Here is a 57068-nt window from a genome sequence, read left to right as displayed (position 1 = left end):
GCCCGCCCGGGCGCCGGCCTCGATCGACATGTTGCAGATGGTCATCCGGGCTTCCATCGAGAGCTTCTCGATGGCCGAGCCGCGGTATTCGAGGATGTAGCCCTGGCCGCCGCCGGTGCCGATCCGGGTGATGATCGCCAGGATCAGGTCCTTGGCCGTGACATCGTCGGGCAGTTCGCCGTCGATGGTGATCGCCATGGTCCTGGGGCGGGCCATCGGCAGCGTCTGGGTGGCCAGCACGTGCTCGACCTGGCTGGTGCCGATGCCGAACGCCAGCGCGCCGAAGGCACCGTGCGTGGACGTGTGGGAGTCGCCGCAGACGACCGTGGTGCCTGGCTGGGTGAGACCCAGCTGCGGACCGACCACGTGCACGACGCCCTGCTCGACGTCGCCCAGCGGGTGCAGCCGCACGCCGAACTCCGCGCAGTTCTTGCGCAGGGTCTCCAACTGGGCGCGGGAGACCGGGTCGGCGATCGGCTTGTCGATGTCGAGGGTCGGGGTGTTGTGATCCTCGGTGGCGATGGTGAGGTCGAGGCGCCGCACCGGGCGTCCGGCCTGCCGGAGGCCGTCGAAGGCCTGGGGGCTGGTCACCTCGTGCAGCAGGTGCAGATCGATGAAGAGGAGGTCGGGCTCGCCTTCGGCGCGCCGGACGACATGGTCGTCCCAGACCTTCTCCGCGAGTGTCCTACCCATCGCTTTCCCTCCGGCCGGCGTCTTCGCCGGCCCAACTAGAGATTCGGTGTGCCGCCGCCCGGCCCCCCCGTGCGGGGCGGTGGCTACAGGGCCGTTGTGTGGCCGCCCCTACAGGTTCGCAACTTCCACCGAAAATTGAACTTGCGTTTCACAGAGTGAGACGGGAGTATCGTCGTATGGACAACTCTAGCGGCGTCGGCGTTCTCGACAAGGCAGCTCTGGTATTGAGCGCCCTGGAGTCCGGTCCGGCCACCCTCGCCGGGCTGGTCGCGGCGACCGGGCTCGCACGACCCACGGCCCATCGACTGGCCGTGGCACTGGAACACCACCGGATGGTGGCGAGGGACATACAGGGCCGTTTCATTCTCGGCCCCCGGCTGGCGGAGCTCGCGGCGGCGGCGGGCGAGGACCGCCTGCTGGCCACGGCTGGACCGGTGCTCACCCACCTGCGGGACATCACGGGCGAGAGCGCGCAGCTCTACCGGCGACAGGGCGACATGCGGATCTGCGTGGCGGCGGCGGAGCGGCTGTCCGGCCTGCGGGACACCGTGCCGGTCGGCTCCACGCTCACCATGAAGGCCGGCTCGTCGGCCCAGATCCTGATGGCCTGGGAGGAGCCGGAGCGCCTGCACCGCGGCCTCCAGGGCGCCCGCTTCACGGCGACGGCGCTCTCGGGTGTACGGCGCAGGGGCTGGGCCCAGTCGATCGGCGAGCGCGAGCCGGGCGTCGCCTCGGTCTCCGCGCCTGTGCGCGGCCCCTCGAACCGGGTGGTCGCCGCGGTCTCGGTCTCCGGACCGATCGAGCGGCTGACCCGGCACCCGGGCCGGATGCACGCCCAGGCGGTCATCGACTCGGCGGCGAGGCTGAGCGAGGCCCTGCGCCGCAGCGGCTGACGTACGCAGGAAATACGTACGCAAGAAATACCCTCCGGCCGCCCCAGCGTCGTGGCGGCCCCCACCAAGTCCCGGCATAAGCCCCGCACTTGACGGGGCGACACGCCCCCGAGGACAAGCAGAAGAGCCCCCCACCGAAGTGAAGGGCCCTTGTCTGTCGCTCTGTTGTACCCCCGACCGGATTCGAACCGGCGCTACTGCCGTGAGAGGGCAGCGTGCTAGGCCGCTACACAACGGGGGCTTGTTACTGCTGTTGCATTTCTGCGCTGGGCTACCAGGACTCGAACCTAGAATGACGGTACCAGAAACCGTAGTGTTGCCAATTACACCATAGCCCATGGTGTTACAAGTACCCCCGACCGGATTCGAACCGGCGCTACTGCCGTGAGAGGGCAGCGTGCTAGGCCGCTACACAACGGGGGCCCTAGCGATCCTGCATCGAGAGCGTGGGTGCGACCCAGATGATCTCGCGGGAAGGATCTGTACCCCCGACCGGATTCGAACCGGCGCTACTGCCGTGAGAGGGCAGCGTGCTAGGCCGCTACACAACGGGGGCTTGTTACTGCTGTTGCATTTCTGCGCTGGGCTACCAGGACTCGAACCTAGAATGACGGTACCAGAAACCGTAGTGTTGCCAATTACACCATAGCCCACCAAAACTCAACCCCTGGAAGGGGTTTTGTTCGGCTTGCGCTTCCCGTTCGGATCTTCCGTCCCGCTCGGGCGGCGCAGGAAGAACATTACCCGAAGGTGTCCGGCGCTCCAAAACGGGTATTGCCCGCCAGGGCCTTTCCGGCGGATCAGGGTCGGGCAGACCCCAGCAGGCCGGGCAACTGATCGAGCCCGCTGATACGGACGAGTTCGGGGCGGCCGCCGCGGCCGCCCCGGTCGAGCCAGATCCCCATGAGCCCCGCGGCGACCGCGCCACTCGCGTCGATGTCCGGCTCGTCCCCCACGTACGCGACCTCCTGCGGCTCCAGCGCCAGCGCGTCGCAGGCGGCATGGAAGGCGCCGGCCTCGGGCTTGGAGACGCCCAGCTCCACGGCGCACACCACGGCCTCGAACCGCTCCCGCACACCGAGCGTGCGCAGCTTGCGGTCCTGGTTGTGGATGCTGGAGTTCGACAGCACCCCGTGCCGGAACCCTTCCGTCAGCCGGTCCAGGGCGGGCAGCACATCGGGAAAGAGTGACCAGGCGGCCTCGTAGTGGGCCGCGTGCCGAGCAAACCAGTCGTCGGCCTCGGCGTCGTCCAGCGCCCGCGAGAGGAACTCCCGGACCCGGTCCCGGCGCTGCCCCTGGAAGTCCGTCTCCCCGCCGGCGAACCGCGCCCAGTGCACGTCGGTGATCGCCCGCCACGCGACGAGGGCCTGCTCGACGGAGTCGTATCCGCCGGGCAGGCCCTCCTGTTCGAGATGCTTGCGCATGCCGACGCGGTCGGCGCCCGTGTAGTCGAAGATCGTGTCGTCGATGTCCCAGAGGACGGCGCGAATCGTCATGGGGTTCAGCGTAGATTCCTACGCGGCGAGTGCGGTGGGCTTGGCAGTGCTCTGCAGGCCGATGAAGACAATCTTCAGGTCGTCGATCTCCTCAGGAGTGAACAGGTCGTCCGGGCCACCGGGCGCCCGGTCGTGGAAGGGGCTGCCGACTTCGTACAGGTCACCGAGGTCGAGCAGACCGCGCTTCGCGACTACGTCGACGATAAGCGTGACGAAGTCCAGCTGGCCGGAGCTCAGCTGCTTGCCCGCGATGAAGCCCTCAAACGCCAGAGCAGCACCAGGAAAACGGCGAGCAGGACGAACTGCATGGCGGTCGAGTGCAGGTCGAAGAGGGCCGACGGTCCGTGGGCCGGCGCATCGGCCTTGTGCGTTGTGCCAGCGTGGTCATGACGTCGCGTCGCCTCCCCCTCGTCGTACGGCGTGGTGATCGGGTCGGTGATCACTCATCCGCCGTCTGCCCGGGATGGCGGAGTTCACCGAACAGGCCTTCAGAGGGGCAGCGGAACGAAAAGGGGGGCTGCTCCGTCGTAGCACTGAGAGGCCGAAGGGCCTTCGGTGATGCCGGAGAGACGGAGGGCGGGAGATGGAAGTCAAGCCGCGGGTGCGGAGATGGACGAGGACTCTGGTGGTGGCGGCGGTCCTGGTGGTCGGGGGGACCGGCTGTACGACGAAGGGGGAGAGCGACGGGGGCCTCAAGGCGGGCGGCGCCTCCGAGGCGAAGTGCGCGTACCTCGTGAAGTATGAGGGGCGGTCCTACCTCAACGTGAGGGGACGGTCCGTGACCGACAAGGAGTTCACAGTCGGCAAGGACCTCGGTACCGGCCTGCTGCCCGGGTGCGACGAATCGGGCGAGGTCGACGGCACGGAGAAGCCGGAGAAGGTGACCGTCTACGAGGTCGAGGGCATCGATCCGGCGGTCGCCGTGGCGGCGGGGGAGACCCCGGGCGAGGCCGTGCTGGTGGCGGTCCAGGGCGCGGATCTCACGTCGCTGGACTCAGCTTCCTGAGTCCAGCGTTGAGTGTGGCCAAGAATTCGACGAAAGGGCATCCACACCGTCGGCGTCCAGCGCCAGTACACGGGCACGGCTGGGCGGATCGAGAAATCCCAGGTCGCCGTCTACCTCGTCTACGCCGGCGAGCGTGGGCACGCGGCGGTGGACCGGGAGCTGTACATCCCGCGCTCCTGGACGGGTGACCCGGATCGATGCCGGGCCACGGGGCTCGGCGAGGACACCGTGTTCGCGACCAAGCCGGAACTGGCCCGCAGGATGACCGAACGGTTCTGGGACGCTGGACACCATGTGGGATGGGTCACGGGCGACGAGGTCTACGGTGGCAACCCGAAAATGCGTGCCCCCCTGGAGGAACGCGGCATCGGCTACGTCCTCGCGGTGGCCTGCTCGGCCGAAGTAACCATCAGTGCGGGCACGTTCCGCGCCGTCGCGGCGTTCCGTAGCGGCGGAGTCGCAGCCTCACTCAGGGTTGCACCCGAGGCTCTCGTCCTCCTTGATCGATGCGACCAGAGCGGACAGGCCGCCCCGGGTTGCGGCGAGTATCACGTCCGGGTCATCGCTCTTCCGCATCCTGAGCGTGCCGTCGGGCGCGGCGGCGATATTGACGCAGTTTGCCCCCTCGTTGCTGTACGAGGACTTCTGCCAGTTGTATGCATGGCTTTGACGTCTCACAGACTCTTGGCGATCTTGTGGATGAAATCGTGGCTCTTGGCCTCACTGAGTGCACAGCGTTCCATGTGGTCCAGGACCGCTCGGTAGCGAGCAAGCTGCGCCTGCGCGTAGAGCAGGTCGCATCCATGATTGGAATCGAGTAGCACCGTGTCCAGTTGCGGCACGGAGCCGCTCGCGTAGGTGATGGGCTGGCCGGAGGCGGGGAAGTCGGCCCGCTCGAACGGGATCACCACGATGGTGATGGTGTCTCGCTCCGCCAGGCCGACGACCGTCAGGACGATCAGCAGACCGATGGCGGGCACAGATACCTGCTGCGGGCGATGGTCTTCAGATCGTCGGTCTCCTTGGGGGGAACAGGTCGTCCGGGCCACCGGGCGCCCGGTCGTGGAAGGGGCTGCCGACTTCGTGCAGGTCACCGAGGTCGAGCAGACCACGCTTCGTGACCGCGTCGACGATGAGCGCTTATTCCCGTCCACTGACGTCGGGGGCCACGTCGGCACACCTGGCCTCTACGGTCCATGGCGGCGATGTCACCGCCTCATTCGGGCCGCAGCCCAGGGCACTCGTTCGCCTTGATCGACGCGAGCAGAGCAGACAGGCCGACCCGGGTCGCGGCGAGTATCACATCAGGTTCGTCGCTCTCGCGCAGTCTGAGCGAGCCGTCGGGCGCGGTGGCGACGTTGACACAGTTTGCCGCCTCGGCGCTGAACGACGACTTCTGCCACATCAGAGGTGACGACATGCTCACTCCTCACTCGTTCCTACATCTCGCGCTGGATGCGCACGATCAGATCCCGCGACTGAGAGGGGTTCAGCGCACATGCCTCCATGCGGTCGAGAACCATTCGGTACTTGGACAGCTGGGTCTCACCGTCGAGGAAGACTGACCCATGATCGGTGTCGAGTTGAATGGTGTCCAGCCTTGCGTTCTCGGCGCAGAACTGAACGATGCCGTGACCGGCACTGGGAAATGCTCCGGCGCCGAACGGGATCACCAGCATGTTCAAGTGCGTCTCCTCACCTTGGTCAATGAGGCGGCGAAGCTGACGACCAGAGACCGAAGGTCCTCCGAAGCCCATACGAAGTGCCGCTTCGTGAATGATCACCGTGAGCGGAGTCGGTGGCTCGCCATGAACGGTCGACTGCCGCTTGAGGCGATGCGAAACCCGATGCTCCACCTCCTCGGAAGTCATGGAGGGAACCGCATCGTTCATCACAGCCCGCGCGTGCTCTCTGGTCTGCAACAGGCCGGGGATGTGGATTGCAGATGCGATACGCAGAGTCTCAGCGTGATGCTCCAGCTCAGCGAGATCCAGAGCGTCGGAGGGCAGAATCTCCCGACACTCCTCCCACCACCCTCGCGTGCGGCCACCAGTCATCCTGGCCAACGCTTCGATGAACTGTTCGTCGGCGCAGTCATAGAGTCTGGCCAGCGCCCGGACTCGCTCGGCACTGACCGCATAGCCGCCTGCCTCGATGTTGCTGATGCGCGACTGCGTGGCACCGAATAGTTCTCCTGCACGTGTCGCCGAAAGTTCGGCACGCTCGCGCATTCTGCGCAGCTCAGCCCCGAGGCGCCGCTGACCGATGCTCGGCGGAAGTTTGACACGAGCCATGAATGTCCCTTGCACAAGAAGTCGAGGCCGTCCCCCACACGAGTGGAGTTGGCATGTAGACCACCAATCAATGGACTACATACCTTCGCTGACTCTACGCTCGTAGCGCTCGGTCACTCAACGCCTACTGCTGGCAGGAGACTTCGCATGGCCACCGTATCCCCGCAGCCTTCACTCCCCGCCCCTCCCGACGGATTCGCCGATGAAATTCGAGCCCTCGTAGAAGCCACCGCACCCCGCCTCTTCGCCGTCGTCGAGCAGTTCGCGACCGCCGACGGAGAGCTGGACGCCCGGGTCGCTGCGTGGGGGCTGGCTCATGACGACGGCCATGCCCAGGTCACCTCCGTCGATGGCGGATTCCGAATGTCCCTACGCACCCCCGACCGAGCCACCCAACTGGTCTCGCTGCGCCCCGGGAGCATGGGGACCTTGGTGTGGCCTGACGCCACAGCCCCAGCTCTACCACGGAGTTGACATTCGTCAACTCCGCGTAACGAAGAACTTGCCCCTGTGCTCCCACCGCTGGCAGCATCGAAATCAGCAAACAACACATCGCGCATATGACTGCGCAGACCCTGCGGCCGTCCCTTCGGGGACGGCCACAGACGCGTTTCGGGGAGAGCGGCCGAAGAAGCCCCAGTTCCGCCACCAGGATCCGAGCGGTAGACGGTGCGACGGAATCGTGGTCGCAGACCGGCGTATTACGCAGCCCTCCCGCCTCGTGTTCGGTTCCGCGAAGTCCGATGCGACAGCCTCCATGCCACTGGCAAAAGTTCCGGGACAGCAGACGAGCGGCAGCACCCTGCCACTCACCCCGTAGCGACAGCAACGGGGGCCGGCAGCCCCTCGGCTGCCGGCCCCCGCACAGGCCACTCCCGGCGCTCAGGGCTTGCCGATATCGACCGCCCACGACCCCGTCCCGATGTACGCCTCCGGAGTCGCCATCAGTACCAGGCTCTCCGGCTCCCCCGATGCCGTCGCATACACCGCGTGTGCGTGCCGCCAGTCGACACCCACTGAGACTGTCTGTTCCACGGCGGCCGCCGCCGCGAAGTCCAGCGGCAGGAATTCCACGGCCGGCAGGGCTCCCACATGCGCGGTGGCACCGGGCAGTTCAAGGCTCGCCGCCAGCAGGCACAGCGCGGGGACACGCGCACGCTGGCCGGGTTCGTCCGTCCCGATCACCGCGAGCCCGGAGAGCATCCGATGTCCTCGGCAGAGTGCGAGCACGGCCGTGTGGTCGAGAACGATCACCGACGCTCACCCAGCCGCCGGGCCAGGAGATCCGCCCGCCATTCCCTCGCGGCACTCAGGTCCTCGTCGGAGAGGTCCACGCCGAAATTCGCGCGGACGTACGCGACAGCACGCGCCGTTCGCTCCGTCTGCTCCGACTCCGTCGGCGTGGCCGCGACCACGCGCTCGACATAAGCCCGCGTACTCATGCCGCGTTCCTCCGCCAGGGTGCGGAGGCGATCCCTTACGCCTTCGTCGATCTTGATCGTGGTGTCAGCCATGAAGTCAGAATGCAATTGAATACTGATGGGGTGGCTGCTCGGCCGAGCAGCCACCCCATCGTGTGATTCGAACCCGTTACGCGGTCAGCTTGGCCAGGGCCGCGTCGATGCGGGCCAGGGTCTTCTCGCGGCCCAGGATCTCCAGGGACTCGAAGAGCGGCAGGCCGATCGTGCGGCCGGTGACCGCTACGCGGACCGGGGCCTGGGCCTTGCCGAGCTTCAGGCCGTGCTCCTCGCCCGCGGTGAGGATCGCGTTCTTCAGGGCCTCGGCGTTCCACTCGGCGTCGGTCAGCTTGGCGCGGGCCGTGGTGAGGAGGGCGTCGGAGCCCTCCTTCATCGCCTTGTTCCAGGACGCCTCGTCCGTCGCCGGCTCGTCGAGGAAGAGGAAGTCGACGTTGGCGGTGATATCCGAGAGGACCGTGACCCGGGTCTGGGCATGCGGGGCGATCGCCGCGAACTGGTCGGCGTCGAAGGCCTCCGGGGCCCACTGGGCGTACGGCGCCTTCAGCCAGGGGCCGCAGGCCTCGGTGAACGTCTTCACGTCGAGCATGCGCAGGTGCTCGGCGTTGATGTGCTCGCACTTCTTCAGGTCGAAGCGCGCCGGGTTGGCGTTGACGTCCTTGATGTCGAACGCGGCCACCATCTCCTCGATGGAGAAGATGTCGCGGTCCTCGGCGATGGACCAGCCGAGCAGGGAGAGGTAGTTGAGCAGCCCCTCGGGCAGGAAGCCGCGCTCGCGGTAGAGGTTGAGCGAGGCCTGCGGGTCGCGCTTGGAGAGCTTCTTGTTGCCCTCGCCCATGACGTACGGGAGGTGGCCGAACGCGGGGGTGCCCTTGGCGATGCCCAGCTCGATGAGCGCCTTGTAGAGGGCGAGCTGACGCGGGGTGGAGGAGAGCAGGTCCTCGCCGCGCAGGACGTGGGTGATCTCCATCAGCGCGTCGTCGACCGGGTTGACCAGCGTGTAGAGCGGGGCGCCGTTGGCGCGGACGATGCCGTAGTCCGGCACGTTCTCCGGCTGGAAGGTCAGCTCGCCGCGGACCAGGTCGGTAAAGGTGAGCGCCTCGTCGGGCATCCGGAAGCGGACGATGGACGTGCGGCCCTCGGCCTCGTACGCGGCGATCTGTTCGGCCGTGAGGTCGCGGCAGTGGCCGTCGTAGCCGGACGGCTTGCCGGCGGCGCGGGCGGCGTCGCGGCGGGTGTCGAGCTCTTCGGTGGTGCAGTAGCAGTGGTACGCGTACCCGCCGGCGAGGAGCTTCTCGGCGACATCCTTGTAGATGTCCATGCGCTGCGACTGGCGGTACGGGGCGTGCGGGCCGCCGACCTCGGGGCCCTCGTCCCAGTCGAAGCCGAGCCAGCGCATCGAGTCCAGGAGCTGGTTGTAGGAGTCCTCGGAGTCGCGGGCGGCGTCGGTGTCCTCGATGCGGAAGACCAGAGTGCCGCCGTGGTGCCGGGCGAAGGCCCAGTTGAACAGGGCGGTGCGGACCAGGCCCACGTGGGGGTTGCCGGTCGGGGAGGGACAGAAACGTACGCGGACAGGAGTGTTAACCACGCTTGATCACCTTGTTGGTGAGAGTGCCGATGCCTTCGATGGTGACGGCGACCTCGTCGCCGACATGGAGGGGTCCGACCCCTGCGGGAGTGCCGGTGAGGATCACATCGCCCGGGAGCAGCGTCATGGCTTCCGTGATGTGGACGACCAGGTCCTCGATCGAACGGATCATGTCGCTCGTACGGCCCAACTGGCGTTGCTCGCCGTTGACCGTGGCCTGAATGGTCAGGTCGCTGGGGTCGAGGTCGGTCTCCACCCAGGGGCCGAGCGGGCAGGACGTGTCGAAGCCCTTGGCCCGGGCCCACTGCTTCTCGCGCTTCTGGGCATCGCGGGCGGTGACGTCGTTGGCGCAGGTGTAGCCGAAGATGACGTCCTTCACGCGCTCACGCGGCACTTCGCGGCACATGCGGCCGATGACCACGGCCAGTTCGGCCTCGTGGTGGAGTTCGTTGGAGAAGGAGGGGTACTCGATGGCGTCGCCGGAGCCGATCACCGAGGTGGTGGGCTTGAAGAAGACGATGGGGACGTCCGGCACCTCGTTGCCGAGCTCCGCGGCGTGCTCCGCGTAGTTGCGGCCGATGGCCACGACCTTGTTGGGGAGCACTGGCGGCAGGAGGCGGACCTTGCTCAGCGGGACCTTCGTGCCGGAGAGCTCGAACTCGGCGTACGGAATGCCCTTGATGATGTCGAGGACGAGACCATCGGGCCCGTCGCCCTCGACGGCGCCGAAGGCGACATTGCCGTCGATGGAGAACCTGGCGATGCGCACGGGATGCTGTCGCCCCTCACTTGCTTGCTGGCTGAAGACTGACGCTCCAGGCTAACGCCTCGCCCTGCGAGGTTTGCCCGAAAGGAGCGTCGTCCGGTGCGTGCGATCGCAAGGCGGCCGGAAGCCCTCGGAGGGGGTCCCCCCCTGGTCCTCAAGACCTTGGGGGAGGAGCTACTAGGGTTTTGGGTCAACGCCGAAGGGGGTCCCCCCTGGCCCTTAAGGCCTTGGGGGAGTGCGTGCCGGGCGGCGCGACGGGGCAAACCTCGCAGGGCGAGGCGTTAAGCGCGGGTGAGGGGGGGACGACGTGCGCATTACTCCGCGACTGCGACCGCCGCCGGGGCTTCCATGAGGATGGTGCGGCGGGGGTTGGCCGTCTGGGTGGGCAGGTCGAGCGCGTGCTCCGGCAGCTCCGGCGTCCGCAGCTCTTCGGCGTCCTTGAGCTGCGCCAGCGTGGTGCGCCGGGGGTTGGCAATGTTGCGGAACATCGTCGTCGTCTTCATCTGCCGTTCGGACCCTGTCGGTACGGGCGCCGCTCGGAGGGGCGCCGGTTGTCGGATTTGCCATCCCTGTAAAGCGTCAGGCTAAACATCGAATTCCCCTCGGAAGCCCGAATGAGACGGCGATCATCATGTGAGTTTGCTCACGAACGTGTCGACATTTGCCTCATTTCGGGCGGCCGACCACTCCTCGAGAATCGGACATTGCAGCACTGAATCAGCCATTCCGCTCCTGATCATGTCGACTGGGACACCCTTCATCCCTCATCGATTCACCCGAAATAGTCCACTTTGGCCCCGAACACGCTCCACGGCTTGTTACTCAGCCATCACAACGCGTCATCCAGGTCACAGCCGGGCCCGAGGCCCTTGTTGGAGATCCGGCACTGTGCTGGAATTCCACGCACCGCCGCAGGTTTTCAGGCCGGCGCGCAGGGGGCGCAACGCAGCGCCGAGTGGCGGCGGGAAGGGGAAGAGCGCCGGTCACTCACGACCACCATGGGGCGGGTAGAACGCCCCACGACGCCGACACCGTCCCATCCGCTACGCGCGGAGGGACGCCTGGTCCAGAGGTTGCGACGCTAGTGCAGGGACGTTTCAAGAGGGATGGCAGCGCTGCGGCGGAACAGGAGCCGCGCGGCGGGACCGACCGCGGATCCTCGCCCCAGCACGCCCAGAACCCCGGACCGGCCTCGGCCGGCGACAGCAGCGACCGTGACCGGGGCGCCGGCGCCCCGGCGGCCGCCGGCACCGACCCGATCTCGTCGCTCAAGCCCCGGGGCTCCGTCAACACGGGCTCGCGAGTGGCTCTGCGCAACTGGCGCATCAGTACGCGTCTGGTCTCCCTGCTCGCCCTTCCCGTGGTCGCCGCGACCACGCTCGGCGGGCTGCGGATCAACGACTCCATGAACGAGATGCAGCAGCTGGATCACATGCAGCTGCTGACCAAGATGACCAAGCAGGCGACCACGCTCGCCCAGGCGCTCCAGGAGGAGCGCGACCGCTCGGCCGGTCCGCTGTCCAATGGGGTCAAGGCTGACGACTTCAAGGTCACCGAGCCCCGTAAGAAGACCGACCGGGCGAAGACGGCCTTCCTCGACGCCACGAACTCGATCGGTGACCCCTCCGGCGACGAGGCCCTCGAAGGCATCTCCTCGAGCGTCCAGCGGATCGCCACCCAGTTGACCGAGATCCGCGAGATCCGTAAGTCGGCGTACGCCAAGGACACCCCGAGTCTCCAGACCGTCGACCAGTACAGCCAACTGATCACCTCGCTGCTGAGCCTCTCGCAGGACATGGCGCAGGCGACCAGCAACTCGGAGATGATCAAGCGAACCCGGGCGCTGGCGGCCTTCTCCTCCGCCAAGGAGTACGCGTCGATCCAGCGGGCGATCATCGCCGCATCGCTGCCGGGCGGGGGCAGCAGCCTGAAGGATCCGGATCTCGACCAGAACGACCGGGAGTTCGGCCGCGCCGCGCTGCGCAAGGAGAACTCGGCACGCCGTTCCTTCGAGGCCGTCTACGCGGCCACCGGCAACAACGCCGAAGAGCTGACCGCCACGCTGGACGACGGCAACCCGGAGATCAAGGCCGCCAACACCTACGCGAAAAAGGTGCTGGACACCCCCTCGGGCATGACCGACACCGCGCGGCGCTCCTACCTGGACTGGTACGAACAGAGCTCCACCAAGATCCAGGCGATGAAGAGAATCGAGGACACCCTCCTCAGCGGCATGGAGGGCAAGGCCCGCGAGCTCCGCGACCAGTCGAAGAGCGAAGCGATCATCAGCGGTGCGCTCATCCTGCTGGTGCTCGGTGTCTCGCTGGTCGGTGCCTTCGTCGTCGCCCGGTCGATGATCCGCTCGCTGCGGCGACTGCAGGACACCGCTACGCGCGTGGCGCAGGACCGGCTGCCCGAGCTCGTCAAGCAGCTCTCCGAGGCCGACCCGCAGGACGTCGACACCTCGGTCGAGTCGGTCGGTGTGCACTCCCGGGACGAGATCGGCCAGGTGGCCACGGCCTTCGACGACGTGCACCGCGAGGCAGTCCGCCTCGCCGCCGAGCAGGCCCTTCTGCGGGGCAACGTCAACGCGATGTTCACCAACCTCTCGCGCCGCAGCCAGGGCCTTATCCAGCGTCAGCTCTCGCTCATCTCCGAACTGGAGTCGCGCGAGGCCGACCCGGACCAGCTGTCCTCGCTCTTCAAGCTCGACCACCTCGCGACCCGCATGCGCCGTAACGGCGAGAACCTCCTCGTCCTCGCGGGCGAGGAGCCGGGCCGCCGGTGGACCCGCCCCGTCCCGCTGGTCGACGTGCTCCGGGCCGCCGCCTCCGAGGTGGAGCAGTACGAGCGCATCGAACTGGCTGCGGTGCCCGCCACCGAGGTCGCCGGGCGAGTCGTCAACGACCTCGTGCACCTGCTCGCGGAGCTGCTGGAGAACGCCACGTCGTTCTCCTCGCCGCAGACGAAGGTGCGGGTCACCGGTCACGCGCTGCCCGACGGGCGGGTGCTGGTCGAGATCCACGACACGGGTATCGGCCTCTCCCCCGAGGACCTCGCGGCGATCAACGAGCGGCTCGCCTCGCCGCCCACCGTGGACGTCTCGGTCTCCCGCCGCATGGGTCTGTTCGTGGTCGGCCGGCTGTCCCTGCGGCACGGCATCCGGATTCAGCTGCGGCCCTCCGACTCCGGTGGTACGACCGCGCTGGTCATGCTGCCCGTCGACGTGGCGCACGGCGGCAAGCAGCCGGCCACCAAGCAGGGGCCGGGGCAGCAGTCCGCCCCTGGTGGTCTGCTCGGCGGTGCGGGCGGTCCGGGGCAGGGCAATGCTTCCCGTCCCGGCCTCGGCGGTGCTCCGGCGGCTCCGGCCGGCCGGCTCGCCTCGGGTCCGAGCGCCGCGCGTGGTCAGGTCGGTACGGGCTCCGGTCCGCGAGCCGCACTGCCCTCGCGGGACGGCGGACCGCGCCGGCCGCAGAACCAGCAGAACCAGCAGGGTCAGCCGGGCCAGCAGAACGCCGGCTTCCCGTCCAACGGGCCAGCCGACGCCGGTCCGCAGGACAACGCGCGCCAGGAGCCGCAGCGCCAGGGCGGCGGCCTCGCCGGTGCTTTCGGCAACGGCGCCCGGCTCGGTGCGCGCGGCCAGGGCGACGGAACGGGTCGTATGGACTCGGGAGGGGCCGACCTGTTCGGCCAGAACCGCCAGGACCCGAACCGCCAGGACCCGAACCGCCAGGACCGCAACGAGCAGGACCGCTTCGGCCAGGACCGCAACGAGCAAGACCGCTTCGACCAGGACCGCAACGAGCAAGACCGCTTCGGCCAGGACCGCTTCGACCAGCAGGGACAGGCCAACGGCCCCGCCACGTGGGGAGCCCCGCAGCCGCAGCAGGTCCGGCAGGACCCGGCCGGCCAGGGCGGTTTCCCGCGGTCCGGCGGCCCGGTCGATCCCGGTCGTCAGCTGCCCCCGGTCGGCAATCCGCGTGCCGAGCTGCCCGGTGGCAACCCCTCCCCAAGCTCTTCGAGCAGGGGATACCCCATGCCGCAGCGCTCGCAGGCCACCAGCTGGGGCACCGACGAGCCGTCCGCCCCGCGGCGTACCCCGCTGGACGCCCCGCGCGGTCACGAGGAGCCCGAGTCCACCGGCCTGTTCCAGCGGCCGATGAGCCCGCCGCTCGCCCCGCGGCCGGCCATGGACGACCGGCAGGGCCCCGGCTCCACCGCCGAGTTCGCCCGCCCGGACTTCTCCGGTCCGGCCCCGCAGGCTCCGTCGCCGCTGGACCCGGCGAGCACCGCGCAGTTCGCCCGCCCCGACTTCGGCCGGCCTCAGCCCGCGCAGGACCAGGGCCTGCCTGCACCGCGTCAGCGCGACCGGGACAACGGGGACTTCGGTGCCCCGCGTCCGCCCGCCGCGCCCCACGGTGACGAGCAGTACCGTCCGGTCCTGCCACCGCAGCCGCAGCCCGAGGCGCTGCCGCCGGCCGGTCCGGGAGACGGTCGTACGCCGCTGTACGACACCCTGGAGACGAACTGGTTCCACGGCCCGCAGCAGGGTGGCCAGCAGCCGCCCGCCGAGCCGCAGGCCCCCACGTCCGCCCCGCAGCAGCCCGGCCAGGAGCTTCCCGCTCCCGCGCCGCGTCGTACCGGAGCCGACAACGGCGGCACCACACCTTCCTGGCGGCCCTCGCCGAACGACGAACTCGTGCGGCAGGCGGAGCGGGTCAAGAAGCCCGCGGCGGGCGGAGTCACCACTTCCGGACTGCCTCGCCGGGTACCTCGCGCCAATCTGGTACCGGGCACCGCCCAGCAGCAGAACCATCAGTCCGGTCCTCAGGTGTCGCGTGCGCCCGATGATGTGCGCGGGCGGTTGACCAATCTCCGCCGGGGCATCCAGCAGGGACGGCAGGCCAACAACGGCCAGTCGACCGGCAGTTTTCCACTCGGCCCCACTCACCAGCAGGAGCGTTAGTTGAGCCCGATGAGTCAGGCCGCACAGAATCTGAACTGGTTGATCACCAACTTCGTGGACAACACCCCCGGGGTGTCGCACACGGTGGTGGTCTCCGCCGACGGACTCCTGCTGGCCATGTCCGAAGGTTTCCCGCGTGACCGCGCCGACCAGCTGGCGGCCGTCGCCTCCGGTCTGACCTCGCTGACAGCGGGCGCCTCGCGGATCTTCGAAGGCGGCGCCGTCAGTCAGACCGTGGTGGAGATGGAACGCGGGTTCCTCTTCCTGATGTCCATCTCCGACGGCTCCTCGCTGGCCGTTCTCTCCCACCCGGACGCCGACATCGGTCTGGTCGGGTACGAGATGGCCCTCCTGGTCGACCGGGCGGGCACCGTCCTCACCCCTGACCTCCGTGCCGAGCTCCAAGGCAGCCTGCTCCACTAGGCGGCCGCGGATCGATGACAGACTCGATTGCCCCCCAGGTAATGCCCTCATCCCTCACCCGTCAGGCCGCTCAGAGCCCCCACCGGCCCCTTCAGACGGCAAGCCGACACTCTGCTGTCACGCCCGGAGGATTCATGACCCCGCCACCCGCCTCACCCGATCCGTACGGCGCACTGCACCACGCGTCGTACGACGGTGAAGGCGACCAGCCGCTGGTCCGTCCGTATGCCATGACCGGCGGCAGGACCCGGCCTCGCTACCAGCTCGCGATAGAGGCGCTGGTCTCCACCACGGCCGACCCCGCGCATCTGGGGACGCTGCTCCCGGAGCACCAGCGGATCTGCCACCTCTGCCGTGAGGTCAAGTCGGTGGCCGAGGTCTCGGCGCTGCTGTCGATGCCGCTCGGTGTGGCCCGGATTCTTGTCGCGGACCTGGCGGAAGCCGGCATGGTGGCCATCCACCAGCCGGGCAATGGAGAGGCCGGCGGCGCGCCGGATGTGACACTGCTCGAAAGGGTGCTCAGTGGACTTCGCAAGCTCTAGCGACGGTGCGGCCCGGGCCACCACCTCGGCGAAGATCGTGGTGGCCGGGGGCTTCGGCGTGGGTAAGACCACGTTCGTGGGTGCCGTTTCGGAGATCAACCCGTTGCGTACGGAAGCCGTGATGACGTCCGCGTCCGCGGGCATCGACGACTTGACGCACACCGGGGACAAGACGACGACGACCGTCGCGATGGACTTCGGCCGCATCACCCTGGACCAGGACCTGATCCTGTACCTCTTCGGTACACCCGGACAGGACCGCTTCTGGTTCATGTGGGACGACCTGGTCCGCGGCGCCATCGGCGCCGTCGTCCTCGTCGACACCCGCCGCCTCGCCGACTGCTTCCCCGCCGTCGACTACTTCGAGAACAGCGGGCTCCCCTTCGTCATCGCCCTCAACGGCTTCGACGGACACCAGCCCTACACCCCCGACGAAGTCCGCGAAGCCCTCCAGATCGGCCCCGACACCCCGATCATCACGACGGACGCGCGACACCGCGCGGACGCCAAGAGCGGTCTGATCACGCTCGTGGAGCACGCGCTGATGGCACGCCTGAAGTAGGACCGCCCCCAATTGCCCGTCGGTCTAAGCACAAGTCTGTATTGACATACGGCAGTTAACGTAGCCAAACGGGGGCGGGCTGTGTCCTTTGACACGATCCGCCCCCGCGTTCATAACGTTTCGACAGAGAATTGTCCCGCGTTCAACACCCGATGCGTTCAATCGGTATCACTGCGCTCACATGAGCCCCGCCTTTTGGCGGGGCTCGTTCTTTATGCCCGTTTTATTCGAGGCTTGGACCACTCGGAATGGCTGGTTCCGACTGTTTGGAACGCGACCGGTCCCCGTGCTGGAATTCGACGAACTCCCGAGTAGTACGGCCCTGAACGAAACACGGCACAACGTAGGTGCCGACGCCGAGAGGTTGTTGGTCGAGTGAGGCGAAGCAACGAGGGCTCCGTGGCGGAGCCGGAGCGAGGCAATTTCACCCCGCCGCCGCGCGCCGTGGCGTCGCCCGCCGTGGCGTCGCCCGCCGATAGGTACCGCGCAGTGAAGTCCGGGGGCAGCTCAAGTCGGTTTTCCCCGCGCAACTGGCGGGTGGCCACCCGGCTGAACGCGATCCTCCTGATCCCGGTGCTGGTCGGCCTGGTCATGGGCGGCTTCCAGGTGAAGAGCTCGGTCGACACCTGGCGGGAGGCGCAGGAGGCCGAGAAGACCGCGCTGATCGTGCGCGCGGCCTCCGCCTACGGCCAGGCACTCCTCAATGAACGTGACCTCTCCGCTCAGCCCCTGCTGTCGAACAAGCGGGATGCCGCCGTCGTCGACCAGGTCCGGGCGATCACCGACGCCGCCGCGGCCGAGTTCGACACGGCCGTGAAGGACATGCCCAAGAAGCGGGGCCTGGAGCGCCGCCTTCAGCTCTTCCGGCTGGAGGAGCCCAAGCTCCCCGAGCTGCGCAAGGCCGCCTACGCCGAGGCGATGGACCCGGTGAAGACGGAGATGGGTTACGTCCAGGTGCAGCACTTCTTGATGCAGTTCTGCAACGAGCTGGGTCTGGGCACCGGCAACATCACCAGCTATGGCCGCACGGTCTACGCGATCGAGCTCGCCAAGGCCGCAGAATCGCTTCAGCGCTCCATCGGTATGCACCTGCTGGTGCGTCCGAGCCAGGAGAGCGCCACGTTCGACGCCCAGGTCAAGGCCTTCGGCTCGTACAACTACATGGAGCAGATCGCGCTCGGCGAGTTCGTCGCCGGCGGTACGGAGGCCGACGCGGCCCGGTTGAAGCAGGTCATGGCCGCGCAGTCGGCCGACGGCGCGAAGAAGCTGAAGAAGGCGAAGGAGCAGGCCGACGCCGCGGGGGTCCCGTTCGTCGCGCCGCCCAGCGTCGACGGCTCGGTCTTCGACGGCATGGCCCAGCAGATCGGTCAGGGCAAGTCCCCCCAGAAGCTGGCCGCCAAGGGCATCACGCCCGAGACCTGGATGGCCGCCGCCACCGCCAAGTTCGACGGTTACACCACGGTGGAGGACGAGCTCGTCGACAAGGCCGTGACCGAGGCCGCGGACATCTCGTCCAGCGCCCGGAACGACGCCTTCATCAACGCCGCCGTCGTGATCGTCGCCCTGCTGGCCGCCTTCGTCCTGGCCTGGCTGATGACGCGGCAGATGAGCCGCTCGATGCGCCATCTGCGTACCGCCGCCTTCGGGATCGCCGAACAGCGACTGCCGATGCTGGTCGACCAGCTCTCCAGGACCGATCCGGGCCGGATCGACACCCGTGTCGAGCCGATCCCGATCGACAGCCGCGACGAGATCGGCGAGGTCGCCCGCGCCTTCGACCAGGTGCACCGCGAGGCGGTCCGGCTGGCGGCCGAGCAGGCCATGCTGCGGGGCAACGTCAACGCGATCTTCACCAACCTGTCGCGGCGCAACCAGTCGCTGATCGAGGGCCAGCTGACCCTCATCACCGACCTGGAGAACAACGAGGCCGACCCGGACCAGCTGGAGAACCTCTTCCGGCTGGACCACCTGGCCACCCGGATGCGGCGCAACGGCGAGAACCTTCTCGTGCTGGCCGGTGAGGAGCCCGGTCGCCGCTGGAACCGGCCGGTTCCGCTGGTCGACGTGTTGCGGGCCGCCGCCTCCGAGGTCGAGTCGTACGAGCGCGTCGAGCTCTCCGGGGTGCCGGAGACCGAGATCCACGGCCAGTCCGTCACCGACCTCGTGCATCTGCTGGCCGAACTGCTGGAGAACGCCACCACGTTCTCCTCGCCGCAGACCAAGGTGCGGGTCACGGCGACCCGGCTGCCCGACAGCCGCGTGATGGTCGAGATCCACGACAAGGGCATCGGTCTCACCGCCGAGGACTTCGCCGACATCAACCACAAGCTGGCCAACCCGCCGACCGTGGACGCCGCGGTGTCGCAGCGGATGGGTCTCTTCGTGGTCGGCCGGCTCGCCGGCCGGCACGGAATCCGGGTCCAGCTGCGCCCCTCGGGCGAGCAGGCCGGGACCACCTCGCTGGTCATGCTGCCGGACGCCATCACCCATGGTGGCGGCGGCGAACCGGCTGCCGAGCAGGACGACTTCACCGTCTCCTCGATCATTCCGCGGCAGCAGGGCTTCGAGCAGCCCGCGCCCCCGCAGCTGCGTACGGCGGCGGAGCTCGGCTTCGACGACTCGCGTTACGAGCAGCCGTCGGCGGACGCCCCGCAGCTGGACCCGGTGGGCCGTTCGCTGATGCGCGAGGAGCGCCGGGCCGTGCTGGGGGCGCAGGCGACGGGTGAGCGCCCGCAGTTCGCCCAGGATCCGTACGCCGGGAACGGGTATGCCCAGGAGCCGCAGCAGTACGAGCAGGCTCCGTACGAGGGTGGCTACGCCCCCTACGTCGGTGACGCGGGCTTCGCCGAGCAGCCCGACCACACCCGGCAGGGCGGCTATGCGGAGGCGGCATATGCGGCCGGCGAGACCGCGCAGCCGTCGTACGAGGAAGCGTTCGCCCCCCAGCCCCACCAGGACAAATGGGCGAATCAGGGCGCGTATCAGGATGCGTACGTGCCGCCTGCGCAGGTCGAAGCGGAATCTGTCCCGAGCGCCCCCGCCGAGCCGCAGGAACGCGTAGGCTTCGACCGTCCGGGGCTCACCCCGAACACCGGCCACGAGCTGACCGAAGCCGGTCTGCCGCGCCGGGGCGGTCAGCAGCACTGGCAGCCCACCGGCCGCGGGAACAACCGGCCCGCGGTCGCGCAGCAGGAACCGCCGTCGCAGCAGCAGGAACTGCCGCAGCGGCAGCCGTCCGCACAGCAGGACGAGAACGGCTCCGACGACTGGCGCTCGACGAACGACGAGCGCTGGGAGCGGGCCGAGAAGCTCCGGGAGCCGAAGGCGGGCGGGGTCACCCCGTCCGGGCTTCCCCGGCGGGTGCCCAAGGCCAATTTGGTCGAGGGTACGGCGGAGCAGACCCTGCAGGGCGGCCCTCAGGTCTCCCGTGCCCCCGAGGACGTCCGCGGCAGGTTGAGCAATCTGCGGCGGGGCGTGCTGCGGGGACGTAACGCGGGTTCGGACACAAGTAATACCTACAACCAGGAGCGTTAGTGTGAGCCCGATGAGCCAGGCGGCGCAGAATCTCAACTGGTTGATCACCAACTTCGTGGACAACACCCCCGGGGTGTCGCACACGGTGGTGGTCTCCGCCGACGGACTCCTGCTGGCCATGTCCGAAGGATTTCCGCGCGACAGAGCCGACCAGTTGGCGGCCGTCGCCTCCGGTCTGACCTCGCTGACCGCAGGCGCCTCGCGGATCTTCGAAGGCGGCGCGGTGAATCAGACAGTTGTGGAGATGGAGCGCGGATTCCTCTTCATCATGTCCATCTCCGACGGATCTTCGCTGGCCGTTCTCGCGCATCCGGACGCCGATATCGGTCTGGTCGGGTACGAAATGGCTCTTCTTGTCGACCGCGCGGGCGGCGTTCTCACCCCGGACCTCCGCGCCGAACTTCAGGGAAGTCTTCTTAACTAGTAGACAGACAGTGCGTTTCGCGCCACCGCGCCATAAAGTGCGGTGGCGCGGACCCACTGGGATCGGGACCGGCAGGCGGAGGAGGAATCGTGGCAACACCCCCAGACGGACACCGGTACGACGGTGGCCAGAACGTACCGGGTGAGCACGGGGACAACCGGTTCGACTTCCCCTCCACACCCAGCAGACAGGGCGCCCAGCAGCCGCATCAGCCCTATCGGCAGCCGCCGGCGCCGCAGCAGCCGTACGGCGCCCAGCAGGGCTCCGGGTGGCCACCGCAGCGGCCGCACCGTTTCGACGCGCCCCAGTCGCCCCGCATCCAGCCCGTTCCGCCGCGGCAGGCCCCCGAGCCTGCCGCGCCCGCCGCGTCCAATCCGCTGGTCCGTCCGTACGCCATGACCGGCGGCCGGACACGACCGCGCTACCAACTCGCCATTGAGGCGTTGGTCAGTACCACGGCCGATCCGTCCCGGCTGCAAGGGCAGTTGCCCGAGCACCAGCGGATCTGCCGGCTGTGCTTCGAGATCAAGTCGGTCGCCGAGATTTCGGCACTGCTCTCGATCCCGCTCGGCGTTGCCCGGATCCTCGTAGCCGACCTGGCAGAGGCCGGACTCGTCGCTATCCATCAGCCCGGCGGCGACGAGTCCGCCGGCGGCCAGCCAGATGTGACACTGCTCGAAAGGGTGCTCAGTGGACTTCGCAAGCTCTAGCGGCGGAGCGGCCCGCTCCACTACCTCCGCGAAGATCGTGGTGGCAGGGGGCTTCGGCGTGGGTAAGACCACGTTCGTCGGTGCCGTTTCGGAGATCAATCCGCTGCGCACCGAAGCCGTGATGACGTCCGCGTCCGCGGGCATCGACGATCTGACGCACACCGGGGACAAGACCACCACGACGGTGGCGATGGACTTCGGCCGCATCACCCTGGACCAGGACCTGATCCTGTACCTCTTCGGTACACCCGGACAGGACCGCTTCTGGTTCATGTGGGACGACCTGGTCCGCGGCGCCATCGGCGCCGTCGTCCTCGTCGACACCCGCCGCCTCGCCGACTGCTTCCCCGCCGTCGACTACTTCGAGAACAGCGGGCTCCCCTTCGTCATCGCCCTCAACGGCTTCGACGGACACCAGCCCTACACCCCCGACGAAGTCCGCGAAGCCCTCCAGATCGGGCCGGACACGCCGATTCTCACGACGGACGCGCGGCACCGCGCGGACGCCAAGAGTGCGCTGATCACGCTCGTGGAGCACGCGCTGATGGCGCGGCTGCGTTAGGGCCCCCGGGTCCGGCCGTGCGTGAGGGCCCCGCGCTCCTTCGGGAGTGCGGGGCCCTCACGTGTTGCGCGGCCTTCGGCAGCGCTTTGTCCTCAATCTCCCCCATAGCCTGAAGGGCATGGGGGACCCCCTCGACGGGCTTGATTTGGCCCGCGTGGGCTTGATCGGTTTGGTCAGCCCTGCCAGGAGTGCGGGGCGCGGAAGCCCGGGGTGCGTTCCAGGCGGCGCCAGCCTGCGGTGCTGCAGCCCCGGTGGGCGGCGGGCGCGGCGGACTGGGCGGCTGCGCGGGCGAGCAGGACCGCGGTTATGGCGGCCAGCTCCTCGGGGTCGGCAAGACCCTTCTCGACGCGTAGCACGGACTCGGTGGCAGTGCTCATGGGCGGTTTCTCCGTCTTCTCGGCAGGTCTTCGCGGGTCCGGCAGGGTTGCTGCGGGGGCCGCGGACTACTGCGGGGGGTTGCCGTGCTTGCGGGACGGCAGGTCGGCGTGCTTGGTGCGGAGCATGGCGAGCGAGGCGATCAGTACCTCGCGGGTCTCGGCGGGGTCGATGACGTCGTCGACCAGGCCGCGCTCGGCGGCGTAGTACGGGTGCATCAGTTCGGCCTTGTACTCCTTGACCATGCGGGTCCGCATGGCCTCCGGGTCCTCGGCGTCGGCGATCTGCCGGCGGAAGATGACGTTGGCGGCGCCTTCGGCGCCCATCACCGCGATCTCGTTGGTCGGCCAGGCGTACGTCAGATCCGCACCGATGGACTGGCTGTCCATCACGATGTACGCACCGCCGTAGGCCTTGCGCAGGATCAGCGAGATCCTCGGCACCGTGGCGTTGCAGTACGCGTAGAGCAGCTTCGCACCGTGCCGAATGATTCCACCGTGCTCCTGATCGACCCCGGGGAGAAAGCCGGGTACGTCCAAAAGAGTGATGATGGGAATGTTGAATGCATCACACATCTGGACGAACCGGGCCGCCTTCTCCGACGCCTCGATGTCCAGGACACCGGCGAGGGACTGCGGCTGGTTGGCGACGATGCCGACGACCTGGCCGTCCAGACGGGCCAGGGCGCAGATGATGTTGCGGGCCCAGCGCTCGTGGATCTCCAGGTAGTCGCCGTCGTCGACGAGCTCCTCGATGACCTTGTGCATGTCGTACGGGCGGTTGCCGTCGGCCGGCACCAGGTCCAGCAGGACGTCGCCGCGCCGGTCGGCCGGGTCGTCGCTCGCCACGGCGGGCGGGTTCTCCCGGTTGTTGGACGGCAGCATCCCGATCAGGTAGCGGACCTCGGCGATGCAGGTCTCCTCGTCGTCGTACGCGAAGTGCGCGACGCCCGAGGTCTCGGCGTGCACATCGGCGCCGCCGAGGCCGTTCTGGGTGATCTCCTCGCCGGTGACCGCCTTCACGACGTCCGGTCCCGTGATGAACATCTGGGAGGTCTCGCGGACCATGAACACGAAGTCCGTGAGGGCGGGGCTGTAGGCCGCGCCGCCCGCGCACGGGCCGAGCATCACGCTGATCTGCGGGATGACGCCGGATGCCTTGGTGTTGCGCTGGAAGATGCCGCCGTACCCGGCGAGCGCGCTGACGCCCTCCTGGATACGGGCGCCCGCGCCGTCGTTCAGCGAGACGAGCGGGGCACCGGCCGAGATGGCCATGTCCATGATCTTGTGGATCTTGGTGGCGTGGGCCTCGCCCAGGGCGCCGCCGAAGATCCGGAAGTCGTGCGCGTAGACGAAGACGGTCCGGCCGTCGACCGTGCCCCAGCCGGTGATGACACCGTCGGTGTACGGCTTCTTCTCCTCCAGACCGAAGCCGGTCGCCCGGTGCCGGCGCAACTGCTCGACCTCCTTGAACGACCCCGGATCGACCAGCAGCTCGATGCGCTCACGCGCCGTCAGCTTGCCCTTGGCGTGCTGCGCCTCGGTCGCCCGGTCACTCGGCCCACGACGCGCCTGCTCACGCAGCGCCAGCAGTTCGGCCACACGGCCACGGGTGTCGCTCGGCTCGCCCGGGGTTTCGTCCACAACGGTCATGTACCGACCCTACGAAGCCGGGCAGTAAATCCTGCCGTCGACTCCGTACAGTCTCCTGACCCGTTTCCTGGCGGAGCCTGACAGAAGTCCGGCCTCGTGCAGGCGATGTACCAGCCCCTGTAGGTCCGTCTTTGTGCGGGTCCGACAAAGACTCACTGTGGTCTGCTGCACACGCGTGTCAGCCTCGGGGTGTCCTCCGGTTGGGCGTCCTTCGGTTGGGCGTCCTTCGGTTGGGCGTCCTTCGGTTGGGCGTCCTTCGGTTGGGCGTCCTTCGGTTGGGCGTCCTGCACCTTCTGGATCGCCTCCAGACGCTCCCGCACCGGGTCGCCGGGGTGAGCGATGGTCAGCAGCACGGCCTCGTAGAAGGCGTCCCGCACGGCAGCCGGCATGACGTCGGAGGCGTCCAGACAGAGCGGCACGTGGTGGTCGGTGAGCCGGGCGCTGATCCGCTTCTCGACCGCCCCGTTCTTGGCGTGCACGGCGGAATTGGGCGAGAATACCCCGGCCTTGCGGCCCCACTCCTCCTGGGCCTTGCGGGAGGTGAGCCGCCGGAGCAGATCGCGGGCCTGGTCGGACCGGCCGAACAGGGCGGCGAAGTCGGCGGACACCTCGCGGCCCTTCATGGCGGGGCCGCCGGGGAGCAGCGACGCGGAGTCCGTGAAGGCGGCGCTCTCCTTCCGGTCCCCGTAGAACGAACGGGCGAACGAGCCCTGGTGTTCCAGGTCACAGCCGCCGCCGAAGAGCAGCCCGTGCCCGCCGGGGCTGCCGCGGTGATCGAAGAGCAGTGCGCGCTCGGCGGCCGCCGGGTCCTGGGCCAGCAGTCCGGCCCATCTGGTCCAGGCGTTGAGCACGGGGGCGTCCACCCAATTGATGGCCCCGGTCGCCCAGCGCTCGTACAGCACCGGCCCCGCGGTCTGCAGGATCAGGTCCTCGATCCAGTCGCTGCCCGGCCAGCCGGAGGACCCGTCGTCGCCCATGCCGATGCACCAGGAGGTCAGCGGCGCGGGGTAGGAGGGCGGCGGCCGGTCCTTGCGGTACCAGACGATGCTCTTGAGGTCGGCCTTGAGCGGCACCCACAGATCGTCGGCGATGCCCTGCGCCTCGGGCTGCCAGGGTTTGCCGTACTCCCCCGGCTCGTACAGGCCGCGCAGGGACTGCAGCCGGCCCTCGGCGGCGTACTCGACGAGTTCTCCGACTCCCGGCAGGATCGCGATGTCGGGCGGATTTCCCGCCTGCACCTCGGCGAGCAGGACTTCCCGGGTGGCGGCCGTGCCCTGGTAGGTGTAGGGGATGCCCAACCCGTTCAGGACGTCCTTGAACTGCTTCTCCTGGTTGTCGGTCCAGGGGCCGAGGATCGTGACCCTGGCCTGTTCGTCGCTGCCGCCCGGGGCGGCGAGCCCGCAGCCCGCCGCGGCCAGGAGCAGGGCCACCACGAACAGGACGGCGCGGGCGCGCGGGATCATCCGGCCCTCCAGTAGTCGGCGTTGAGGCGCCGGCCGATACCGACGGCGGGCAGCAGGACGATCAGTGTGCCGCCGCCCAGCGCCCCGTAGTAGGTCCAGCTCTGCCAGCCCTGGGCGGCGAGATCGGTGCGTACGCTCGCCGACTCGTCGGTGACGTACTGCTGGGACTTGGCCAGGTCACCGTCGGCGTGGGCCCGTCGCTCGATCCTGACGAGCCCGGCGTGGGCGGTGTCCAGCCGCTGCTGGGTGTTGGTGGTCGCCCACAGCGGGAACACCGCCAGCACGACCGTGGCCAGCAGGGTGGTCAGCAGCCAGGGGTCGAAGCTGCGCCCGCAACGGCGGCGCAGCACCCGGAGGGCGGACAGGGTGGTCAATGCCGTGGCCAGCAGGGCGAGTTCGGCGATCGTCCAGCCGGTCCGGCGCAGGGTGCCCAGGGAGCTGACGGTGTCGATCCGCTGCATCTGGTGTTCCTGGAGGACATCGAGGCGGGGCACCACACCGGTGCCCTCGCGGCTGAGGATCGTCTCGGCCTCCGCGAACTTCTCCCGCTGCATCGGCTCGTCCGACACGTACTTCACCGCGCCGGGGGTGATGGAGCTGCTGTACGAGGTCAGCAGACCGTTGACGGTTTCGAGCACCCCGCGGCCGCGCTCCCCGTCCAGTTGTACGTCGTTGAGCCGGGAGAGGCCCTGGGCGGCGGCGGAGAGCTGGTTCTCGTAGCGCGCGCCGGCCCCGACCACGCCGTCGATGTCGTGGCGGACGGAGAACCGGGCTTCCTGGTGGGCTCGCAGCAGGGCGAGTTGGGTGGCCGCCACTCCCTGCACGGCGGGCGCGCCCCGGGTGCGCATCTCACCCGCCGAGATCTGCACTTCGCGGTACGAGACGAGCAGGACACTCATCGAGAGCAGCGCGAGCGCCAGCAGCACGGTCAGATGCCGCTCCAGGAGCCGCCGGGTCCGTGACCCGCCGGAGCGGCGGGTCCGCAGCGCGCCGATCCACCGGGTCGGCCCGGACATCACAGCCGCCTCCCGCAGGCGATGCAGAACAGGGCGGCGGGACCGGCCGGGTGTTCGCACTCCGGGCAGCGGGCCGTCGTCCCGGCCGGGTTCCCGGCCGGTTCCACCAGGTGTGCGGAGGCGACGCTCAGCCGCCCCCGGCGGACGGTGCCCCGGTCGACGGTCGGCCCGATCCTGACCCGCCCCTGCCGCTCGTCGACGATCTCGGCGACGTTGCGGACCTCGGCGCGGACCCAGGAGGCGCCGATCTCCGCGGCCAGCCGGACCGCGCGTCCGAACTCTTCCTCGGCCTCCTCGCACCGGTCCAGGTCGAGGGCGTCGTACGCGCGCCTGAGGGCGGCCCGGATCTCGGTGGAGGCGTTCATGGCATGGACGCTGCGGTCCGCGCCGCCCGCGTGGCCCGCCGTGGCCTCGGCTGTTCCCGATGGCAGCCAGCGGACGACGACCGGTTCGGTGAGGTCGCCGACGGTGACGGTGGCGAGCTGGAGCGGCACCCCGAGCGGGTCGTTGCCCGCGTCCACCCGGAGGGTGAGGAGGTAGTCGCGGGTCTCCGGCTTCCACTGGTGGGTGAGGAATTCCAGCCGGCGCGGATCGTCCCCGTCGGGGGCCGGTTCGAGCCGCTGCTGGCGGGGAGCGGTCTCGGTGAGTGTCACCTCGCGGACCGCCGGTCGTACCGTGACCGTGAGGGGAAGCGCGGGGCTGCGGATCCGGCGCTGCCGGACGACGGCCGCGTCGACGGCGGGGGCGAACGCATCGGGTGCGTACGCCGCGTCGCCGTGCAGCCGTTCGGCGACGGCGAGCAGCGCAGCCGGGTCCCAGGACTCCCCCAGCGCGATCACGTCCGCGGTGAACTCCCCGTCGCAGCGGGCGAGTTCGACGCGCAGTGCGCTGTCCTCGCGGTAGGCGTCGTCCTCGTCGCCGCGGCCGCTCCCGTCGGTGATCAGTACCAGGTGCCGTACGGGGAGCTCGCAGGCGGCGAACAGTTCGCGTGCCCCGGCCAGCCAGCGGGCGTATCCGGGCGGACAGCGCCCGGCGTCGGCCGCCGCGATCCGGCCGACGCTGAACGCGGCGTGGCGCCGGTCGTCCGGATCCGCGACCGCCAGGCTGCCCCGCAGCGGGTAGCACCGGGATGCCTCGCCGCCCAGCACCGTGTAGGACATTCCGTCGGGCAACGCGCCCACGGCGTCGGCCAGCGCGTCGACGGCCCCGGCGCGGCGCGGGGCGGCGACGTCCACCGCGATGACGAGGGCGACTTCGGCGGCGGGAATCGCGTCCCGGGGCCCGACGGCGACCGCCTCGACCCGCACATGGGCCTCGATCCGGACGTCGTCGCCGGGCGGATGCTTCTCGGGGACCTCGACGAGCAGACCGGTTTCGAGTCCGAGCGAGGGAGCGGTGCGGCCCATGGAACTGCCTCCAGGGATACGTGGTTCAGACGGGCGTCTGCGGGCGGACCGCGTGCGAGAGGTCGATCAGCCGCTCGTACTCGGCGGGTTTCTGGCGCTGCCGGGCCAGCCAGCGGTAGCACTGCTCCAGTTCCTCGCGCACGGCCCGTTCCCCGGGGACCGGCGGCGGGGGCAGTCCGCGCCGCCACCGGCCGCGCCGGGGGGCGGGCGCGGCGGCGCGGACGGCGTCGAGCTTCCACTCGAACAGTTCGGTGCGCAGCAGCCGGGTCGCTTCGTCGCCCGGCACCACGGAGCCCGGGTCCGGGCCGCCTTCGCGGAGCGGGACCGCGGCGAGGCCGGCGTCGATCTCCCGCTGCGCGGGCAGCGGCCGCTCGCCCGTCGCGAGCCGCGCCGCCCGGATGCGCAGCGCGGCCACGCGGGCGACGGCGTGGTCCCGCGACTCGTCGGGGACCAGGTCCAGGACCCCGGCCGCCGCTTCCCGGTCGCCGCGTGCCAGGGCCAGCCTGGCCAGGCCCAGCGCGGCGCCGACGTGCGAGGGGTTGCGGGCGTGCACGGCCCGGAAGAGTTCGTACGCCGACGGGGCCGCCCCGGCCGGCAGGTCCGGGCCGAGCTGTTCCGCGACGTACGCGAGCGCCAGCTTCGCCGCGTACTCGCCGGGCAGCGCACGGTGGACGGCCGCGAAGTGCTCCAGGGCGGCCTCCAGCATCTGCCGCCGGTCGTCCAGCACATCGGCACTGCGCAGCGCGACGAGCCCCCAGTGCCAATTGAGCCGCCACTGCCGCACCGGGCCGGGCCCCGGTATGGCGTTCGCCTCCTGCACCTGTTCGCGCGCCCCGGCCAGCGCTTCCCTGCTTTCCTGGCCGAGCAGCAGCCGGGCGTTGTGGAGGCAGATCTCCACCGACTGTTCCCCCTCGGCGGGCTGGGTCAGCGGCCGGCCGGGGTCGTAGCTGCTGACCAGGAACCGGGAGGCCGCCGGATCCCCCGGGTAGGGCCTGGGCACCGGGAGCCGCCGGGCGATCTCGGTGGGGGTGGGCAGCCCGGCGTCCAGGGCGGGCGCGTCGGGTGTCTCGTGGCGGCGGTAGAGGGGGCGGCGCAGCCAGTGCGTGTAGTCGGGTACGGAGCCCAGCCGCGCGCCGAGCAGTTCGGTGGACGGGGTGAAGTAGGCGGAGGGCTCGGGCTGGTCCCGTTTGCCGCGCAGCGCCCGGATCTCGCGCAGCACGCCGCGGAGCTGGCCGGCCATGTCCCCGGCGGCGGCGAACCGGCGTTCCGGATCGCGGGCCGTGGCCCGTTCCACCACCAGGCGGAAGGAGCTGATGCCGAGGCCGGGTACGTCGTCGCCGACCGCCCAGCCCGCGAGTTCGGCCAGGGTCATCCCGACGGTGTGGATGTCGTGGGCGACGGTCAGCGGTCTGCCGTGGTCCGTCTCGGGGGCCGCGAATCCGGGGGTGATCACGGGGGGCGGTTCGGTGACCCCGCTCCTGCGCACCCCGCCGAGGTCGATGACCTTGATGCCGTCGTGCCGGTGGACGACGTTGGACGGCTTCATGTCCCCGTACAGGAATTCCATGCCGTGCAGATGGGCGAGGGCTTCGAGGATCTGACAGCCGTAGGCGATGACGTGTTCGATGTCGAGGACGAAGGTGCCCTGCCGGGTCGATTCGATGACCGCGGAGAGCGTACGGTCGCCGACGTCGTCCATCACGATGTAGCCGCCGGACACGGTGCCGTCGTCGCCACGGGTGCTGACGAAGTCCCGGATGCGGACGATGCGTTCGTGCCGGATGGCGACGAGGCTGCGGCGTTCCTCGTCGGCCTGGGCGGCGCCCCGTTCCGCGTAGCGGTTGAGGAGCCCCTTCACGGCTACGTACTCCTCCAGGTGGGTGTCCTCGGCGAGGTAGACCCAGCCCTGGCCGCCGTGGGCGATGGGGCCGCGGATCCGGTACTGGTCCTGGAGCAGCGGCCCGTCCTCGCTGAGTTCGGGCCGGTAGGCGTACGGGGCGCCGCACTTGGGGCAGTAGCCGGTGTCCGGCGGTGGGGCTGCGGTGTTCGGCGCGATGAAGTAGGTGGGGCAGGACTTGGCCGAGCAGCGCATCAGGATGCGTGCCTGCGAGGTGGCGGCGTCCAGCCGTTGGCCGGGGCTGCTCGGTTCGAGCGGGGGGAGCTCCAGCAGACCGGCCGGCCCGTACTTCTCGGGGGCGGTGGGCAGTGGCGAAAGGCCGCGGTCCGTCCTGGAGCGGCCGCAGGTGTCGCAGTAGCCGGTGGACTGTACGGTGCCGCCGCAGGGAGCTCCGGTGAACCGGCGGTGCGGGCAGCCGGGGCCTGTCGTTCGGATCACGCCGGGCTCGCGTGCCCCGGCACCGCGCTCAGGGTCTTTCCTCATCGTTGCTCCGTCCGTCCCCGGTCGGTGCGCGGCGCCGGAACGTCCGCCCGGCCGGCTCCGGCGTGCCGGTCCAGGTCCGCCTCCAGCTCACGTAACAGGGCACGCAGGGCGGTGAGTTGTTCCTGCGGTTCGGCGAGGGCGCGCAGCCGCTCCAGTTGCCGGTGGCGGCGGGCCGGGTCGACGCCGGGCTGCGGGGGCAGCGAGGCGGACTCGACCAGGCCGTTCAGCCGGGCCCAGTTCAGTTCGGCGCATTCGACGCGGCCGAGGAGTTCCGTGGCCCGCTCGTCGAGGGCCGGCACCAGCAGCTGCCGGGCCACCTCGCTCACGCCGTCGCCCGCGCCGTCCCGGACGACGATCAGCAGCCGGAAGCCGAGGGTCCGCACCCGGGCGAGCAACGGCACAAGCCGGCGCGGCTCGCGGTCCTCGTCGAGTCCGATCACGGCGAGGATGGGCCCGGTGGCCCCGGGCAGCCCGCCCGCCGCCCGGTCCGGCGGGGTGCCGCCGTCCAGCAGCCAGTCGCGGTAGGCCCGGAGCTGGTGGCGCGGCGGGCGCAGCCGCGCCACCAGTTCGTCGACGAACTCCTCGGGCGTGGTGCGGCCGCCCCGGTAGACGAGGTGGGCGCGGTACAGCTGGTGGCGCAGGGTCCGGTCGCGGCCGCCGCCGCGCGGTACGACGCCGAAGCGCACCGCGGGCTGGTCGCCGCCCGCGAACCAGGCCCGCAGCCGCCGGGCAAGGCCGTGGTCCCAGCCGTCCGGTCCGCTCAACTCGGCTACGAGCGGCACGAGTTCGGCGATCCGGTCGATCGGGATCATGTACGAGAACGCCAGGTCGTTGTCGCCGGGCAGCGCCAGGTCGAGGTCGCCGCGCCAGCTGACCACCATGCCGACGACCCGTTCGGGACGCCCGTCGCCCGCGCCGCGCACCTGGACGGCTGCGCCGCTGAACCCCGGCCGCACGACCTGCTCGTTGCGCCCGGCGTCGAGCTGGATCCACGCGCCGTGCGCCCCGCTGATCCGGCCGGTCAGCCACATGCCGTCGGCGAAGCTCCGCGCGTAACCGCCGATCCACACCTCGCGGCCGCGCTCCAGGCTCCGGTCGAGCGACGCGGGGGTGGCCTGCGGTCGCGGGCTGTCCAGGGCGAGTACGGCGATGTCCTCGCGGGTCGCGCCGAGGCCGGGCAGCCAGCCGCCCTCGGCGACCCGTGCCCCGACCGGGGCGATGCCGGGGTTCTCGGCGAACTCCACCCACATCCGGGCGTCCGGCTCGCCGACGACATGGGCGCACGTCAGCGCCCGGTCCTGGGTGAGCAGCACTCCGGCGCCGCACACCGGCCCGTGCGGCTCGCCACGACGCAGCCGGAGCCGCCAGTCCGCCTTCAACTCCCCCATAGCGCATGAGGGTACGCGCGAGGCGGGTGCCGCTCCCAGTCCCCGGACACACTCCGGTCACCCGGTGTCTACCGGACGTCACACCGCAGGGTGCGTCCCTCCGTCCCCGGTTCGACCCTGAGCACCAGGCGGCGGCCGGTGGACCGCACCTCGATGCCGGGGTCCGCCGAGACGACAGTGCTCACCGGCCGTTCCCAGACGACGTCCACCGGCGCACCGGTCCGGTCGGGACCGCTGACGCACACCGTCGTCGTACGCCGTCCCTCCCGTACCAGCACGCTCGCCGCGGCCGTGACGGAGAGCGGACCGGCCGCGCCCGGCTGCCAGAAGTTGGCGGCGGTCACCCCCTGCGAGCGGACGGCGACCGCCTGCGCGGCGGCCGTGTTGGCGAGCACGGTCAGCCAGCGCCGGTCGGCGGCGCGGGCGGTGACGGCCGGGCGGGACGCGCCGGGCATCAGCAGGTAGACGTAGTCGGCGTCGACCGGGTCGGTGCCGTGGTCGAGCCAGAGCGTCTGGTAGCGGCGGGTGCGGCGCTCGGTGGAGCTGGTGGTGTTGATGTCGGACCAGGCGCCGGTGCGGTCCTCGCGCAGGGTGCGCAGGCCGGCGCCGCCGGGGAGGACCCAGCCGCCGTGGCCCTCCAGATGGGCCCAGCGGGGGCTGCTGCCCGCCTCCACGGTGAGCGGTTGTGTGCCGCCCTCGCCGAGCATGCGGTTGTCGACGATCGTCTCGACGGGGACCTGGTCGGTGCTGGTGATGCCGGCGCCGAGGCAGATGACCGTGTCGGCGACGCAGAACCACGACTTGCGGGCCTCCAGGGTCGAGCCGAGGCCCTTGAGGTGCTGGCCCACCGCACCGAATTCGCCGTCCGTGGCGCCGCCGACCCATTTCACGGCGGGCCTGGGAGCGCCCCATTCGCCGCCCGCCTTGTCGGCGAGCCGCTTGGTGGACACGGTCGTTCCGGGCAGCCGGTAGGGGTCGATGGTCGGCCAGAACCAGTCGGTGTACTGGCCGTTCTCCTTCTCACCGGGCCACCAATAGAGCATTCCGGCGCCGGTGTGCCAGCCGCGTGGGTTCTCGCCGTTGCCGCACTCGTAGTGCGCGATCCGCTCCGAGGCCATGGAGATGCCCGCGGCCCAGCCCGGGCGCCGGTGGACGGCCCGGGCCATGCCGGCGAAGAGGTGGTGGCCCACCCGCTCGGGCGCGGCCGGCACCGCGGTGGCCTGGACGGCGTGCAGCCGGGCCAGGTCCGCGATGCCGAACTGGCGGGCGGTGAGGATCGGGCTCGTCCGGTCGCGGGCGATCCAGCCCTTGATCACGCCGTGCCACCGGTCGCGCTCGGCCGGGGAGGCGCCCGCGGCGAGGAGGGCGATCCCGGCGATGATGCCCTGCCCGTGGAAGTGGTCGCCGCGCATCACCGACAGATCGTCGTTCTTCAGGTAACCGCGGCTGATGGCACGGCCGTTGACGCTGTCCATGACCAGGCCGTTGTAGATCAGCGGCGCGTAGGCGTGCTCGACGCTGTCCAGGATGATCTGCCGGTCCGGGTCAGTGACGGCCCAGGTGGATCCGGCGAGCAGCGCGAAGAGGCGGCCGAGGCCGTCGAGCATGACCTGGCCGTAGGTGCCGGAGTAGGCGACGGTGGTGTGCTGGATGAACGAGCCGTCCGCGTACAGGCCGTCTCCGCCGGTGACGTACGGGAAGACGGGCGACAGCGCGTCCCTGGCCAGGGCGATCTTCGCGGGGGCCCGGCCGAGGACGCCGCGCAGGGTGACGGAGCGGCAGAGGTCGACGCGGTTGGCGCCGGTGGAGGTGCCGCTGTAGTCGCGGAGCACGGAGTCGGGGACGAAGTGGTCGACGGCGGCGCAGGCGGCCTCGACGCGGGCCGCGCCCAGGTGCTCGTACAGGACGGCCGTGATGTCCATGAGGAGGCGCGGGCTGCCGATCTGCCACTCCCACCAGTTGCCGTACGGGGTGACGGAGGCGTGGTAGGCGGTCGCGGCGAGGTGGTCGTAGCCGCGGAGGATGTCGGCGAGGAGCGTGGCGTCGCCGGTCGATCCGGTGCCCGCCTGGGCGTACGCCTGGGTCATCGTCCACAGGCGGCTGTAGCTCTGGGTGATGCCGGACGGCGGGTTGTGCGGGAAGCCGGGCCACAGCGAGTCGGCGGCCGGATTCATCGTCGAGCGGAACTCCCGTGCGAGCGTGCCGGTTTCGGCGAGGCGGGAGGCGAAGGGTTCGGCAGCCGCGTCGAAGCCGGTGCCGAGCGCGATGTCGGCCCAGCGCAGGCGGAGGGCGTCGAATTCGTCGGCCCCAGTAGCGGCCCCAGTAGCAGCTTCGGTGGCTGCCGTGGCCGTCGCGGCCGTCGCCGAGCCGGGGAGGGAGATCGCCAGTGCGGTGGCGGTCGAGAGGGCGAGCAGAGTACGGCGTGACATTTCGGACGGGTTCGGCATGTGTGGCTCCGGGTCGTCAGGGGGGTGGACGCCATCGCGCAAGGGGTGAGAAATGGTGCGGGGCGGGTGCTCGTCGTCCGCACCCGCCCCGCATCCTCCGTTCTCAACCTCCGCAATGGAAGCGGGCGTCACCCCAGTCCGCGTGGTCGTTTCCGTTCCCGTCGCCACCGTCGCCCACGACCAGGTCGACGTACTTGGCGCCGGTGACGTCCGCCGTGAGCGACCAGGCGTTGTCGGCCGCCTTCAGCACCGGCGACTTCACCTTCTCGGTGCCGTCGGCCAGAACGCTGAACTGCACGCTGCCGCGCGAGGCCTGCACGTCGTCCACGCCCACCTGAGCGGTGAAGGAGGTGCACTTGCCGCCCAGGTAGTAGCGGATCTTCGCCGGGGCGTGGCTGCCGAGGCCCTTGGTGTAGGTGGTGCCGCCGATCTTCAGCGGGGTGCCGTCGCCACTGCCCTGCTCACCGTTGGAGAGGTCCCGCTCGACGGGCCCCCAGCCGTTCTCGGCGGCCGTCCAGTCGAGGTCGCTGGCCCAGCTGTCCGTGGTGGGCGGCGGCGGCAGGGTCCGTACGGAGGCCTGCGCGCCGAGCGTGCGCTGCGTACCGCCGACCGTGTACGTCGCCCGGGACCTCAGGCTGTACGTCTGGTACTTGGCGTCGACCGGCGGGGTGACCTGCCAGCTGCCGGTGACCTTCGCGCCCGCGGCGACCGAGTCGAAGGCGACGGCGCCGGTGGGCTCCGCCTGCCAGCCCTCGGGGACGGTCAGGCTCAGCGCGACACCGGTCGCCGCGGTGGCCTCGTAGTTGGTGAAGCTCGCCTTGACGGTGCTGGCCGTGCCCGGCTCCAGCGTCTCGGCGGCCGGGTCGACGCTGAGCGTGCCGCAGGCGGCGAGCTCGCCGGCCGGGGCCGGGCCGAGGTCGGTCACGGTGAACGCGTCGAGGACGAAGTCGGCGCCGTCGGGCGCGTCGCCGCGCTTGCGCAGCCCGGTCCAGGTGTCGCCGCAGCCCGCGGTGACGGTCTCGGCGAAGTGGCCGGTGGTGCGCTGCTGTCCGACGGGGGTGGTCCGGGTCTGGACCGAGGCGGGCTTGCCCTCGGCGGTGATCCGGTCGTAGCCGTCGACCCACTCGTAGGCGCCGGCGTGACTGGACTGGTAGTCGTACTCGACCTTGTAGCGGTGGCCGTCGGTCATCGGCACGGTCCAGGGGGCGGTGCGGTAGACGAGTCCGGTGTTCTCCTCGTGGGCCTTGAGGGACTCCTTGCCGCCGATGACGTCGTCGATGAGCTTTCCGTTCCAGCCGGCCTGGGTGTACGGGGCGTGCAGCTGGGAGATGACGGTCCGGGGGTCGGTGGAGCCGCCCGCGTCGCCCTTGAGGAAGGGGCCCCAGCCCTGGTCGACGTCCTCGAAGTCCTCGTACACGACGGTGTTCTCGCGGGTGGCCGGAGCGTTCGCGACGATGCGTACGTCATCGGCCCGTACCGTCGCCGTGCTGCCGTCGGCCGCTTCGATGCGGAGCGTGGCGCGGCCGTTCGCGGGGGCGGTGAAGTTGACCTCGGCGCGCTGGAAGTACGTGCCGTGCCAGTCGGACGCGGCGACGTAGTCCTTGGCGGTGGAGCGGTCCACGGCGACGGACTTCCCGCCGATCGAGAGCGTCGTGTGCCGGGTCTTTCCGGGCTGGACCTCGATGAGCGCGGACGCGGTGTAGCGCGTGCCCGGCTTGAGGCCGGTGATGTTCTGGGCGAGCGACGCCGTGCCGGTGCCGGAGAGCCTGGCGCTGTTGCGACCCTGGTCGTCGGTGTCGCGCGTGACGGTTCCGGTCTTCGACCAGGCGGCGAGCCCGTCGTCGTTGAAGCCGGGGTCCGCGACCAGCGTGCCCTCGCCCCACTTGGCGTCGGCGGCCTTGGGTGCCTGGTTCGGGTAGAGGACGTAGGGCTGACCGGCCTCGGCGGTCAGCGTGATCTCCCCGCCCACCGGGCGCACGGTGCCGGTCTTGACCCGGCCGTTGTCGGTGAGCTTGTAGACGGTGTACGTGCCGCCCGACGGCACCGCCCAGCTGCTCGTACCGCCGGACTTGCTGTAGTGGTACAGCTTCTCGCCGCCGTCCCACGGCAGCAGGTAGTCGGTGCCGCTGAGCACCTTGCGGCCGTGGTCGTAGAAGGTCCGCCTGCCGTCCTCGACGGTGCCCCGCACATCGCCGGTGAAGGCGATGTCATTGCCGTCCCAGCGGGTGATCTTCTGCTGCTGGAGGTACTTGGCGGGCAGGTCGCGCTGCCAGATGTTGTCGTAGAAGGCGTTCCAGTCGGTCTCGTTGGTCCAGCCCTCGAACTCCTCGATGGCGGTCTGGCCGAGGACCGGGTCGTTGTTCCAGACGTCCTTCTCGTCGTTGCGGATGAACCGGATGATCTTCGAGTTGAGGCCCTTGTTGGTGGCGCCGCCGTAGTTGAGGTCATTGGCCCAGTGCGACCAGAGCGAGCCGCGCTCGAACTTGTCGGCCCATTCGGTGGCGACGTTCCAGCCCTGCTTCTGCACGGACTGGAGGGTCTTGTCGGCGATCCAGCCGTGCGTGTAGTAGACGTCGATGTAGAGCAGGCTGAGATTGGGGTCGGTCTCGTCGCGCAGCTGCTGGAAGCGCTTGGCCAGATCACCGCTGTTGATGTCGCGGCGCTGGTCGATGTAGTAGCTCTGGCCGAGCCAGTTCCAGCCGGGCCTGGTCTTGTCGACGAGCTTCTCGTCGAAGGCCTTGGCATCCGGGTACGCCTCGGTGGCGTTGACGTGGACGCCGAAGGTGGCGCCCCACTTCTTGCCGTCCTTAAGGAGCGCGTTGAGGTCCTTCAGCCCGCCGGCGCGCGTGTTGTAGTTGCCGCCGTAGTCGGGGTGGGCGGAGTCGTGGCCCTCGGAGGCGTACCCCTTGAGGAGCGCCAGCTGCCCGAGGCCGTCGGTGGCGAGGGAGATCCGCTTGACGTCGTCCAGGGTGCGCAGGAAGGGGTGGGTGGCCTGGCTGGCGAAGTTGAACGGGATGTGGGTGATGACCCGGTCCGGGGTGTCCTTGCTGCCGGGCGCCGTGATGCCGATGGGCCGGAAGGCGACGGCTCCGTCCTGCCAGTCGACCGACTTGTCGCCGTTGGCGTCGGGGGTGACGACGACCTTCGCCCAGGGCAGCGCGTCCCCACGCTCCGGCTTCGGCGCGCCCTCGCCCCGGTAGGTCCACTGCCCGGACCAGACGCCGACCCGGACGCTGCCGTCGTCGGCCTTGCGCGCCTGGTGCCAGAACCGGGCGTCGTCGCCGCCGGTGGCGCCGGAGGGCTTGTCGTACGAGGAGTTGGACTCGACGGCCGCGGCCAGGGAGCCCGTATTGACGATGGCGTACGAGGCACCCACCGGCGCCTTGTCGGCGGCGGTGTCCGGGGTGACCGCGGCGAAGACGTCGGCGGTCTTCGTCGAGTCGTTGTCCAGCCGCGTGAAGGCGGTGGCGGCGCCGGTGTCCGTGGAGCCGACGGAGACCAGGTCGTGGCCGGGGATGTCGATGGTGCCGACGCGGAACGCCTCGGTGTCACGGACGGCCGTCACCTTGAAGGTGGTGGCGCGTCCGGAGACGGAGAGCGAGGCGTCGATCTCGATGCCGGGCAGATCGGTGAAGGTCAGCGTGTAGCGGGCGGCCGAGGCGGTGATCTCGGGGGCGCCCTTGAGCTTCACGGGGTGCGCGGTGCCGTTCAGGGTGACGGCGGTGACCGGCTGCGTACTGCCGAGCAGCCGGCTGCCACTGGCCTTGTCGGTGTACGCCAGAACGCGCGGGAAGTCGTCCGCGACGGCTACCGAGAGCTGCGCGGACTGGATGACGGCAGCATCCGCGGGCACGGCCGACTCGACTGCGGCGGGAGAGGGGGCGGCGGCGGTGGCGGGGAGCGCGGTCCCCACCAGCGCCAGGACGGCGGCTGAGGCGGCGGCGACAGCGCCCGCCGAAGTGAATCTTCGCGACATGTGATCTGAGTAGTCCCCCTGTCCGGACACCGTCAACGACCTGCAGCTTCTCGGGGCGCTCCAGTCCAACAACCTTGTTGCGTAAGTCCAAGTGGACGGAGTGCAGGTGAGGACGGGGACGGCGGCGACCGACCGGTCGCCGGATCTGTCACGGCGACGGAGAACCATGGTGTGATGGCGCCGTGAGCCGCGCCGCAGAAGAGACCAACCGCCGCATGCTCCGGGCACGGGATGCGATGGACCGCGGCTACGCACAGCCGCTGGACGTCCCGGCCCTGGCCCGGATCGCCCATGTGTCCCCGGCGCACTTCACCCGCACCTTCCGGGCCACGTTCGGCGAGACCCCGCACCGCTACCTGCAGCGCCGCCGTGTCGAGCGTGCGATGTTCCTGCTGCGGGAGACCGGGCGCAGCGTGACGGACATCTGCTTCGAAGTCGGCTTCGGCAGCCCGGGAACCTTCAGCCGCACCTTCCGCGACATCGTCGGCCGGTCACCGAGGACGTACCGCAAGGAAGCCGCGGCCACGAACGTACCGACGTGCTTCACGATGGCGTGGACGCGGCCGAACACCTGATCGCCCGAACCCACCCGTACCGTCCGTCGACTGAGCAGTTTTGGATAAGTTTCCGTCCGGCCCGCCCAGTAGCGTGATGCGCATGTTCAACGCCATCACGCACTCACAGATCTACGTCCTCGACCAGGACGAGGCCCTCGACTTCTACGTCGGCAAGCTCGGCCTGGAGGTCAACACCGACGTCGACATGGGCTTCATGCGCTGGCTGACCGTCAGCGTCCCCGGCCACCCGGAACGCCAGATCCTGCTGGAGAAGCCGGGCGCCCCGGCGATGTCCGAGGAAACGGCACAGCAGGTCCGCGAGCTGGTGACCAAGGGCGCGACGGGAGGCTGGCTCATCTTCACCACGGACGACTGCCGCAAGACGTACGAGACGCTGCTCGCCCAGGGCGTCGAGTTCACCGAGGAGCCCACTGATCGCCCGTACGGAACCGACTGCGGTCTCCGCGATCCCTTCGGCAACAGCATCCGCTTCACCCAGCCGAAGGCCTGAGGACTCCCCGGCCGCCGACGCCGGGGAAGGGCTGCTCTCGGGACCCGCGGTGGTGAACTCAAGGGGGTTGGGACGTGAACACACCCCGCCCGCGGCCCACGAGGGTCCGCAGTATCAACTGCGCGTGGCCAACCACGGGTTGCAGATGTGGGGGCGATTCGCCTCACCGCCGGCCGGTACGGAGCCGGTTGACAGCTCCGGCTCCTGGTTCCACATGCGCGGCTGCCCCCGTTCCAGCCGGAACGGGGGCAGCCGCGCATGTGCGTTGCGGCAGGCGGTCAGCAGCCGCCGCAGTTGCAGTACGTCACGTCCCAGTGGTTGCCCTCGTCCGCATCTCGTCGCACTTCCGCGACTCACCCCGACGACGCCTCGAACTCGCACCACACCGCCTTGCCGGGGTTCCGCTCCCCCACCCCCCATTTGTCGGCGAGCGCCGCCACCAGCCGCAGCCCACGGCCCCCTTCCTCGTCGGACGCCGCCCAGGAATCGGCGAGCCGGACTTCCCCGTCACCGCTGTCGTGGACCTCGATGCGCAGGATGCCGTCGGCCGGTTCCAGGTAGAGGCGGAGGCGGAACCCACGACCGGGCGGGACGCCGTGCAGCAAGGCATTGGTGACGAGTTCGCTCACGCAGAGCAATACGTCGTCGCCCCGGACGTCGCACGCCCAGTCGACGAGAGCCTCACGCACGAACTGCCGTACGAGCGGGACGGATCGGCGTTCCCGACGGTGGAACACCTCGCGGAAGCAGGAGAGTTGAGTTGTTTCGTTCACGCCGCCAACGTCACACAAAGTCACTACCGTTGAGCAGCGCGTCGGGTCGTACAACGCAGCTGTACGGCTTCTGACGGGTCATCCGAGGTTCGTGACGGGGAGAGGCAATTCATGCAACCGGCAAAAAGGAGCAAGCGGATCACGTCCTGGCACCTGATCGGTGCGCAAGTGGCCACGTTCCGCAAAGCGGCTCGGATGACGCAGACGGCGCTGGCCGATCAGTGCTGCGTGGGCGAGGACACGATCGCGTCGATCGAGCAGGGGCGCAGGACACTGCAGTGGGACTTCGCGGTCCAGCTGGATGAACTGCTGGATACGAAAGGGACGTTGCAGGTAGCGGTGTCGAAGTTGCCGCAGAAGGAGCGATTCCCGGCGTTCGTGCAGGACTTCGTGGAGTACGAGCAGGAGGCAGTGACGCTGCTCTCGTACCAGAACCAGGTGGTGCCGGGGCTGCTCCAGACCGAGGAGTACATCCGGTTCGTCTTCTCCTGCCAGTACCCGCCTCTTGAAGAGGACGAGCGGGAGGAGTGGGTGGCGGGCCGACTCGACCGGCAGAGGCTCCTCGAACGCAGGCCGCGCCCCATGCTGCACTTCCTGCTGGAGGAGAGCATTCTGCGCAGCGAGATCGGGGATCCCGCCATGTTGCGGAACCAGATCCGGCAATTGCGCCAATGCATGGAACTCCCGTTCCTGGGACTCCAGATCATGCCGATGAAGCTGCCGAGGCATGCCGGCCTCGCTGGGCCAATGGTGCTACTGGAGACCCCAGATCACGACCACCTCGTCTATGTGGAAGGCCAGCTGACCAGCTACCTGCACGAGGACCCAGATGACGTCTGCGTCCTCCAGCAGATGTATGGGATGCTGCGTTCACAGGCGCTTTCCGTCGAGAAGAGCGCGCGCCTACTGGACGAACTGCTTGGAGAGTCATGACCCGCGCAGCACACCCGGCTCCCCGTATCGCCGCCCTCGCCTGGTTCAAGTCCAGCTACAGCAGCGACCAGGGCGGGGCCTGCCTCGAAGTCGCCTACGACTGGCGCAAGTCGAGCTACAGCAGCAGCCAGGGCGGTGACTGCGTCGAGGTTGCCACCCACCCCGCCGCCGTGCACATCCGCGACTCAAAGGTCACCGACGGCCCCGTCCTCACCGTTCCCCCCGCCGCTTGGACCGCGTTCCTGGACGTCACGGTCTGAGACCACACACCCAGCAAGGTCGCCCGCAACGTCCGCACTGGCACACCGCGCCCCCGCCGCTTCGAACCCCTCACCGCCGCGGAAGCGCGCGCGTTTCTGGAGTCGCCCATCTCGCGGGCGTACAGCATGGAGGCCTCGACCCCGTGGCGCCAGTGCTCGAGCCCGGGGTTGAGTACCCGCAGGTTGATGACCGCCGCCAGCTGCGCCGGGTCGCGTGGCGTGGAGAACTTCAGCAGCGCCTTCGCCGGGGCGGACACGCGGCCGGCCTCGCCCACTGATTCTCGCAGCACGCCCGGAGCGGGTCATGTCGCCTGGGCTGCCTTCCGGGAACGCATCCGCTTCACCTTGGCGATGCTGCCGCAGGCACGGCCGCTGTCCCCGGCGTACATGCTGCACCAGGTACGCGAGTTGTTGCGCGACTGGTCGTAGAAGATCCATCGGCAGTCCGGGCATGCACGCAGCCGACGCCAGCGCCTTTCATTCACCAACTCGGCAGCCACCCGCAGCACCTCACCCTGCGGTGTTGCGGCACCGCGAAAGACGAGTTCCCCGTTCTCGATGCGAGCCGTCTGCGGACATCGCTCCAGCCACGCGTCGAGCCGGGCCGAGCCGTGTTCCTCCACATCGGCCCGCAGATCATCGCGCAGTCGCACGAGTTCCCCCATGTCATCCGCGTCACGAGGCACCGGCACCCTGGCGAACGTGCGCCGCCAGGCCGCCGCGTCTGCCGAGAGATCCGCCAGGGTCTCGGTCGGCACCCGGGTGTCGTTCGGGATCAGCCAACTGTTCAGGAAGCTGCGCAGCTCCTCCACAGCAGGACTCGCCATCGTCGCCATTGCCATGCAATCAGAGTAGGCGGTAAACACGACCGGCCGACTACGCTTACCATCTATCCCCATGACCGGTAACACGTTGAATGCGGAAATCCCTCGGAGCACCTTCCGCGGCGTCCTGTCTCTGCCGGGCCACCCGACCTGGTACGCCGCTGCGGCCCTCATCCGCACGCCTGTCGTCATGGCACCCCTCGCGCTGGTCTTCCTTGGCCACTCGACTCAGTCCTTCAGCGTCGGCGCCATGCTCGCCGCCACCCACGCGCTCGGCGAAGCCGCCGGCGCCCCAGTCATGGGCCGACGCTTCGACCACCGGCCGTTCGTCGGCCAACTCAGGCTGGCTCTCAGCGCCGAGGCCCTCGCCTTCTCCGCCCTCGCCCTCAGCGCCGGCCGCGCCCCCGTCCCCGCCCTGCTGGCCCTGGCTTTCGTGGCCGGCGCCGCTGCCGCGGGAGCCCCCGGCGGCATGCGGGCCCAGCTCTCAGCGACCACCCCTGAGCACCTACGTCCCACCGCGCTGAGCCTGGAAAGCTCTCTCAGCCAGACCGCCTGGGCCATCGCGCCCCCGTTGGCCTCCCTCCTGTACGTTCAGTTCTCTGCGCCGGGCGCACTCATCGCCATGGCCGTCGCCTCTGCCGCTCCGCTGCTCTTCGCGCACCGGATCCCGCACGCCACCTCACGCCCCGAGACGTCCGGAGAAATCGGGGACGAGCGGCTGCGCACGACGGCGATTCTCCGACTTGTCTGGCCCACCGCGCTGCTCTCAGCGGCGATCATGTTCCTTATCGGAACCGTTGACGTCGCCCTTCCGGCCCGGCTGGAAGACATCGGTTCTTCCCCCGCGCTGGCCGGCCTGATCATGACCTCCTTCGCCGTCGCCAGCGTGATCGCCGGACTCCTGTACGGCAGCCGCCGCTGGCCGGGCACACCCCTGAGCCAGAGCCTCGTCCTGCTCCCAGTCCTCGCTGCCGCCTTCACTCTCCCCGGCCTGACCACGCAACCCTGGATCTTTGCCGCCGCCTTTGCGGTCGGCGGGCTCCTCTACAGCCCGCTGATGGTCATCCGCAACCTCGCCCTCCAGCAACGCCTTCCCCAGCACGCCTGGGCAACCGGTTTCTCCGTCTTGTACGCCGCAGCCGGAGTGGGCTACGGAGCCGCCGGCCTCATGGCCGCCGCCATGCTCGACATCGCCGGATCCGGAACCGCCTTCGTCGTGTGCACACTGACCACCATCGTCATCGGCGCTCTGTCGCTCCTGGGTGAACGCACACACCCACGCCACACGCCTCAACAGGCAGCAATCCGGGGGGCTCGCGAACCCATACGGGCGGGATGTGAGTGAACGTCAACTCGCGCCGCGACGTACCAGTGATCGGGACAGCCCGTCTGCTCGGCCATGTTCGTCTGCGGGCCGCCGCGCGGGCGGCCGGGCAGCGGGTAGTCGGCGGGTTGACGCTCGACCGTGTCCCGCCGACGGGCGCCTCGCCCACTGGCGGGCCGAGGCCGGGCTGGACCGCGCCTTCCCGCTTGGCGGACACCTCACCCACCGCCTCCTGCACGGAGACCCCAGGAAGATCGTCCTCGTACGGTCCGGCACCGCCGTGACCTCCGGCAACCACCGCGCCCCCGGGCATGGGCACAAAGCCCGACCCGGACGCGCTGGCCTGCGTCCATCACTTCAAATGGCGCTCCGGCGTCCTGGAGAGCAGCAGGGCCGGGGCCAGGGCGCCTGCGGCCACGGCCGGCGCCGCACGGGTGAGTCTCGGGTGGGTACCTGCCTCGGGTCGAGGAATGACCGGTACTTCGCGCACCGGCAGCCGCGCGGTCTCCGGCGGCAAGGCGTCTTCCCAAGGAGCGGCACCCGGCTCATTGCCCGGGCCAAGCGGTTTTCACCGTCGGCTCGTTGCCGACGTGATCGCGCACCCGTGCGGGTGCCCCGTCCGACGAACGGGGCACCCCCACGAACTGACGCCTGCGGCACGGAAGTCAGCAGCCGCCGCAGTTGTAGTACGTCACGTCCCAGTGGTTGCCCTCGTCCGCGTAGATGTTGCCGGAACCCGACTTGTACTGGGGAGCGCCGTCGCCCCGCAGCCCTATGTAGGTGAAGGCGTTGTGGACGTAGTTGGTGAGGCAGGTGGACTTGCCGAAGTCGAGCTTGTAGCCGTTCCAGTGCGAGTACGTACCGCTGGCGTGGCCCGTCTCGGTGCCGCCGGTGATGTTCAGCGCGCAGCCCGTGGCGCTCTTGAGGGTCTGGGCGCCCTGGGCGGTGGCCAGGTTGAGCTGCTCGAACGAGGTGCAGGTGGAGACGTTGCGGTTGGAGCAGCCGCCGGAGGACGACCAGGTGATTCCGGAGGAGCTGAACCGGGCGGTGGCCTGGGCGTGGGTGAGCTTGGTGACGGCGTGGGCCTGGGTGGCGCCACTGCCGAGGACGCCGATGCCGGGGGCGAAGAGGGCACCGAGGACGAGGGCGAGGACGGTCAGGACGGGGCGCAGTGTCATACGGGACGCCATGGGGGGACTCCTCCTGCTCATGACAATTACGGGCACGGAAATACTGCCCGAGTTCTACACGCGTCGCCAGAGGGCGAGGCGGCGGACGGACCCTCCTTCGCGACGATCCGCACCATTGATGTTGAACTTTGAACAAGATGGCGCTACAGTCAGTCTCGTTGAAGGTTAAACAACAACTTCGACCGTCACTCGATCACGTCCCCCGAGGAGGAGCCATGGCTCTGTTCAACCGCAAGAACAACAACGCCCCGTCCGCCACCGCCCCCGCCGTGGATCCCGCCCTGGCCGCCCTCACCGGCGATTACACGATCGACCCGGCGCACACCTCCATCGGCTTCACCGTGCGCCACGCCATGGTCACCAACGTGCGCGGTTCCTTCGGCGAACACGAGGGCAGCCTGAAGCTCGACGGCCACAACCCCGCGAACTCCGCCGCCTCCATCGACGTCAAGATCGCCAGCGTCGACACCGGCATCGCCGACCGCGACGGCCACCTGGTCAGCGGCGACTTCTTCGACGCCGAGAAGTTCCCCCTCATGACGTTCCGCTCCACGCAGGCCGAGCAGCTCGGCGGCGACAAGTACCGCGTCACCGGCGACCTCACCATCAAGGACGTCACGCGCCCCCTCGCCATCGACCTGGAGTTCAACGGCTCCGCCACCGACGTCTACGGCAACGAGCGCGTCGGCTTCGAGGGCAGCGCGGACATCCTGCGCTCCGACTGGGGCCTGACCTGGAACGCCGCGCTGGAGACCGGCGGCGTCATGGTCAGCGACAAGGTCAAGCTCAACTTCGACATCTCCGCCATCAAGGCCGCCGCACCGCAGGCCTGACGCCCCCGCCGCCTCAGCCCTTGACCCGAGCGCGCCCGCCTTCCCCCTCCCCCGCCAGGGACCGAAGGCGGGCGCTCGGCGCTGCGCGAAATCCGAGGGCGGCGTGCAGGTCTACTCGTCGTCCTCCGCCCCTTCCTCCGGTTCGCCGACCGTCTGCTCCGACCAGATCACCTTGCCCGTCTCGGTGTAGCGGGTGCCCCAGCGCTCGGCGAACTGGGCGACGAGGAACAGGCCCCGGCCGCCCTCGTCCGTCGTCGCCGCGTAGCGCAGATGCGGTGAGGTGTTGCTGGTGTCGGACACTTCGCAGATCAGGTTGCGGTCGTAGAGCAGGCGGACCTCGATCGGTCCGGTGCCGTAGCGCACCGCGTTGGTGACCAGCTCGCTCAGGATGAGTTCGGTGGTGAACGCCTCCTCGACCAGGCCGCGGTCGGTGAGCCACTGGGTGACGTTCTTGCGGACTCCGGCGACGGCCGCCGGATCGGTGGCGACGGCCCAGCGCGCGACCTGGTCGGGGTCGAGCGTGCGGGTACGGGCCACGAGGAGGGCCACGTCGTCACTCGGCTGGCCGGGCAGCATCGCGGCGAGTACGTCGTCGCAGGTCTCCTCCGGTGTCCGGTCGCGACCTGCGAGGGAGCCGCGCAGCAGCTCCAGCCCGGTGTCGATGTCCTGGTCGCGCCGCTCGACGAGGCCGTCCGTGTAGAGGACCAGACGGCTCCCTTCGGGTACGTGGAAGTCGGCCGCCTCGAACGGCATGCCGCCGATGCCGAGGGGCTGACCGACCGGAACCTCGGAGAACTCCACGGTGCCGTCGGGGAGGACCAGAACCGGCCCGGGATGGCCGGCCCGGGCCACCGAGCAGTTCCCGGAGACCGCGTCGTAGATCGCGTACAGGCAAGTGGCTCCGGCGATCTCGACGCCGCCGTCGGCCGCTTCGTCCTGGTCGATCCGGCTGACCAGTTCGTCGAGATGTCCGAGGAGCTCGTCGGGCGCGAGGTCCAGCGCGGAGAAGTTGTGGATGCTGGTACGCAGCCGCCCCATGGTGGCGGCGGCGTGCAGTCCCTGGCCGACCACGTCACCGACGACCAGCGCCACGCGGGCGCCCGACAGCGGGATCACGTCGTACCAGTCGCCGCCCACCTCGGCGCGCGCCGGCAGATAGCGGGAGGCCACGTCCAGGGCGTTCTGTTCGGGCAGGCCGCGGGGCAGCAGGCTGCGCTGCAGTGTCACGGCCATTTCGTGCTCGCGCGTGTACCGGCGGGCGTTGTCCAGGCTGACCGCCGCCCGGGCCACCAGTTCTTCGGCGAAGGATTCGTCGTCGGCGTCGAACGGGGCTGTGTCGCCCGCGCGCCAGAAGTTGGCCAGGCCCAGAATGAAACCGCGTGCGTGCAGTGGTACGGAGATCACCGAGTGGAATCCGTAGTTCAGGAGGTCCGTGGCACGCTCGGTGGACCAGTGCCGCCAGCTCAGCGCGGTGATCACTTCGATGCCGAGCCCGGCCTCCGCGATGTTCACGCGCTTGGCCCCGGTCCTGTCGGGAACGAAGCCGACCACTTGTCCGACCGGGAACATAGGCTGGTCCGGGTCCGTGGAGGCGATCGCGGTACGGCGCATTTCCAGTGGGTATCCGGTCTCCGTGGCCGGTTTCTCCCCGGAGACGGGGGGAGGGGCGAGGTCGACGGTGGTGACGTCGGCGAATCCGGGGGTCGCCACATCCGCGAGCTCCTGGGCCGTCCGGGTCACGTCGAGGGTGGTACCGATCCGGGCACCGGCCTCGTAGAGGAGCAGCAGGCGTTCGTTCACGAGTTCCGCCCGGCCCGAGATCGCGCTGAGCTCGGTGGTGTCCCGCAGGGTCGCCACGGTGCTCTGCGGTGCGCCGCGCGTGTCCGTCGGGCGGAGGCTGACGGCCAGCAGCCGGTTGCCGCTGCGCAGCACCCCGTCGGTGGTGGTCCGGCCGGAGACGAGCAGTTCCGTGGTCGCCGGGGGCAGCCCGATGTCCGTGACCGGGCGGCCCTCCGCGTCCGGGGGGAGGTCGAGGAGTCTGCGGGCCTCGTCGTTGACGAGCATCAGCCGGTGGTCGGCCCCGACGATGAGGACGCCCTCGCGGACCGCGTGCAGAACCGCGTCGTGGTGCTCGTACATCCGGGTCATCTCTGCGGGCCCGAGGCCGTGCGTCTGGCGGCGCAGCCGTCTGCTCACGAGCGCCGCGCCGCCCGTGGTGATCGCCGCGGCGACCACCGCCGTGGCGGCACTGAGCGGGATGGACCGGTCAGCCATGATGTTCACCGACTTGTCGGTGAGCCCGACGGACACCAGGCCGACGACCTTCCCGTCGGGCCGGTCGACGGGCACCACCGAGTTGACCGAGGGCCCCAGGCTGCCGCTGAAGCTCCGGGTGAAGGCATGACCCGCCAGGGCCTCCTTGTACGGGCCGCCGACGCGCTTGCCGATCAGCGCGGGGTCGGAGTGGGTGTAGCGGATGCCGTGGACGCTTATCACGACGACGTTGTCGACATGGGCCTCCTTGCGGGTCTCCTCCGCGCGTGGCTGCAGGATTGCCGTGGGGTCCTTGGATTCCAGCGCCGCCACGATCCCCGGCGAGTCGGCGAATGCCTGGGCCACGCTCAGGGTGCGCAGCTTGGCCTCGTTCAGGCTGTCGCGGCGGCTCTGCGCCACCAGCGCGATCGCGGCGGCGGCGACGAGCAGCAGTACGAGCGCGAGCACGAAGCAGAAGACCTGGCCCGCCAGGGTGCGCACGTTGAACAGCGCACGCAGTTCGCCCCCCGGGGAGCAGTGGGTCATGTTCCGGTCGGGCGGCGCAGGCGCAGCTTGGCCCGAGCGCCCCCCATCGTGCCGATGTGGTCGCTGGGCGGTACGCCGTAGCCTCGCCCGAAATCGGCCGATACCAGACATAACTTCAGGTCTAGCATGAATCGCACCTGCCGGAGAGTTCGCTGATCAACGGCTCAGAATCCGCCCCCGTCGAATCCGCCGCCGCCCCCGAGGTCGCCTCCCCCGCCGAAGCCGCCGTCGAAACCCCCTCCGCCGAAGCCGGACGAGTCGAAGTCGGAACCGGAGAAGTCGCCGCCGCTCCAGTCACCGCCGGAGCCGAAGTCTCCCCCGCCGTACTCGTCCGCGTACGCCGGGGAGGACAGCATCGAGCCGAGGACCGTGCCGACCAGCAGGCCGGGGAGCAGACCGCCACCGAAGTAGCCGCCCGCCCAGGGGCCGTACGCCGGGCCCGCCTCCCAGTAGGGACGGCGGCGGCCGTCGCCCATGTCGACGGTGCGGCTCAGTGGTTCCTCGCCCTCGCGCAGCCGGATCTCGTCCGCCGCGCAGACCGGGACCTCGCGGGCCGTGCCGCCGGACGGGGACCACCGGGCGTCGGCGACCGAGGGGCCGTGGCGCGGGTCGAAGAAGCACGGCGGGCGGCGGACGGGCGGTGCGACGCCCGTGCGGCGGGCCTGAAGGACCGCGAGGGAGAACCGGCCGTCCTCCAGGGCCTGGGTGACCGCGCGCACGTCGGACGGGTGCCGGGCCCGGGACATGCGGGATTTCGCGCTCTCGTAGGAGTCGAGCGCCCGCTCGTAGTCGGCGCGCATGGAGTCGTCGGCGCCCGGCTCGGCGGGATGGAACTCCAGCCGGTCCAGGGTTTCGCCGTACGCGGTGATGTCCTCGTCCACCACGAGGCGGAGCTTGTCGAGCGCGGCCCGCTCCTCGCTCTCCTTGCGCTTCCGGTTGCGCCGGAAGATCGTGTACGCCGTACCGGCGCCCAGCACCAGGATCGCGGCGACCGTGATCAGTCCGAAGGCGGTCGACGGCCCGCGACTCGCAAAGGAGCCGCCCCAGGAGGCGGGGGCGCTGCCCCGGGCCTGTTCGACGGCCCGGTCCACGAAGGCGTTCAGCTGGGCCGCGGCGTCGGTGTCCGTGCCGGGTGCCTTGACCGCGGCGGTCAGGTTCTGGACCGCCTGGGTGGACATCACCCGCGGGTCGGCGCCGGCGTTGAATCCGTCGCCGAGACGGACCGCGTACACGCCGGTGATGCCGGTGTCCGTGCGCAGGGTGGCGAGCAGGTTCTGCTCGCCGAACGCCGGGGTCCGTGGAAGTACGGCCACGAACACTGGCTTGTCGGCGTCCTTGATCTTCTTCGTCAGGGCGGCCGCCTGGCTCGGGGAGAGCTGGGCGGCCGCGGCCGGGTCGACGTACACCGGGTTCTTGCGCAGCGCCTGCGCGACATCGTTGATGGGCGATGCGCCGACCGCGGCGGGTGCAGCGGTCGACGCATCGGCGAGCACGACCGCCGACAGAATCAGCAGCAGGCCGGCCAACAAGGTCAGAAACAGCCCATTCCGCATATATCGAAGCTAACCCAGGTGGGTGGTGCCTGCCCGGGCGGCGTCAGCCCTGGGTCGCCCCGTGCCGGCGTTTCCCGTCCTGTTCCGAGCGCGCCCTCGGCCGCCGGACAGGCTGACTCCAGCCTGTCCGGCGATCGAGGACGGTGCCCGGCCGCGTTACTCCGTGGGCTCGACCCCGGCGCGCAGCAGCCCGTACGTGTACGCGTCCTCCAGCGCCTGCCAGGACGCCGCGATGACGTTCTCCGCGACGCCCACGGTCGCCCATTCGCCGGTGCCGTCGCCCGTGGTGATGAGTACTCGGGTGGTGGACTCGGTGCCGGTGCGGCCTTCGAGGATGCGGACCTTGTAGTCGACCAGCTCCAGCTTGGCGAGCTGCGGGTAGATCCGCTCCAGCGCGACGCGCAGCGCCCGGTCGAGCGCGTTGACCGGACCGTTGCCCTCGGCGGTGGCGACGATGCGCTCGCCGCTGGCCCAGAGCTTCACGGTCGCCTCGTTGGCGTGCGTACCGTCGGGGCGGTCCTCGACGATGGCGCGCCAGGACTCGGTACGGAAGTAGCTGCGCGCCCGGCCCTCGGCCTCGGCGCGCAGCAGCAGTTCGAAGGAGGCGTCGGCGGCCTCGTACGTGTAGCCCTTGAGTTCGCGCTCCTTGACGCGTTCGACGACGCGGCCGACGAGCTCGCGGTCGCCGCCGAGGTCGATGCCGAGCTCCTTGCCCTTGAGCTCGATGGAGGCACGGCCCGCCATGTCGGAGACCAGCATCCGCATGGTGTTGCCGACCAGCGCGGGGTCGATGTGCTGGTACAGGTCCGGGTCGACCTTGATCGCGGAGGCGTGCAGTCCGGCCTTGTGGGCGAAGGCGGAGACCCCCACATAGGGCTGGTGGGTGGAGGGCGTCAGGTTGACGACCTCGGCGATCGCGTGGGATACGCGGGTCATGTCGGCGAGCGCGCCCTCGGGGAGGACGGCCTTGCCGTACTTGAGTTCCAGGGCGGCGACGACGGGGAAGAGGTTGGCGTTGCCGACCCGTTCGCCGTATCCGTTGGCGGTGCACTGGACGTGGGTGGCGCCCGCGTCGACGGCGGCGAGGGTGTTGGCGACGGCGCAGCCGGTGTCGTCCTGGGCGTGGATGCCGAGCCGGGCGCCGGTGTCGGCGAGCACGGTGGAGACGACGGCCGTGACCTGCGCGGGGAGCATGCCGCCGTTGGTGTCGCAGAGGATGACGACATCTGCGCCGGCCTCTGCGGCGGCGCGGACGACGGCCTTGGCGTACTCGGGGTTGGCGCGGTAGCCGTCGAAGAAGTGCTCGCAGTCGACGAAGACCCGGCGGCCCTGCTCGCGCAGGAAGGAGACGGTGTCGCGGACCATCTCCAGGTTCTCTTCGAGGGTGGTGCGCAGCGCGAGTTCCACATGGCGGTCGTGGGACTTGGCGACCAGCGTGATCACCGGGGCGCCGGACTCCAGCAGCGCCTTGACCTGGGGGTCCTCCGCGGCCTTGCCACCGGCCCGGCGGGTCGCGCCGAAGGCGACCAGCTGGGCGTTGCGGAATTCGATCTCCTGCTGGGCGCGCGCGAAGAACTCGGTGTCGCGGGGGTTGGCGCCGGGCCAGCCGCCCTCGATGAACCCCACGCCGAAGTTGTCCAGGTGCCGGGCAATGGTCAGCTTGTCCGCGACCGTCAGGTTGATGCCTTCACGCTGGGCACCGTCGCGCAGCGTGGTGTCGAAGACGTGGAAACTGTCGTCGGTGGCCTTGGCCTTGGTGGTCATGCTGGTCTGACTCCTGTCGGATGAGTGGATCCGGACGATCTGGCTCCACTTGCCCCCATCATCCCGCGCGCCTCGCCCCGGCCGAGGTGAGGGCCGGAAAACGAAAAAACCCCTCGCGGGTGCGAGAGGTCTGCGCGCGGGTCTGGGGCACGGTGGCCGCGCCGCACGTAGGTGGTACGGGGCGATCACTGCGGACCGGCGCGCCTGTTGCCAATAATCATGACGAACGAGGGCACGGGGGCAGTCTTGCACAGGGCTGCCGCCGTGCCCTGCCCCGTCTCAGGATGCGGGCGTGACGCTGGTCGCTCCGGACGGCTCCGCGCGCTTCTGTCCGGGCTTGCCTGTGCCGACCCGGTCCAGGTCGATGTCGCGGGTCTCACGCATGGTCAGGTAGACGATCAGGGAGACCGCGGCGCACCCCGCGACGTACCAGTAGAAGCCGGACTCGATGCCCGCCTTCTTGAACCAGAGCGCCACGTATTCGGCGGTGCCGCCGAAGAGCGCGTTGGCGATGGCGTACGGGAGGGCGACGCCCAGGGCGCGGATGCCGGTCGGGAAGAGTTCGGCCTTCACACAGGCGTTGATCGAGGTGTATCCGGTGACGACGACCAGGGCGAGGAGTGCCAGGCCGAAGGCGGGCCAGAAGGTACCGGCGTGCTTGAGCATCGTCATGATCGGCACGGTCAGGAAGGTGGAGCCGACGGCGAAGGTGATCAGCAGCGGGCGGCGGCCGATCCGGTCGGAGAGCATTCCGGCCAGCGGCTGGATGCACATGAAGACGAACAGGGCGCAGAAGCTGACGAGTGAGGCGGTGGACTTCTCCATGCCGGCGCTCTTGGAGAGGAACTTGGTGAGGTAGGTCGTGTACGTGTAGTACGCGACGGTCCCGCCCATGGTCAGCGCCATCACGAGGAACGCCTCGCGCTTGTGCTGCCACAGCGCCTTCAAGGTGCCGCGGTCCTCCTGCTCGGCGGCGCCGGACTCCGCGTAGACCTCGGTCTCCAGCATCGAGCGGCGCAGGTAGAAGACGATCGCGGCGCCGAACGCGCCGACGATGAACGGGATGCGCCAGCCCCAGCTGTGCAGGGCGGCGTCGGACATGTTGCGCTGCAGGACGATCTGGAGGCCGAGGCCGACGAGTTGTCCGGCGGTCATGGACACGTACTGGAAGCTGGAGGCGAAGCCGCGCCGGTGGGGTGCGGACGCCTCGGTCAGGTACGTGGCGCTGGCGGCGTACTCGCCGCCGACGGAGAGTCCCTGGAGGAGCCGGGCCACCAGCAGGACGGCGACGCCGCCGTAGCCCGCGACGTCGTACGTCGGCGCGACGGCGATGAGGATCGCGGAGGCCGACATGAGGGTGACGGTGAGGGTGAGTGCGGCCTTGCGGCCTCTGCGGTCACCGATCCGGCCGAGCAGCCAGCCGCCGACGGGCCTCATGAAGAAGCCGACGGCGAAGATCCCCATGGTGTTCATGAGGTTGGCGGTCTCATTGCCTTCGGGGAAGAACGAGTCCGCGAAGTAGACCGCGAAGGTCGCGTACACGAACCAGTCGAACCACTCGACCATGTTGCCGGCGGAGCCGACCCAGATCTTCTTCCACTGCTCTCGTCCCATGGTCCGTCACCGTGCCCCACTGGCCGGGAACGTGACAACCGTGCACGGGGCAACGATCGCGCGTACTTACGTGCGTTTCGTTCACGTCCGGGGGAACGGCCGCTTCGGTACGGGCAGTCCGCCGTACCGGATCGGCGGCGGGGTGCGGCCGGACGCGCTCGTGCCGATGCGGAAGCGGCTGCCGCAGGGTGGCGATCGGTGGTCTCAGCCGAGCGCCTCGTCCAGGAACTCCCGTACGTGAGTGAGGATCCTGCCCCGGTCGGTGCCCGGCAGGCCGATCGCCACATGGATACTGAACCCGTCGAGCAGGGCGCGCAGCCGGGTCGCGAACCGGTCGGCGTCCACGGCCCGGAACTCCCCGCGCGATCCGCCCTCCGCCAGCAGCGCCACGAGGTCCCGGTGCCAGGCCCCCTCGATCGCGGCCTGCCGGGCCCGCGCGTCGGCGTCAGCGTTCTGCGAGCGGTTCCAGACCTCCAGCCAGAGCGTCCAGTGCGGGTCGCGGTGGCCGTCGGGGATGTACAGGTCGACGTACGCGTCGAGCCGCTCGCGGACGGAGGTCTGCCGGGCCAGCAGCTCCCGCCGCGCGACGCCGAGCCGGCCCTCGCTCCACTCCAGGGTCTGCAGGAGCAACTCGTCCTTGGTGCGGAAGTAGTAGAGAAGATGACCGCTGCTCATGGAGACGTCACGGCCGAGCCCGGCCATGGTGAGCCCGTCGAGCCCGCGCTCGGCGATGGTGGCCATGGCGGCGGCCAGCACGTCCTCGCGGGGCGGGGCGGTGTTGCGGCGGCGCGGGGCGGGGGTCATCGGGCGGCTCCCCCGGTCCATCCGTCCGCCACGAGCAGCGCCCGCATCTCGTCCTCGGCCGTCGGACCGGGCAGGTGCAGACGCAACTGCCCGGTCATGCCCAGCAGTTCGGGCGTGATCTCCATCCAGCCCCGGCTGCTGCGCACCTCCTCCGCCACATCCTCCGCCACATCCTCCATGAACCGGTTCATGACGGCGTACGGAATGTCCCGGTGCCCGGTCTGCTCGTCGAAGCAGACCGTGGGCGTGCGGTCCGGGTCCTCGTCCGGGACGATCGCGGTGAGGAAGGTGCGGCCGGGAGGGTCCGTCTCGGCAAGTTCCAGGTACCACGCGTCGTCCGGCACCGAGTAGCGGCGCCCGATCGCATAGCCCTGTCCGGCTACCTGGAAATTGCTCGACATGGATCAGACCTCGGGCTGCTGCTGCGTGATGCAGTGAATGCCTCCACCGCCGGCAAAGATCGTACGGGCGTCGACCAGGGTCACGGTCCGTTCGGGGTAGAGACGCCGGAAAATACCTGCCGCGATCTCGTCGCGGGGGTCGTCGAAGCCGCACAGCACCACGCCACCGTTGCAGACATAGTGGTTGATGTACGAGTAGTCGACCCAGTGATCGTCCTCGTCGCGCACCACGGTCGGGGCAGGGACCTCGACGACCTCCAGGGAACGCCCCTGAGCGTCGGTCTGGGCCCTGAGCATGGCCACGTTCTCCTCGCAGAACTCGTGGTCGGGGTGGGACGGGTCCGGCTGGGTGTGGACGACCACGACGCCGGGTCCGGCGAACGCGGCGACGATGTCGACATGGCCGAGGGTGCCGAAGCCGTGGGGCGGGTAGTCACCGGTCAGGCCGCGCTTCAGCCAGATCGCCTTCGTGGTGCCGAGCCTGGCGTGGATCTCGGCCTCGACCTCCTCCTTGGTCCAGCCCGGGTTGCGCTCGGAACCGAGCTGGACGGTCTCGGTGAGGAGGACGGTGCCTTCGCCGTCCACGTGGATGCCGCCGCCCTCGTTGACGAGAGGCGAGCTGTGCACCGGGACCCCCGCGAGATCCGCGACATGGCGGGCGATCTTCGCGTCGTGTTCCCAGGTGGCCCAGTCCTGTGCGCCCCAGCCGTTGAACACCCAGTCCACGGCGGCCAATTGGCTGCCGTCCGTGACGAAGGTCGGACCGATGTCGCGCATCCAGGCGTCGTCCAGCTCGCGCTCGACCAGGTCGATGTCCGGACCGAGGAGGGCACGGGCGCCCTCCGACTGGCCCGGCCCGACGACCATGGTGACCGGCTCGAAACGGCGTACGGCCCGGGCCACCGAGGCCCACGCCTCGCGGGACTCGGCAAGGTCGTCACCGGTGAACGTGACGTTGGGGCCCGGCCAGGCCATCCAGGTGCGCTCGTGCGGGGCCCACTCGGGCGGCATACGGAAGGTCATGTCGTTGGACTCCTCAAGGCTGCGTGCTGGAAAGCTGGGTGCTGGGAGACTGTGTGCTCGAAGGCTGTGTGCTGGAAGGCTGTGTGCTGGAAGGCTGTGTGCTGGAAGGCTGGGTTCTTACAGGAAATAGAGGCGGTTGAGGGACACCGATTCGGCGGGTTCCGAGCGCATCGGGGCACCGTCCAGCGTGACCAGCCCAGTGCGCCCGTCCACCGCCACGTCCCCGATGCGGGAGTTGAGCCGCAGATCCGCCGGGCCGATCCCGCGCGTGCCGCGCACGGCCACCCTGCGCCGTCGCGTCGGCATCAGGTCGGAGCCCAGCTCGGTCGCGGCCCTCGCGACGAAGGCCACCGAGATATCGGCGGGGGTCGCGCCATGCCCCCCGAACAGCGGTCCCAGGACCAGCGGTTCACAGGTGTCGGTCGCTGCGTTGGGGTCGCCCGTCACACCCCAGGCCGGGAAGCCCGCCTTCAGTACCATCTGCGGCTTCGCCCCGAAGTACTGCGGCTTCCACAGCACGATGTCGGCGAGCTTGCCCACCTCGATCGAACCGATCTCGTGCGCGAGGCCGTGCGCGATGGCCGGGTTGATCGTCAGCTTCGCCATGTAGCGCAGCACCCGGGCGTTGTCGTCGTGCGCGCCGTCGCCCTCCATCGGGCCCAGCTCGGCCTTCATCTTCCCGGCCATGGCGAAGGTACGGCGTACGGTCTCGCCCGCGCGCCCCATCCCCTGCGCGTCCGACGAGGTGATGCCGATCGCGCCGAGGTCGTGCAGCACGTCCTCGGCGCCCATCGTCCCGGCCCTGATCCGGTCCCGCGCCATGGCGGCGTCCCCGGGCAGGTCGGTCTTGAGGTCGTGTACCGAGACGATCATCCCGTAGTGCTCGGCCACCGCGTCCCGGCCGAACGGCAGGGTCGGATTGGTGGACGAGCCGATGACGTTCGGCACACCCGCCATCTTCAGGACGTTCGGTACGTGTCCACCGCCGCAGCCCTCGATGTGGAAGGCGTGGATCGTCCGGCCGTCCAGGACACGCAGAGTGTCCTCGACGGACAGACACTCGTTCAGCCCGTCGCTGTGCAGGGCGACCTGCACGTCGTGTTCCTCGGCGACGCGCAGGGCGGTGTCGAGCGCACGGGTGTGCGCGCCCATGTCCTCGTGCACCTTGAAGCCGGATGCACCGCCCTCGGCGAGCGCCTCCACCAGGGGCGCGTCGTCGGAGGACGAGCCGCGGGCCAGGAAGCCGATGTTGACCGGCCAGGCGTCGAAGGCGTTGAAGGCGTGGCGCAATGCCCACGGCGAGTTGACGCCGACGCCCCACACCGGGCCGAACTCCTGGCCGATGACGGTGGTGACGCCGGAGGCGAGCGAGGCCTCCATGATGCGCGGCGAGAGCAGATGGACGTGGGTGTCGACGGCACCGGCCGTCGCGATCAGGCCCTCGCCGGACACGATCGTGGTGCCCGTGCCGACGACGACGTCCACGCCGTCGAGCGTGTCCGGGTTGCCGGCCCGCCCGATGGAGTGGATCCGGCCTTCGCGGATGCCGATGGAAACCTTGCGGATGCCTTGAACAGCGTCGATGACCAGCACGTTGCTGATGACGACGTCGCAGGTGTCGCGTACGGCCGCGGCCTTGAGGTGCAGCCCGTCGCGCGCGGTCTTGCCGAAGCCGGCCAGGAACTCGTCGCCGTGCGCCTGCGCATCCGACTCGACGCGCACCACCAGGCCGGAGTCGCCGAGAACGACCCGGTCTCCGGCGCGCGGTCCGTGGACCGATGCGTATTCGTTGGGGTCCATCAGGCGTCCTCCGCTCCCAGATAGCCGCAGGCCGCCGCGCGCCGCAGGGCCTCTTCCTTCGCGCCGGG

Annotated in this window: 50 protein-coding genes, 5 tRNA genes and 1 pseudogene (2 of these 56 only partly in view); 17 read left to right on the top strand and 39 right to left on the bottom strand. The window is 69.8% G+C overall.

What is annotated here, in order from left to right; all coding sequences use genetic code 11:
• Positions 1 to 693: the start of a 3-isopropylmalate dehydratase large subunit gene (leuC, locus tag OH735_RS27165; RefSeq protein WP_406384258.1), read on the bottom strand. The gene continues 732 nt to the left of window position 1, outside the view; the window shows 693 of its 1425 coding nt (coding positions 1-693); its start codon is at positions 691 to 693; the stop codon falls past the left edge of the window.
• Between the two features lie 176 nt (positions 694 to 869).
• On the opposite strand from leuC, the gene ndgR reads away from it, so the two are divergent.
• Positions 870 to 1586 carry an IclR family transcriptional regulator NdgR gene (gene ndgR, locus OH735_RS27160; protein ID WP_406384257.1) on the top strand — a complete coding sequence of 239 codons (717 nt, stop codon included), beginning with the start codon at positions 870 to 872 and terminating at the stop codon, positions 1584 to 1586.
• A gap of 168 nt (positions 1587 to 1754) precedes the next feature.
• Here ndgR and OH735_RS27155 read toward each other — a convergent pair.
• The 7 genes from OH735_RS27155 to OH735_RS27125 form a co-directional block, all read right to left on the bottom strand.
• Positions 1755 to 1827 (bottom strand) — tRNA-Glu (locus OH735_RS27155).
• A 25-nt stretch (positions 1828 to 1852) separates the two neighbouring features.
• A tRNA-Gln gene (locus tag OH735_RS27150) sits at positions 1853 to 1924 on the bottom strand.
• Positions 1925 to 1936: 12 nt separating this feature from the next.
• Positions 1937 to 2009: transfer RNA gene (locus OH735_RS27145), tRNA-Glu, on the bottom strand.
• Between the two features lie 60 nt (positions 2010 to 2069).
• A tRNA-Glu gene (locus tag OH735_RS27140) sits at positions 2070 to 2142 on the bottom strand.
• 25 nt (positions 2143 to 2167) lie between these two features.
• Positions 2168 to 2239: transfer RNA gene (locus OH735_RS27135), tRNA-Gln, on the bottom strand.
• A gap of 147 nt (positions 2240 to 2386) precedes the next feature.
• Positions 2387 to 3082 (bottom strand): HAD family hydrolase, encoded by a 696-nt coding sequence (locus OH735_RS27130; RefSeq protein ID WP_406384255.1) that lies wholly within the window; start codon positions 3080 to 3082, stop codon positions 2387 to 2389.
• A gap of 233 nt (positions 3083 to 3315) precedes the next feature.
• Positions 3316 to 3525, bottom strand: a complete 210-nt coding sequence (locus OH735_RS27125; protein WP_406384254.1) for a hypothetical protein — start codon at positions 3523 to 3525, stop codon at positions 3316 to 3318.
• 140 nt (positions 3526 to 3665) lie between these two features.
• Between OH735_RS27125 and OH735_RS27120 the strand changes: the two genes are divergently transcribed.
• Both OH735_RS27120 and OH735_RS27115 read left to right on the top strand, forming a co-directional pair.
• On the top strand, positions 3666 to 4088 hold the full coding sequence (locus OH735_RS27120; RefSeq protein WP_406384253.1) for a DUF6281 family protein: 423 nt from the start codon (positions 3666 to 3668) through the stop codon (positions 4086 to 4088).
• 30 nt (positions 4089 to 4118) lie between these two features.
• Positions 4119 to 4520: pseudogene (locus OH735_RS27115) on the top strand (transposase); the annotation flags it as partial.
• Between the two features lie 33 nt (positions 4521 to 4553).
• Here OH735_RS27115 and OH735_RS27110 read toward each other — a convergent pair.
• The 10 genes from OH735_RS27110 to OH735_RS27065 form a co-directional block, all read right to left on the bottom strand.
• Positions 4554 to 4766, bottom strand: coding sequence for a DUF397 domain-containing protein (locus tag OH735_RS27110; protein ID WP_406384252.1), 213 nt, complete (start codon positions 4764 to 4766; stop codon positions 4554 to 4556).
• Positions 4763 to 5068 carry a Scr1 family TA system antitoxin-like transcriptional regulator gene (locus OH735_RS27105; RefSeq protein WP_406384250.1) on the bottom strand — a complete coding sequence of 102 codons (306 nt, stop codon included), beginning with the start codon at positions 5066 to 5068 and terminating at the stop codon, positions 4763 to 4765. The genes OH735_RS27110 and OH735_RS27105 overlap by 4 nt, the downstream gene beginning before the upstream one ends.
• A gap of 236 nt (positions 5069 to 5304) precedes the next feature.
• A complete protein-coding gene (locus OH735_RS27100) occupies positions 5305 to 5508 on the bottom strand; it encodes a DUF397 domain-containing protein (protein ID WP_266905267.1) in 204 nt (67 codons plus the stop codon).
• A gap of 19 nt (positions 5509 to 5527) precedes the next feature.
• On the bottom strand, positions 5528 to 6382 hold the full coding sequence (locus tag OH735_RS27095) for a helix-turn-helix domain-containing protein (RefSeq protein ID WP_406384249.1): 855 nt from the start codon (positions 6380 to 6382) through the stop codon (positions 5528 to 5530).
• Positions 6383 to 6553: 171 nt separating this feature from the next.
• Positions 6554 to 6712, bottom strand: coding sequence for a hypothetical protein (locus OH735_RS27090; protein WP_266905271.1), 159 nt, complete (start codon positions 6710 to 6712; stop codon positions 6554 to 6556).
• 552 nt (positions 6713 to 7264) lie between these two features.
• A complete protein-coding gene (locus OH735_RS27085) occupies positions 7265 to 7636 on the bottom strand; it encodes a hypothetical protein (RefSeq protein ID WP_406384248.1) in 372 nt (123 codons plus the stop codon).
• Positions 7633 to 7896: a hypothetical protein gene (locus OH735_RS27080; protein ID WP_406384247.1), complete on the bottom strand. Its 264-nt coding sequence runs from the start codon at positions 7894 to 7896 to the stop codon at positions 7633 to 7635. The genes OH735_RS27085 and OH735_RS27080 overlap by 4 nt, the downstream gene beginning before the upstream one ends.
• 76 nt (positions 7897 to 7972) lie before the next feature.
• Positions 7973 to 9445 (bottom strand): glutamate--tRNA ligase, encoded by a 1473-nt coding sequence (gltX, locus tag OH735_RS27075; protein ID WP_406384245.1) that lies wholly within the window; start codon positions 9443 to 9445, stop codon positions 7973 to 7975.
• Complete coding sequence (locus tag OH735_RS27070; protein WP_406384244.1) at positions 9438 to 10214, bottom strand: fumarylacetoacetate hydrolase family protein; 777 nt, start codon at positions 10212 to 10214, stop codon at positions 9438 to 9440. The genes gltX and OH735_RS27070 overlap by 8 nt, the downstream gene beginning before the upstream one ends.
• A gap of 311 nt (positions 10215 to 10525) precedes the next feature.
• Positions 10526 to 10714 (bottom strand): hypothetical protein, encoded by a 189-nt coding sequence (locus OH735_RS27065; protein WP_406384243.1) that lies wholly within the window; start codon positions 10712 to 10714, stop codon positions 10526 to 10528.
• Positions 10715 to 11295: 581 nt separating this feature from the next.
• Here OH735_RS27065 and OH735_RS27060 point away from each other — a divergent pair.
• From OH735_RS27060 to OH735_RS27025, 8 genes are all read left to right on the top strand, one after another.
• Positions 11296 to 15177 (top strand): nitrate- and nitrite sensing domain-containing protein, encoded by a 3882-nt coding sequence (locus OH735_RS27060; RefSeq protein ID WP_406384242.1) that lies wholly within the window; start codon positions 11296 to 11298, stop codon positions 15175 to 15177.
• Positions 15178 to 15600 (top strand): roadblock/LC7 domain-containing protein, encoded by a 423-nt coding sequence (locus OH735_RS27055; protein ID WP_406384241.1) that lies wholly within the window; start codon positions 15178 to 15180, stop codon positions 15598 to 15600. It abuts the gene before it with no gap.
• Between the two features lie 134 nt (positions 15601 to 15734).
• The gene (locus tag OH735_RS27050; RefSeq protein WP_003966010.1) at positions 15735 to 16142 is read left to right on the top strand and encodes a DUF742 domain-containing protein; all 408 of its coding nucleotides are present in this window, start codon (positions 15735 to 15737) and stop codon (positions 16140 to 16142) included.
• A complete protein-coding gene (locus OH735_RS27045; protein WP_406384240.1) occupies positions 16123 to 16704 on the top strand; it encodes a GTP-binding protein in 582 nt (193 codons plus the stop codon). Before OH735_RS27050 ends, OH735_RS27045 begins: the two co-directional genes overlap by 20 nt.
• A gap of 375 nt (positions 16705 to 17079) precedes the next feature.
• Positions 17080 to 20238 carry a nitrate- and nitrite sensing domain-containing protein gene (locus tag OH735_RS27040; RefSeq protein ID WP_406384239.1) on the top strand — a complete coding sequence of 1053 codons (3159 nt, stop codon included), beginning with the start codon at positions 17080 to 17082 and terminating at the stop codon, positions 20236 to 20238.
• Positions 20239 to 20248: 10 nt separating this feature from the next.
• The gene (locus OH735_RS27035; RefSeq protein WP_073771622.1) at positions 20249 to 20662 is read left to right on the top strand and encodes a roadblock/LC7 domain-containing protein; all 414 of its coding nucleotides are present in this window, start codon (positions 20249 to 20251) and stop codon (positions 20660 to 20662) included.
• 89 nt (positions 20663 to 20751) lie between these two features.
• Entirely contained in the window at positions 20752 to 21372 is a 621-nt protein-coding gene (locus OH735_RS27030) for a DUF742 domain-containing protein (RefSeq protein ID WP_406384238.1), read from the top strand.
• On the top strand, positions 21353 to 21934 hold the full coding sequence (locus tag OH735_RS27025; RefSeq protein WP_014048542.1) for an ATP/GTP-binding protein: 582 nt from the start codon (positions 21353 to 21355) through the stop codon (positions 21932 to 21934). The genes OH735_RS27030 and OH735_RS27025 overlap by 20 nt, the downstream gene beginning before the upstream one ends.
• A gap of 173 nt (positions 21935 to 22107) precedes the next feature.
• Here OH735_RS27025 and OH735_RS27020 read toward each other — a convergent pair whose 3' ends face one another.
• The 9 genes from OH735_RS27020 to OH735_RS26980 form a co-directional block, all read right to left on the bottom strand.
• The gene (locus tag OH735_RS27020; RefSeq protein WP_406384237.1) at positions 22108 to 22311 is read right to left on the bottom strand and encodes an acyl-CoA carboxylase subunit epsilon; all 204 of its coding nucleotides are present in this window, start codon (positions 22309 to 22311) and stop codon (positions 22108 to 22110) included.
• Between the two features lie 66 nt (positions 22312 to 22377).
• A complete protein-coding gene (locus tag OH735_RS27015; protein ID WP_389990278.1) occupies positions 22378 to 23961 on the bottom strand; it encodes an acyl-CoA carboxylase subunit beta in 1584 nt (527 codons plus the stop codon).
• A gap of 152 nt (positions 23962 to 24113) precedes the next feature.
• Positions 24114 to 25424, bottom strand: coding sequence for a carbohydrate ABC transporter substrate-binding protein (locus tag OH735_RS27010; protein WP_406384236.1), 1311 nt, complete (start codon positions 25422 to 25424; stop codon positions 24114 to 24116).
• Positions 25421 to 26440 (bottom strand): hypothetical protein, encoded by a 1020-nt coding sequence (locus tag OH735_RS27005; protein WP_406384235.1) that lies wholly within the window; start codon positions 26438 to 26440, stop codon positions 25421 to 25423. Before OH735_RS27005 ends, OH735_RS27010 begins: the two co-directional genes overlap by 4 nt.
• Complete coding sequence (locus OH735_RS27000) at positions 26440 to 27846, bottom strand: hypothetical protein (protein ID WP_406384234.1); 1407 nt, start codon at positions 27844 to 27846, stop codon at positions 26440 to 26442. The genes OH735_RS27005 and OH735_RS27000 overlap by 1 nt, the downstream gene beginning before the upstream one ends.
• A gap of 25 nt (positions 27847 to 27871) precedes the next feature.
• The gene (locus OH735_RS26995; RefSeq protein ID WP_406384233.1) at positions 27872 to 30226 is read right to left on the bottom strand and encodes a tetratricopeptide repeat protein; all 2355 of its coding nucleotides are present in this window, start codon (positions 30224 to 30226) and stop codon (positions 27872 to 27874) included.
• Complete coding sequence (locus tag OH735_RS26990; protein ID WP_406384232.1) at positions 30223 to 31614, bottom strand: trypsin-like peptidase domain-containing protein; 1392 nt, start codon at positions 31612 to 31614, stop codon at positions 30223 to 30225. The genes OH735_RS26995 and OH735_RS26990 overlap by 4 nt, the downstream gene beginning before the upstream one ends.
• A 68-nt stretch (positions 31615 to 31682) precedes the next feature.
• Positions 31683 to 34061 (bottom strand): polysaccharide lyase 8 family protein, encoded by a 2379-nt coding sequence (locus tag OH735_RS26985; protein WP_406384231.1) that lies wholly within the window; start codon positions 34059 to 34061, stop codon positions 31683 to 31685.
• A gap of 103 nt (positions 34062 to 34164) precedes the next feature.
• Positions 34165 to 38037, bottom strand: a complete 3873-nt coding sequence (locus tag OH735_RS26980) for an endo-alpha-N-acetylgalactosaminidase family protein (RefSeq protein ID WP_406384230.1) — start codon at positions 38035 to 38037, stop codon at positions 34165 to 34167.
• 182 nt (positions 38038 to 38219) lie between these two features.
• Here OH735_RS26980 and OH735_RS26975 point away from each other — a divergent pair, with 182 nt between their 5' ends.
• On the top strand, positions 38220 to 38612 hold the full coding sequence (locus OH735_RS26975) for a helix-turn-helix domain-containing protein (RefSeq protein WP_406384229.1): 393 nt from the start codon (positions 38220 to 38222) through the stop codon (positions 38610 to 38612).
• 82 nt (positions 38613 to 38694) lie between these two features.
• Positions 38695 to 39105, top strand: coding sequence for a VOC family protein (locus OH735_RS26970; protein WP_406384228.1), 411 nt, complete (start codon positions 38695 to 38697; stop codon positions 39103 to 39105).
• Positions 39106 to 39458: 353 nt separating this feature from the next.
• Here the strand turns inward: OH735_RS26970 and OH735_RS26965 are convergent, their stop codons facing one another.
• On the bottom strand, positions 39459 to 39878 hold the full coding sequence (locus OH735_RS26965; RefSeq protein WP_406384226.1) for an ATP-binding protein: 420 nt from the start codon (positions 39876 to 39878) through the stop codon (positions 39459 to 39461).
• Between the two features lie 111 nt (positions 39879 to 39989).
• Here OH735_RS26965 and OH735_RS26960 point away from each other — a divergent pair, with 111 nt between their 5' ends.
• Both OH735_RS26960 and OH735_RS26955 read left to right on the top strand, forming a co-directional pair.
• Complete coding sequence (locus OH735_RS26960; protein ID WP_406384225.1) at positions 39990 to 40811, top strand: helix-turn-helix domain-containing protein; 822 nt, start codon at positions 39990 to 39992, stop codon at positions 40809 to 40811.
• Positions 40808 to 41071: a DUF397 domain-containing protein gene (locus tag OH735_RS26955; protein WP_406384224.1), complete on the top strand. Its 264-nt coding sequence runs from the start codon at positions 40808 to 40810 to the stop codon at positions 41069 to 41071. Before OH735_RS26960 ends, OH735_RS26955 begins: the two co-directional genes overlap by 4 nt.
• 302 nt (positions 41072 to 41373) lie before the next feature.
• Here the strand turns inward: OH735_RS26955 and OH735_RS26950 are convergent, their stop codons facing one another.
• Positions 41374 to 41913, bottom strand: a complete 540-nt coding sequence (locus OH735_RS26950) for a CGNR zinc finger domain-containing protein (protein ID WP_406384223.1) — start codon at positions 41911 to 41913, stop codon at positions 41374 to 41376.
• 55 nt (positions 41914 to 41968) lie between these two features.
• Between OH735_RS26950 and OH735_RS26945 the strand changes: the two genes are divergently transcribed.
• Positions 41969 to 43240, top strand: coding sequence for an MFS transporter (locus OH735_RS26945; protein ID WP_406384222.1), 1272 nt, complete (start codon positions 41969 to 41971; stop codon positions 43238 to 43240).
• 644 nt (positions 43241 to 43884) lie between these two features.
• On the opposite strand, the gene OH735_RS26940 is transcribed toward OH735_RS26945, so the two are convergent.
• Entirely contained in the window at positions 43885 to 44409 is a 525-nt protein-coding gene (locus OH735_RS26940; protein ID WP_406384220.1) for a hypothetical protein, read from the bottom strand.
• A 215-nt stretch (positions 44410 to 44624) separates the two neighbouring features.
• On the opposite strand from OH735_RS26940, the gene OH735_RS26935 reads away from it, so the two are divergent.
• A complete protein-coding gene (locus OH735_RS26935; RefSeq protein ID WP_406384219.1) occupies positions 44625 to 45242 on the top strand; it encodes a YceI family protein in 618 nt (205 codons plus the stop codon).
• Between the two features lie 111 nt (positions 45243 to 45353).
• Here the strand turns inward: OH735_RS26935 and OH735_RS26930 are convergent, their stop codons facing one another.
• The 9 genes from OH735_RS26930 to ureA form a co-directional block, all read right to left on the bottom strand.
• A complete protein-coding gene (locus tag OH735_RS26930; RefSeq protein WP_406384218.1) occupies positions 45354 to 48041 on the bottom strand; it encodes a SpoIIE family protein phosphatase in 2688 nt (895 codons plus the stop codon).
• A gap of 164 nt (positions 48042 to 48205) precedes the next feature.
• Positions 48206 to 49594 (bottom strand): hypothetical protein, encoded by a 1389-nt coding sequence (locus tag OH735_RS26925; protein WP_406384217.1) that lies wholly within the window; start codon positions 49592 to 49594, stop codon positions 48206 to 48208.
• Between the two features lie 156 nt (positions 49595 to 49750).
• Positions 49751 to 51358 carry a citramalate synthase gene (gene cimA, locus OH735_RS26920; protein WP_406384216.1) on the bottom strand — a complete coding sequence of 536 codons (1608 nt, stop codon included), beginning with the start codon at positions 51356 to 51358 and terminating at the stop codon, positions 49751 to 49753.
• Between the two features lie 279 nt (positions 51359 to 51637).
• Positions 51638 to 52972, bottom strand: coding sequence for an MFS transporter (locus tag OH735_RS26915; protein ID WP_406384215.1), 1335 nt, complete (start codon positions 52970 to 52972; stop codon positions 51638 to 51640).
• Positions 52973 to 53176: 204 nt separating this feature from the next.
• On the bottom strand, positions 53177 to 53776 hold the full coding sequence (locus tag OH735_RS26910; protein WP_406384214.1) for a TetR/AcrR family transcriptional regulator: 600 nt from the start codon (positions 53774 to 53776) through the stop codon (positions 53177 to 53179).
• A complete protein-coding gene (locus OH735_RS26905) occupies positions 53773 to 54177 on the bottom strand; it encodes a hypothetical protein (protein WP_406384213.1) in 405 nt (134 codons plus the stop codon). Before OH735_RS26905 ends, OH735_RS26910 begins: the two co-directional genes overlap by 4 nt.
• 3 nt (positions 54178 to 54180) lie before the next feature.
• The gene (locus OH735_RS26900; protein WP_406384212.1) at positions 54181 to 55200 is read right to left on the bottom strand and encodes an agmatine/peptidylarginine deiminase; all 1020 of its coding nucleotides are present in this window, start codon (positions 55198 to 55200) and stop codon (positions 54181 to 54183) included.
• 117 nt (positions 55201 to 55317) lie between these two features.
• Entirely contained in the window at positions 55318 to 57000 is a 1683-nt protein-coding gene (locus OH735_RS26895; protein ID WP_406384211.1) for an urease subunit alpha, read from the bottom strand.
• Positions 57000 to 57068, bottom strand: partial view of an urease subunit gamma gene (gene ureA, locus OH735_RS26890; protein ID WP_406384210.1) — the 3' end only. The gene runs 615 nt beyond the window's last position; the window shows 69 of its 684 coding nt (coding positions 616-684); its start codon lies beyond the right edge, outside the window — the gene reads right to left on this strand; it ends in the stop codon at positions 57000 to 57002. Before ureA ends, OH735_RS26895 begins: the two co-directional genes overlap by 1 nt.

It is taken from the genome of Streptomyces sp. NBC_01618, from assembly GCF_045209435.1.
Lineage (GTDB): Bacteria > Actinomycetota > Actinomycetes > Streptomycetales > Streptomycetaceae > Streptomyces.
The sequence above is the reverse complement of the archived record's forward strand: the minus strand, read 5'-3'. Positions and strand labels throughout refer to the sequence as shown.

Excerpts from the sequence above, each read along its gene's own strand:
- OH735_RS26990 (WP_406384232.1), bottom strand. The coding sequence starts at position 31,614 with ATGGGGGAGTTGAAGGCGGACTGGCGGCTCCGGCTGCGTCGTGGCGAG.
- OH735_RS26950 (WP_406384223.1), bottom strand. The coding sequence starts at position 41,913 with ATGGCAATGGCGACGATGGCGAGTCCTGCTGTGGAGGAGCTGCGCAGC.
- OH735_RS27020 (WP_406384237.1), bottom strand. The coding sequence starts at position 22,311 with ATGAGCACTGCCACCGAGTCCGTGCTACGCGTCGAGAAGGGTCTTGCC.
- OH735_RS27050 (WP_003966010.1), top strand. The coding sequence starts at position 15,735 with ATGACCCCGCCACCCGCCTCACCCGATCCGTACGGCGCACTGCACCAC.
- OH735_RS27005 (WP_406384235.1), bottom strand. The coding sequence starts at position 26,440 with ATGTCCGGGCCGACCCGGTGGATCGGCGCGCTGCGGACCCGCCGCTCC.
- OH735_RS26980 (WP_406384230.1), bottom strand. The coding sequence starts at position 38,037 with ATGTCGCGAAGATTCACTTCGGCGGGCGCTGTCGCCGCCGCCTCAGCC.
- OH735_RS26915 (WP_406384215.1), bottom strand. The coding sequence starts at position 52,972 with ATGGGACGAGAGCAGTGGAAGAAGATCTGGGTCGGCTCCGCCGGCAAC.
- OH735_RS26895 (WP_406384211.1), bottom strand. The coding sequence starts at position 57,000 with ATGGACCCCAACGAATACGCATCGGTCCACGGACCGCGCGCCGGAGAC.
- OH735_RS27035 (WP_073771622.1), top strand. The coding sequence starts at position 20,249 with ATGAGCCAGGCGGCGCAGAATCTCAACTGGTTGATCACCAACTTCGTG.
- OH735_RS27000 (WP_406384234.1), bottom strand. The coding sequence starts at position 27,846 with ATGGGCCGCACCGCTCCCTCGCTCGGACTCGAAACCGGTCTGCTCGTC.
- OH735_RS27130 (WP_406384255.1), bottom strand. The coding sequence starts at position 3,082 with ATGACGATTCGCGCCGTCCTCTGGGACATCGACGACACGATCTTCGAC.
- OH735_RS27120 (WP_406384253.1), top strand. The coding sequence starts at position 3,666 with ATGGAAGTCAAGCCGCGGGTGCGGAGATGGACGAGGACTCTGGTGGTG.
- OH735_RS27095 (WP_406384249.1), bottom strand. The coding sequence starts at position 6,382 with ATGGCTCGTGTCAAACTTCCGCCGAGCATCGGTCAGCGGCGCCTCGGG.
- OH735_RS26930 (WP_406384218.1), bottom strand. The coding sequence starts at position 48,041 with ATGACCCACTGCTCCCCGGGGGGCGAACTGCGTGCGCTGTTCAACGTG.
- OH735_RS26960 (WP_406384225.1), top strand. The coding sequence starts at position 39,990 with ATGCAACCGGCAAAAAGGAGCAAGCGGATCACGTCCTGGCACCTGATC.
- OH735_RS26925 (WP_406384217.1), bottom strand. The coding sequence starts at position 49,594 with ATGCGGAATGGGCTGTTTCTGACCTTGTTGGCCGGCCTGCTGCTGATT.
- OH735_RS27090 (WP_266905271.1), bottom strand. The coding sequence starts at position 6,712 with ATGGCCGTCGTCATGAGCCAGCCCCCACGCAGCGACCCGGGCGTCCAG.
- OH735_RS26985 (WP_406384231.1), bottom strand. The coding sequence starts at position 34,061 with ATGCCGAACCCGTCCGAAATGTCACGCCGTACTCTGCTCGCCCTCTCG.
- ndgR (WP_406384257.1), top strand. The coding sequence starts at position 870 with ATGGACAACTCTAGCGGCGTCGGCGTTCTCGACAAGGCAGCTCTGGTA.
- OH735_RS27065 (WP_406384243.1), bottom strand. The coding sequence starts at position 10,714 with ATGAAGACGACGACGATGTTCCGCAACATTGCCAACCCCCGGCGCACC.
- OH735_RS27015 (WP_389990278.1), bottom strand. The coding sequence starts at position 23,961 with ATGACCGTTGTGGACGAAACCCCGGGCGAGCCGAGCGACACCCGTGGC.
- OH735_RS26905 (WP_406384213.1), bottom strand. The coding sequence starts at position 54,177 with ATGTCGAGCAATTTCCAGGTAGCCGGACAGGGCTATGCGATCGGGCGC.
- OH735_RS26945 (WP_406384222.1), top strand. The coding sequence starts at position 41,969 with ATGACCGGTAACACGTTGAATGCGGAAATCCCTCGGAGCACCTTCCGC.
- OH735_RS26955 (WP_406384224.1), top strand. The coding sequence starts at position 40,808 with ATGACCCGCGCAGCACACCCGGCTCCCCGTATCGCCGCCCTCGCCTGG.
- OH735_RS26995 (WP_406384233.1), bottom strand. The coding sequence starts at position 30,226 with ATGAGGAAAGACCCTGAGCGCGGTGCCGGGGCACGCGAGCCCGGCGTG.
- OH735_RS26970 (WP_406384228.1), top strand. The coding sequence starts at position 38,695 with ATGTTCAACGCCATCACGCACTCACAGATCTACGTCCTCGACCAGGAC.
- OH735_RS27010 (WP_406384236.1), bottom strand. The coding sequence starts at position 25,424 with ATGATCCCGCGCGCCCGCGCCGTCCTGTTCGTGGTGGCCCTGCTCCTG.
- cimA (WP_406384216.1), bottom strand. The coding sequence starts at position 51,358 with ATGACCACCAAGGCCAAGGCCACCGACGACAGTTTCCACGTCTTCGAC.
- OH735_RS26900 (WP_406384212.1), bottom strand. The coding sequence starts at position 55,200 with ATGACCTTCCGTATGCCGCCCGAGTGGGCCCCGCACGAGCGCACCTGG.
- OH735_RS27080 (WP_406384247.1), bottom strand. The coding sequence starts at position 7,896 with ATGGCTGACACCACGATCAAGATCGACGAAGGCGTAAGGGATCGCCTC.
- OH735_RS26940 (WP_406384220.1), bottom strand. The coding sequence starts at position 44,409 with ATGGCGTCCCGTATGACACTGCGCCCCGTCCTGACCGTCCTCGCCCTC.
- OH735_RS26910 (WP_406384214.1), bottom strand. The coding sequence starts at position 53,776 with ATGACCCCCGCCCCGCGCCGCCGCAACACCGCCCCGCCCCGCGAGGAC.
- OH735_RS26935 (WP_406384219.1), top strand. The coding sequence starts at position 44,625 with ATGGCTCTGTTCAACCGCAAGAACAACAACGCCCCGTCCGCCACCGCC.
- OH735_RS27100 (WP_266905267.1), bottom strand. The coding sequence starts at position 5,508 with ATGTCGTCACCTCTGATGTGGCAGAAGTCGTCGTTCAGCGCCGAGGCG.